The sequence below is a fragment of the Pseudomonas sp. NPDC087336 genome (genome assembly GCF_044744285.1).
Classification (GTDB): Bacteria; Pseudomonadota; Gammaproteobacteria; order Pseudomonadales; family Pseudomonadaceae; genus Aquipseudomonas.
On the sequence record NZ_JBIUYA010000031.1, the window covers coordinates 1 to 55,207 of the forward strand.

Below are 55,207 nucleotides of genomic sequence, written 5' to 3' on the forward strand. Positions count from 1 at the left end.
AAGCTTGCTTGTGCTTGATTCAGTTAGCAGTTTTGAGTAACCGCTTAGCAGCACCACTTTTGGTCTTCTTTTTTGGCATGTTCGGATACTCCGCATTCAGTTGATAAACATAATCAGAAGGCCTGCCGTGCCCTGTTGATTACTTCTTCTTTTTCGGGGCGATGACCATGATCAGCTGGCGTCCTTCCATCTTAGGATGCTGTTCGACCGAACCGTACTCGAGCAAGTCACCTTCAACTCGCTTGAGGAGTTCCATCCCCAGCTCCTGGTGGGCCATCTCACGGCCGCGGAATCGCAAGGATACCTTGGCCCTGTCCCCGTCACTCAGGAAACGTACCAGGTTGCGCAGTTTTACCTGGTAATCCCCTTCCTCCGTCCCTGGACGAAACTTGATTTCTTTAACCTGGATCTGCTTCTGGTTTTTCTTGGCCGCAGCAATCTGCTTCTTCTTTTCGAAGATCGATTTGCCGTAGTCCATCAGTTTGCAAACAGGTGGTACTGCATCGGCGGAAATCTCCACCAGATCCAGCTTGGCCTCTTCAGCCTTAAGAAGCGCGTCTTCAATTGACACAATCCCGAGCTGTTCACCTTCAGCCCCAATTAACCGAACCTCGCGTGCCGAGATATTCTCGTTGATCGGGGCTTTCGGTGCAGTTCGTTTATCTTGTCTCATTTCACGCTTAATAATAATTACTCCGAATCTTGGCGACCACGCCGGGAAACCGCTTGCGCGAGGAACTCAGCGAACTGGGCGACGGGCATCGAGCCCAGGTCAGCACCTTCACGAGTACGCACAGCGACAGTCTGCATCTCGACTTCCCGATCTCCGATAACCAAGAGATAGGGAACCTTGAGCAAGGTATGCTCGCGGATTTTAAAGCCGATCTTTTCATTTCTCAAGTCAGACTTGGCACGAAACCCGCTTTCGTTGAGAGTTTTTTCCACTTCGGCGGCAAAATCTGCCTGTTTATCAGTGATATTCATGATCACTGCCTGGGTCGGAGCCAGCCACGCAGGGAATGCACCCTCGTAGTGCTCGATCAGGATTCCGACGAAACGTTCGAAGGAGCCCAGGATCGCCCGGTGCAACATCACCGGATGCTTGCGGCTGTTGTCTTCGGAGACGAATTCGGCACCCAGACGCACAGGCAGGTTAAAATCGAGCTGCAGGGTACCACACTGCCAGACACGGCCAAGGCAATCTTTCAGCGAGAATTCGATCTTCGGACCGTAGAACGCCCCTTCACCCGGCTGCAGATCGTACGGCAGGCCAGCACTATCAAGGGCTGCAGCCAATGCCGCTTCGGCGCGATCCCACAACTCGTCGGAACCCACGCGCTTTTCCGGACGAGTGGACAGCTTCATCTCGACGTCTTTAAAGCCGAAATCGGCGTAGACATCCATGGTCAGCTTGATGAACGCGGCGGATTCGGCCTGCATCTGCTCTTCGGTGCAGAAAATGTGGGCGTCGTCCTGAGTGAACGCGCGCACACGCATAATGCCGTGCAGCGCACCCGACGGCTCGTTACGGTGGCAGGCACCGAACTCGGCCAGGCGCATTGGCAACTCGCGGTAGCTCTTCAGGCCCTGGTTGAACACCTGCACGTGGCAAGGGCAGTTCATCGGCTTGATGGCGTAGTCGCGGTTTTCCGACTGGGTGGTGAACATGTTGTCGGCGTAGTTGGCCCAGTGCCCGGATTTCTCCCACAGGCTGCGGTCAACGACCTGAGGGGTCTTGATCTCCAGGTAACCGTTGTCGCGCTGCACCTTGCGCATGTACTGTTCGAGCACCTGGTACAGGGTCCAGCCGTTCGGGTGCCAGAACACCATGCCCGGCGACTCTTCCTGGGTGTGGAACAGGCCCAGGCGCTTGCCGATCTTGCGATGATCGCGTTTTTCGGCTTCTTCGATACGCTGGATGTAGGCCGCCAGCTGCTTCTTGTCGGCCCACGCGGTGCCGTAGACGCGCTGCAATTGCTCGTTCTTGGCATCGCCACGCCAGTAGGCGCCGGACAACTTGGTCAGCTTGAAGGATTTCAGGAAACGCGTGTTCGGCACGTGCGGACCGCGGCACATGTCGACGTATTCTTCGTGATAGTACAGACCCATGGCCTGCTCGTTCGGCATGTCCTCGACCAGGCGCAATTTGTAGTCTTCGCCACGGGCCTTGAACACTTCGATCACTTCGGCGCGCGGAGTGACTTTCTTGATCACGTCGTAATCTTTTTCGATCAGCTGCTGCATGCGCTGTTCGATGGCGGCCAGGTCGTCCGGAGTGAAAGGACGCTCGAAGGCGATATCGTAATAGAAGCCTTCGTCGATAACCGGGCCGATGACCATCTTGGCCGTCGGGTACAGCTGCTTGACCGCATGACCGACCAGGTGGGCGCAAGAGTGGCGAATGATCTCCAGCCCCTCTTCATCCTTTGGCGTGATGATTTGCAGCGTGGCGTCGCGGCTGATGGTGTCGCTGGCGTCGACCAGCTTGCCATCGACCTTGCCCGCTACGGTGGCCTTGGCCAGGCCGGCACCAATGGATGCGGCGACCTCGGCTACGGAAACCGGGTGATCGAATGAACGTTGACTGCCGTCGGGAAGAGTAATAGTTGGCATGGCGCCTCCTCTCCTAGTGGTGACCCCTACCAAAGGTCACGTGGGTTGGGATGAGCCAGTACAAGATCCGATCCAGGCCATTCAATGACGAACGCCTGCCTTACAGCGGCAGGAGCCTTGCGGCCAACCGGAAAATCGAACCAGAGTGACTGGGATTCAAATCAGGGTTATTCGGGCATCTGCCGCGGCCGGGACTGAAGGTCGACCGGCGCCTGCGAACGCCCGAGCCAGGCATGCTAGCACAGATGAACGGTCGTGGCGGCGTCCAGGCCCTGCGCCGAGGCGAATCTGGCGTTTTTGTGCCAGAGTGCTGAACTTGAACCGCGTTTTACCCCTCAGATAACAAGACATTCCCCATAAGGAGCATCCCGGCATGCGTCTGAATCGTTTATTCGCTGTAGTCGCACCCATCGTCCTGCTGCTTCCGCTGGCCGCCCACGCCGATTGGCCGAAGGGTGAACGCGAGAAGTACATGGCGCAGTGCACCCAGGCCGCCACCCCACAGATCGGCGCCGCAGCGGCAAAATCCCACTGCGCCTGTGGAGCTGACGCAATCAAATCGTACCCGGCCAAGGATTTGCAGGCGCTGATGGACAACCAGGCCAGCGATGCCCTGAAACAACAGGCCCTGGGCCAGATCGCCAAGTGCAAGGCCCCTCCAGCGAAAAAATAATCCGATAAACGCACACTGAAAAAGCGTTTTCAGCCGGTAAAACCCCCGTGAAAAACGCTTTTTCCTACAAATTGTTCAGGTTTTACAGGTTTTTTTCTCACCTTTACGTTGAGCTGAAAGCCTTTAAATACGGGGCCTTCAGCCCAATCAGCGAACAAAGAGTGTGCGACTGTAGGGCAAACAACCGCTGTGGGGGGCTCCCAAAGCGAACATTTCGACTATGATACTCGGGTGTGCCCAGTTGGCCTGAGCAGCACAGTACTACTGAAAATATATGTTTCTTGGAGATACACCATGTCTAATCGCCAAACCGGCACCGTTAAATGGTTCAACGATGAAAAAGGCTTCGGCTTCATCACTCCTCAAGGTGGCGGTGACGACCTGTTCGTACACTTCAAAGCTATCGAAAGCGACGGTTTCAAAAGCCTGAAAGAAGGCCAGACTGTTTCCTTCGTGGCTGAGAAAGGCCAAAAGGGTATGCAAGCTGCTCAAGTTCGCCCAGAGTAATTTCCAGGCGCACTAAAAAAACCCCGTCCATGTGACGGGGTTTTTTATGGGCGATACAAAAGCCTTATCGAATCAGCCGCAGTTGACGCGAGTGACGACCCGATTGGCATCGGTGTTGAGGTTCAGGCGGTCCGAGCGGTACTCCAGCGTCACCATGTCGTTAGGTTGCAGGAACCGTGCGTTTTGCGCGCCTGCACGGGTGCGTGCCTGCTCCAGCAACTGGGGCGAAGCCTGTTTGCCGATGGTGAACTCGGCCGCTTTGGCCTCGCAACGGCTATGACCTGTCTCAGTGGTAGTGGCTGGGTCAGTCGGCTCGGTGGTGGCCGTGCTGCAACCGGCCAGCATGGCAGCAGCCAGCACAGTACCCAATGACGCGAGCTTCCAAGGCATGACGCCTCCTTATTCGATGATTTAGCTGAATTCTTGCGACCGCCATTCCGGCGTTTGGTTTCACGGGGAACCCAGGCACCCCGCCTTTCTCAACGGACAAACGGCAAGTTTGCCTGAGCAGCACCCTGCCCTTCACCTTTCAATCGTGACTGAATATGAATGGTACTCAGTAGACGTCGATGTAGTCGAAGGCCGGTTTTGGCCAGTTCTGCTTCAACGCATTGTAGATCTGCATGACCCAGACTTCGTCACTGGCCGCCACCCGCCCGACATAACCTGCGCCCTTCGCCCAGGTTTCCAGGCGAAACAGCAAGCCGTCGATATCGCTGCCACCCACGACCCCCGATGAAATATAGGCGATACCGCCCTTGGTCACGCGCAATTGCGTGTGCTCATTGTCGCTGGCTGCAGCCAACAGCTGGCGTACCGCTTCAAGGGTCAAGCCATCGGGAGTGTTCAAATCGATCTGCACAGCACAATCCTAAAATGGCCATCAAAGCCCAAGTGTCGCACAGCCCTGCATTCATGCCTAAGTCGCAGTGCCAAAAGCGTCGCAAAGTGATTAACTCGACGTTCACCATTCTCCCTGACTCCCGAGCCCTGTCATGACCAGCGTGAGCATCGAAGCCGACATCAAGATCAGGTGGCCAGATGGCCATATTTCCTACAGCCCCGGCAGCCCGGAAGAGCTGGCCATTATCGGCATTGACCTGCTGGTCAAAGACTTGGGTACCGAAGCGGCACGCTCTTTCATCGACAAGCTCTTCGAAAAACACTCGCGAGGCGGGCATTCGCAGTGAGCGTGAGCCCGTAGGGTCCGAGCGCTACCGCAGTCGCGCCAGGCGCTCGGTCAACAGATCGAAGAAGCCCTGGTCGTCACCGCTTTCAACCCATAAAGCGTTCTTCGGCGCCTTGAGGCTGTCATACCAGTCGACGATGGTCTGGCCAAACGTCGGACCTTCGCGGCTGTCGACCACCACATTGACCGAACGGCCGCTGAACAGCCCGGGCTTGAGCAAGTAGGCGATGACCGTGGCGTCATGCACCGGGCCACCGGGAATGCCATAGCGCGCCATGTCACCGCCGATGCACTCTTGCAGGATATCGCCCACCATCGTGCCAGCCTTGTTGTTCAACGCCGCAATCTGCTCAAGGCGCGCATCACTGGTGAGGATCTTATGGGTCACATCCAGCGGCAGGTAGACCAGGTTCGCGCCACTCTTTAGCACCACCTCGGCCGCGTGCGGATCGGCGAACAGGTTGAATTCCGCCACCGGCGTGATGTTACCGCCGTTGAAGTGCGCGCCCCCCATGACCACCACCTCCTTGATGCCCCGTACGATTTGCGGCTCGCGTATCAGCGCCAAGGCCAGGTTGGTCTGTGGCCCCAACATGGCGATGGTCACGCTATGGGGCGTGGCGGCCATCAGCGTATCGATCAGGAAGTCGATCGCATTGCCCTCGGCCAGGCCTTGTCTGGGCTCATACACCGCGACACCCGGCAAACCCTCCTCACCATGGACGTGCTCGGCATAGATGGGCGTGCGCACCAGCGGCTTCGATGCCCCGGCGTACACCGGCACCTCTTCGCGGCCGGCCCACTCAAGGGCAAGCCGTGCATTGCGCGAGGTTTTGTCCAGGGGCACGTTGCCGGCGACAGTGGTCAATGCGCGCACGTTCAATTCTTGCGGCGACGCCAGGGCAAACAGCAAGGCAATCACGTCGTCGGCACCAGGATCGGTATCGATGATCAAGTCGACCGGTTGTGCGCACTGGGCGCCCATCAGAACGTTACCCCGGCCACCAGCACGATATTGCAGTAAGGCTGGCATTCGCCGGTGCGCACGATTGCCCGCGCCTGTCGACTGAGAACCTTGAACTGCTCATGACTGAGCAGTTCGCGCCGCCCCAGTGCACCCTCGGCCTCCAGCACGGCCAGGGTCGCCAGCGCCGGAGGCCGTTTCTCCAGGATCTCCTGCGCCAGCACATGGCTTTCGACCTGCATTTCGCTGAGCACCACTTTCAGGGTGCTGACGAAATCCGGAATGCCCGGGGTCAAGGCCAGGTCGATCAGTTCGACACCCGGCGGCACCGGCAGGCCCGCATCACCGATCACCACCTTGTCGCCATGGCCCAGGGAGGCAATCAGCCGCGACAGTGCGACATTAAGCAAAGGGGTCTTTTTCATGGTGTTTTAAACGCCTGCACTTCGGCCAGGGTGGGAATCGAGGGTTGCGCGCCAGCGCGGGTGACAGACAATGCGGCGGCGAACTGGCCGAAACGTATCGCTTGCGCTTCGCTCATTCCGTCTACCAAGGCCGCGGCAAAACCGCCAACGAAGGTATCGCCGGCAGCGGTGGTGTCGAGCGCCTTCACGCTTGGCGCCGGGAAGTGCTCGAAGCCCTTGCCATCGGCAAACAACGATCCCTGGGCGCCGAGGGTGATGATGACCTTGCCGGCCCCCATCTCGATCAGTCGAGTGGCCGCGATCTGCGCCGTGTGCAGAGAGTCCACCGGCAAACCGCTGAGCGTTGCCGCTTCACTCTCGTTGGGAATCAGGTAGTCGATGGACGCGTACCAGTCCTGCGGCAACGGTCGACTGGCCGGCGCGGGGTTGAGGATCACGGTCTTGCCCAGTTCACGACCGCGCTTGAGCGCATGGCCGACCGTGGCGTCCGGCACTTCCAGCTGACAGATGATCACATCCGCCTCCTGCAGCACCACATCGAAACAGCCGAGCACCACCGGCGTCAGTGCGCCATTGGCCCCGGCGACGATCACGATGGCGTTCTGGCTGTTATCGTCGACCACGATCAACGCCACCCCACTGGTCCCCGCCACGGCGCTGACCGCCCGACAATCGATGCCCTCATCCAGCAACGCCTGGCGCAACACCTGGCCGTAGGCATCGCTGCCCACGCAGCCCACCATCGACACCTGTGCGCCGAGGCGCGCGGCCGCCACGGCCTGGTTCGCACCCTTGCCGCCACAGACCGTCGCGAACGACTGGCCGATCAGTGTTTCTCCACCACGGGGCAAGCGCGGCGCCCGGGTCACCAGGTCCATGTTCAAGCTGCCGACTACCACTACTTTTGCTGACATACATGACTACTCATCAAGACGGTTTCTGCGCTGCTTTTGATTCAGCGGTATTGATCAAACACCCCGGCCAACGGCGCGGTCGATTCGCGCATGACGATGCTGGGGGTGACGATCCGCTGTTCGATCGCCAGGTCCGGCCTGGCGATCCGGTGCAGCAGCACTGCGGCCGCCATTTCGCCCAGTTGCAGGATCGACTGGCCGACCGTGGTCAATGCCGGATAGACATAGCGGCTCATCTGGATGTCGTCGAAGCCAATGACCGACAGGTCCGTCGGCACGCGAATATTGCGCTCGGCGGCGGCACGCAGCACGCCGAAGCCGATCATGTCGTTGGCGGCGAAAATCGCGCTGGGGGGATTTTTTTCCAGCAGCATAGCGGCGGCGCTGTAGCCGCCGGTGCTGGTGAAATCGCTTTCCAGCATGCGCCCGTGCGCCACACGGATGCCCGCCTCTTCAAGGGCCCGGCGAAATCCGGCCAGGCGCATCTGCGCCACGCTGGTGGTTGCAGGGCCGCTGATGGTGGCGATGTCCCGATGCCCCAACTCCAGCAGGTGCCGGGTCGCCAGGTAAGCGCCGTATTCATGATCGATGCGCACCAGGTCGGCATCGACGCCTTCGAGCCCGCGGTCGACGATCACCATCGGCGTGCGCACGCCCGCCAGGCCCTGGGCCAGCCCACTGTCACCCCCAGCGGAGGCGACGATCAGCCCGTCGATGCGTTTCTCCAGCAGTACCCGCAGGTAACTGCGCTGCTTGTCCGGGTTGTCGTCCGAATTACACAGGATCACGCAGTAGCCATTGCGCTCACAATAGTCCTCGATGCCCCGCGCCAGTTCGGCAAAGTACGGGTTGAGGCTGTTGGGCACCAGCAGGCCGATGGTCGCCGTGGTCTTGGCCTTGAGGGAACGGGCCACGGCACTGGGCACGTAGTCGAGGGTCTTGATCGCCGCCTCGACCTTGACCCGCACTTCTTCACTGACCGGCCGGGTCTTGTTCACCACGTGGGACACCGTGGTGTAGGAAATCCCCGCCAGTGCTGCTACATCCTTGATCGTTGCCATGACTCAGGTCCGCCGGCTTGCGCGCTGACTGCGATAAGTATCAAGCACCACCGCCACCACGATCACCGCACCAGTAATGATGCGTTTGGTCGGCTCGGTGGCTCCGATCTGCGCGAGACCAGCCGCCAATACCGAAATGATCAGCACGCCGAAGAAGGTGCTGATGACCGAGCCGCGCCCGCCCATCAGGCTGGTGCCGCCAATCACCACCGCAGCGATCACTTGCAGCTCCAGGCCGGAGCCGGCATTGGGGTCCGCCGCTTCCAGGCGTGAAATCTGGAATAGTGCAGCAATACCGGCCAGCAACCCCATCAGGCTGAACACCAGGATCTTGTAGGGCTTGGGGTTGATCCCCGCCAGGCGCACCGCTTCTTCGTTGGTGCCGATGCCGATCAGGTAGCGACCGAACACGGTGCGGGTCAACACGGCCTGGGCGATGAATATGATCAGCAAGGCAATGATGAATGATGGCGAAATCCCGAAGGCGATCGGGTTGGACAGCCAGGCAAAGGCGTCGCCGATGTAGGCCGTGCGCGAACCGGTCATCTGGTACGCCACGCCGCGGGCCATTTCCAGCACGCCCAGAGACACGATGAACGAAGGAATGCGCCAGGCCACGGTGATCGAACCGGTGACGGTCCCCGCCAGCGCGGCGGCCGCCATGCCAAGCAATGCCGCCGGCAGCACGCTCCAGCCCCAACCGAGAATCGCCACGCTGACGGTCGACGCGGCCAGTGCCAGCACCGAGCCCACCGACAGATCGATGCCGCCGATGATCAGCACGAAGGTCATCCCGACCGCCAGGACCATCAGGTCTGGAATCTGGTTGGCCAGGGTGCTGAAGGTGTTATAGGAGAGGAAGTGACTGCTCAGCACCGAGAACAGCACGATCATGGCCAGCAAGGCACCGGCCAGCCCCAGATACGTACCCAGCCCATAGAAATTGCCGATGCGTTGGCCGGCCGAAGATGCGGTTTTCATTGAAGATCCCTAGGCGCCGCTGCTTTGAGCTGCGCATCACGTTTTTGGTAGCCGGCGAACGCGGCGGCAAGCAAATCATCCTGGGTCCAGCTGTCGCGCTCGAAGGTGTCGATCAGGCGCCCCGCCGAGAGCACGCCGATGCGGTCGCAGATCAACATCAATTCGCGCAGGTCGCTGGACACCACCACCAACGCCTTGCCCTGGCGCGTCAGCTCGCCGAGCAGCGCGTAAATGTCAAATTTGGCGCCGACATCGATGCCGCGGGTCGGCTCGTCGAACAGCAGCACCGAGCAATCACGCTCCAGCCAGCGACCGATGACCACCTTCTGCTGGTTGCCACCGGACAACTCGGACACCAATTGCGCCGGCCCGGAACTGCGGATGCGCATGGCATCGATTTGCCGCTGGGCCAGTTTCGCTTCATCGCCAGGGTTGACCAGGCCGCCGCTGGAAATATCGGGCATGTTGCCCAGCGCTATGTTCGCGCTGATCGATTGCGTCAGCAGCAGGCCCTCGCCCTTGCGGTCTTCAGTGATCAGGGCGATCCCATGCCCGACCGCGTCCACCGGCGAACGGATACTCACCACCTGCGCCGGTGAACCCAGCGCCACCGTGCCGCTGTCCGCGGTGTCGGCCCCGAAGATCAATCGCAGCAACTCCGTGCGCCCTGCCCCGATCAAACCGGAAATACCGAAGATCTCGCCAGCGCGCACTTCGAAGGACACGTCATGCACTTTGTCGGCGCGGCTCAGTCCCTTGACCGTCAATGCCGCCACGCCAATGTCGCGCGGCCCCATGTCGATGTGTTCACCCAGTTCGCGCCCGACCATCAGCGTGACCAGTTGCTCACTGTTGTAGTTGGCCATTGGCTCGACACACACCAGGTTGCCGTCACGCAGGACCGCAATGCGCTGGGCCACCCGCGCCAGTTCTTCGAGGCGGTGGGAGATATAGATGATCGACACGCCACGGGCCTGCAGGCGCGTGATCTGCTCGAAGAGCATTTCGACTTCCCGGGCGGTCAGCATCGCGGTCGGCTCATCGAGGATCAGCACGTGGCAATCACCGATCAGGTTGCGCGCGATCTCGACCATCTGCTGATGACCAATGCCCAGCTCGCCCACCAGCGTATCCGGGTCGATCGCGTCCAGCCCGACCTGAGCCATGGCCTCGATCGCCGCCAGGCGCAGTTGCTTGCGCTTGATCCAGCCGCCGCTGCTGGGCAGCTTGTGCAGGAACAGGTTTTCCGCCACCGACAGGGTCGGCAACAGGTTGAGCTCCTGCATCACCATGCGGATACCCAGGTCTTCGGCCTGGGTGCGGCTGCCGGGGCGGTAATCCTGCCCCTGAAACTGCATCTGGCCGGCGGTCGGCGTGACCAGCCCGCCGATGATCTTGGACAGCGTGCTTTTACCGGCGCCGTTCTCGCCGGTCAGTGCCAGCACCTCGCCGCGCATGAGCGTGAGGTTGATGCCGGCCAGGACCGGCTGCGCGTAAGTCTTGCCAATGCCGCTGACCGAGAGGACAGCATGCGGGGCGCTAACAGACATAAATCTCTCCATGCGCTCGCCGGGACGGGCGAGCGTCATTGTGTCGCCGCAAAATTACTGTGTAACCAGCTCTACCGGAGTTTCGATCACGCCGTTGGTGCCGCTGTCGACTTTCTCGCCCTTGATGATCTTCAACGCGGTCTCGATGCCGAACACCGCCTGCTTGGCAGCAAACTGATCGGCGGTGGCCAGGACGCGGCCATCCTTGAGCATCGGCTTGATGGCATTGATGTTGTCGTAACCGACCACTTGGACCTGGCCGGCCTTGCCCGCGGCACGTACGGCAGACACCACGCCCACCGCCATGCTGTCGTTGCCGGCCAGCAGGGCCTTGATGTTCGGGTATTCGCTGAGCATCGAGGAGGCCACCTGGTTGCCCTTGTTGATTTCCCAGTCGCCCGATTGCACGGACACGACCTTGATCTGCGCCGCCTCCATCGCATCCTTGAAGCCTGCGGTGCGGGCCTGGGCATTGGTGGTGGTGGACACGCCTTCGATGATGCCGACTTCATCACCGGCCTTGAGCTGTTTGGCCAGGTACTCACCCACCAGGCGCGCGCCCTGGCGGTTATCCGGACCTACGAACGGCACGCTGATGTTCTTGCTCTTGACCACGGCCGGGTCGAGCTGATTGTCGATGTTGATGACGGTGATGCCGGCGTCGACGGCTTTTTTGATCACCGGCACCATGGCCTTGGAATCAGCGGGTGCGATCACCAGCGCGTTGACCCTGGAAACAATCATTTGCTCGACGATGCGGATCTGGTTGGCAGTATCGGTTTCGTCCTTGATGCCGTTGGAGATGAGCTCGAACTCGCCGGAGTGGTCCTTCTGGTAGGCCTTGGCGCCGTCTTCCATGGTCAGGAAGAATTCGTTGGCCAAGGACTTCATCACCAACGCGACCTTGGGCTTTTCAGGCGTCTGGGCGAACGCCGAAGAAACAGGCAGCGCGGCGGTTGCACCAGCCAGTATTGCGACAGCAAGAAGACGTCCAGCGAATGGCAGCTTCATGGGTTCACTCCGATCTTATGATTATTGTGGGCAACGTCGCGGCCACCACAAGAGGCCTCGCAAACGTTTGCGAACCCTGACTATGCGAATTTTACCGGTATTTGTCAACGACCGGCATACGCCGTTCGCAGGTTGCAGGCGCTTCAATGTGTAGGGCCCTGTCACGCCGTGGTGCTGACAATACTGCCAGAACCGGTCAAGGCTTTCGCCAGACTGGCGGCCACCTGCATCAACTGAATGTAGCAAACCGACCGTCTACGACATGTGAACTCCCTGAAGATGATTTTTCACCAAAGCATCGACATGCCGGCGTTTATTTAACGTCAACATTACATTGGGTCCGTAATCATTTTCGGAAAGCCGAATGAAAAATCCATGGACAGTCGGAAAGCCGGACAAGATCTGGCGACCGCCATTCAACGAGTCGTTTAAATAGCTAAACAAATCAGTGGCTTACGCTTTTTTTATGATTCCAGGTGTAACTGGTACGAGTCGTGCTCTTTCTCCAGCACCCCAAAGGTTCAGATCATTTGGGGGGCATTTAGATGAACCTGCATCGGCACCGTCACTAAAAGAGAGAAAAATAATGACATCTGCTTTGAAAAATCTTATTCCGGGCACCTTGGCCCTCCTGCTGCTCCTGCCCGCCGCCCTTCAGGCAAAAGAAGTCGAAACCCAACAGAAACTGGCGAACGTCGTGGTCCTGGCTACCGGCGGCACCATCGCCGGTGCTGGCGCCAGCGCCGCCAACAGCGCCACCTATCAAGCGGCGAAGGTCGGCATCGAACAATTGATCGCCGCGGTTCCGCAGCTCAGCGAATTGGCCAATGTTCGCGGTGAACAGGTCATGCAGATCGCCTCCGAAAGCATCACCAACGACAACCTGCTGCAGCTGGGCCGTCGCGTCGCCGAGCTGGCGGACAGCAAGGACGTCGATGGCATCGTGATCACCCACGGCACTGACACCCTGGAAGAAACCGCCTATTTCCTCAACCTGGTGGAAAAAACCGACAAGCCCATCATTGTCGTGGGCTCCATGCGCCCGGGCACGGCCATGTCGGCCGACGGCATGCTGAACCTGTACAACGCCGTCGCCGTCGCCAGCAGCAAGCAAGCGCGTGGCAAAGGCGTGCTGGTGACCATGAACGATGAAATCCAGTCGGGTCGCGATGTCAGCAAAATGATCAACATCAAGACCGAGGCGTTTAAAAGCGCCTGGGGACCGCTCGGAATGGTAGTCGAAGGAAAATCCTACTGGTTCCGCCTCCCGGCCAAGCGCCACACCATGGACTCGGAATTCGACATCAAGACCATCCAGAGCCTGCCTGACGTCGAAATCGCCTACTCCTACGGCAACGTCAGCGACACCGCCTACAAGGCACTGGCCCAGTCGGGCGCCAAGGCCATCATCCATGCCGGCACCGGCAATGGCTCGGTCTCATCCCGGGTCGTTCCTGCCCTGCAAGCCCTGCGCAAGGACGGGGTGCAGATCATCCGCTCTTCCCACGTCAATGCCGGTGGTTTTGTCCTGCGTAACGCCGAACAGCCAGACGACAAATACGACTGGGTCGTGGCACACGACCTGAACCCGCAGAAAGCCCGGATCCTGGCGATGGTCGCGCTGACCAAGACCAATGACAGCAAAGAGCTGCAACGGATGTTCTGGGAATATTGATTCACCCCTCGCCCGACCGACTCCGGTCGGGCACCCCTTGCCTCTGGCCTGACAAAAAAACTCTCATCGCCCTACACCAATCGGCAAAAAACACTGTCAGAGGATTCTCTTGAATTTTAAGCAGTTGCGAAAATGCCTACAGTTAAATACTGTATGCACGTACAGCTTAATAAGGATAATCCTGTGGACACCACTTCAGCCGCACCAGACACCTATGTACGCATGGGCCTGCGCGTTCAGAAAATCATCAACAGCCCTACCGCGCAAAAAGCCAGGGCCGCCCTGATCTTCCGCCTTCCGGACGAGCCCGTGGACGAGTGGGAACGCCTGCTCGAAGAAATCGACGAGAACGACAACGTCACCCTCGCCTATCGCGACGATGGCGGTGTGCAGATTTTCTGGGTCGTGCCGAAGGAAGACTGAGTCGATGAGTGTCCGTTGTTTTGCCTTGCTGTTCCTGTTGTTTGCCACGGGCGCCCAGGCTGATGCGCCACGCACGTTCAGCGAAGCCAAGAAAGTCGCCTGGAAGCTGTATGCACCGCAATCCACCGAGTTTTACTGCGGCTGCAAATACACCGGTAACAAGGTGAACCTCGCGGCGTGCGGTTATGTGCCGCGCAAAAACGCCAAGCGCGCCGAACGCATCGAGTGGGAACACATTGTTCCGGCCTGGCAAATCGGGCATCAGCGTCAGTGCTGGCAGGAAGGCGGGCGTAAAAACTGTACGCGATACGACCCGATCTACCAGAAGGCCGAAGCCGACCTGCACAACCTGGTGCCCAGCATCGGCGAGGTCAATGGCGACCGCAGCAATTTCAGCTTCGGCTGGCTGCCGGAACAATCGGGCCAATACGGTTCGTGCCTGACCCAGGTCGACTTCAAGGCGAAAAAAGTCATGCCCCGCCCTTCCATTCGCGGCATGATCGCCCGGACCTATTTCTACATGAGCAAGCAGTATGGTTTGCGCCTGTCGAAACAGGACCAGCAGCTGTACCAGGCCTGGAACAAGACCTACCCGGTGCAAGCCTGGGAACGCCAACGCAACCAGAGCGTGGCGTGTGTCATGGGGCGCGGCAACGAGTTCGTCGGCCCGGTCGACATGAAAGCCTGCGGTTAAACGCTCGCTGAAATAATGAAGGCCCGGGGTTAGACACCCCAGGCCTTCTTTTTTACAGCCACACGCTTGTGCCTTTACTGGACCGTCGGGCGCTCCAGCACCAGCACTTCAATGTTCTGCTTCTTCGCCTTGATCAGTGCGGCATTCACCTGCGCCTGCTTGGCGTCGGCTTCTTCTTTGGAGCCGTAAGGCCCCATCAGGATGCGGGTCTTGCCATTTTCCCTGACCACGTTGGACATGAAGCTGTGCTCGATCAGCCAGCCGCTGAGATCGCTGACGGCCTGGGGGGTTTCACCCCGTACTTCGAGATCCCACTGTGGCCCCGCGACCTGTGCCGGCGTTGCCGCCGCTGCAGGCTGCGGCTTTGGTGCCTCCTCGCGCTTGCCCTCACCGCATCCCGCCAGCGCCAATACCGCAATTGCCAAGACCATTTTGCGCACAGCGTTTCCCTCTGAATGCTTAAAGCGGGGGATTTTAGCACTCATGAATACTTCGCGAGTGCCGTAAAATGGGCTCAAAACAACGAGAATGATAGTGGCGGCCTCTGTATAGTTACGCCTTGGGAATTAATGCCGTATCTGCGCGTCAGAAAGAGGCACCCAAACCGTGAGACTTCGCACTAATCTATACATAACACCGACCTCTGCACTGTCCGAATCAGGTGCCCCACAAAGCAATCAAGGAGAAGACCATGCTGATACTCACCCGCAAAGTCGGTGAAAGCATTAATATTGGTGATGACATTACGATCACCATCCTGGGCGTAAGCGGCCAGCAAGTCCGGATTGGCATCAATGCCCCCAAAGACGTCGCAGTGCATCGCGAAGAAATTTATCAGCGCATTCAGGCCGGCCTCACCGCCCCGGAAAAGCCTCAAACCTGAATCCTGTCGCGTCAGTAGCCAGCCCGTTCGCCCCGCAACGACGGCTGGCTAAAGATTCAAGCGCAACATTGCCTGCGCACCCCTCCTCAGTCAGCCGAATGTAATACCGCGCGCCATTGCGCTGGCCGCCACCATCATCAGCAACACCAGCACCGCCTCGATATGACTGATTCGTGCAAACAGCGTCGCGCGCCAGGTATCGATAGCCGCGCCACGCGAGCGCGCAATTCGCCATTTGATCAACGTCACCATTGGCGCAATTTCCAGTAGCAGGATGAGGACGAACAACGTCATCTTGATATGGAACAATGGCTGGTGCAGGTAGTAATCCGTGCCTTTTTCGAAACCACCAAAGGCCCGCATGCCGCCGCTAACCAGCAGCACAACTGCAGAAATGCCCCATATGTTGTCTGCCATCAATACATCGCGAGCCTCTCCTGCGCCGACGGCCAGGCGTCGAAAAGCCGAGCCACGAACCAGGACAGCCCAGAATCCAAGCGCAAACGCCAAAAGATGTACCGCGGCTAGCAACCAATGAGTCAGCATCGGGAAACTCCTGTAAGGATGAAGTCGAATCAGCCTGTCAGTAGTAGTCCATGAACCGGCGGTTTGCACCTGCCAGAAGATTTGCTGTCCCCCGCAGCCTACCCGGCTGCCCACCTCTGGAGGCCGCGTAAAACATAACGTAACAGACCTACTAGACTCCAACACTCCAGTGCCGAAGTTCTTCAGGCACTATCCCGATAGCAGTCATTCCCACCAAATTGACCTGAGTACACAACATCATGTGTGAATCATGTGATTCAAACTCCGCAGCCAATACCAATGAGCGTCGTCGTTTTCTTCGCCTTGCCGGATGGGGAGCAGGTGCCCTGCTATTGGCCAGCGCCCTGCCGAGCCGACTGACTCAAGCTGCCGAGATAACCTCCGCGCCGCCAAAACCCAAAAACGTCATTAGCCCGGACGAAGCCCTGAAAAGGCTGATGGCGGGCAACGAACGGTACGTCAGCGGCAACTCCGAAACGCACGACTTCAAGGACGAACGAGAAGCCTTGGTTTCCGGCCAGAACCCCTTCGTGGCGGTGCTGAGTTGCTCTGACTCGCGCATTGCCCCCGAATACGCTTTCGATACCGCACGGGGCGATCTTTTCGCCGTACGCCTGGCCGGCAACTTTGTCACGGACGAAGGTCTTGCAAGCCTTGAATACGGCGTGGCCGTGCTCGGTGCACCGCTGATCCTGGTATTGGGCCATGAGCGCTGCGGTGCCATCGAGGCTGGCGTGAAAGCCGTCAAGGACCACACTGTATTCCCCGGCAAGATCCCTGCACTGACGGACGCACTCAAACCCACTATCGAGCAGGTAAGCAGTCAACCAGGCGACCTGGTGGAAAACGCGACCGTGCAAAACATCAAGAACTCGATCGAGCGCCTCAAGCAAGCCACTCCCTTGCTGAGCGACGCGCTCAGCAAGGGCCAGTTGAAAATCGTCGGGGGCATTTACCGCCTGGCGACAGGTAAAGTCGAGCTAGTTGCCTGAATCGTTCAGCTACGGCGGCCAAGCCGCAGAAATGAAGAGCCCAGCGCGAAGGCTGGGCTCAGGTTATTTCCTGCATTCAATCATCTTGTCCGCGAGCGCCTTGGCCCTTTCAATCAACAGATTCTGCCGGTCTTCATGCGTGACCGCGCCAACGACGGGCGCCGTCAGATGGCTTTCGGCAATCAACGCGGCGCAGAAATATTGATCCCACACAGCCTTGTGATCGGATGCCTGTCTGTTCATTTGGTCGGAGATCATGTGCGACTCCTTCAGATGAGATAACACTGCCTATCTTACGCCTGAATCGCCGCATCAAGGCACGGCGCCCACTTGCAGATGCGCCGCTACAAAATCCACCGCAGCAGCACATGGCTGGCAATCCAGGGAGACGCCTCGACTACCGTCCACTCAAGCAAAAGGCAAATGGACAGGTAAGCCGCAAAGAACTTGATCATCGCCCGCCTCCCCATCATCACCTTCCCGCCTCGATGACCCACGTAACGCCCGGTTGCCTGTCCTGCTTTGATGCAATTGGCTGCTTGCAGTTCAACCCAAGACGAACTGATTTTGATTCGGGTGAAATCAATCAGTAGCCGTGCGACTCACGGTATTTCTGGTACTTGTGATATTCAATCCACTCGACCACATCGTAAGGAAGGTAAAGCTGCTGCCTGGCGCGGGAAATCGCGATGTACACGGCACAGATCCGCTGATCGAACTCATAGGCATCTTTGAACTGCACGTTGGTGAGCAGCCCGCGCGTCAGCAGGACCCGATCGAACTCCATCCCCCCAGCTGCTTCTGCCATCATCAGCGTGCAGCTCTTGGCGGAGCTACTGATCATCCTGTTCAACCGAGTTACCCCGGCGACATTGAAGCCTTCTTCCAACTCGCTCTCGACCCAAAGAAACGACTCGTCGAACAGGTTCGCCTCACGCACCTGCTGCCAGTCTGTCATCTCGCTAAAATATGAGTGCGCCCCATCCGCGCCGCTCTCGGCACCGTAGTAGTCTGGTTTGAACAGCGCGATGGCAGTGATCATGAAATCCTTGAGATCCGACTCCGCCTTTTTGTCCGGGAAACTGAATAGACAGCTGGCATGGTGCAGCTCGATCATCCACTTCACCGTGTCCCAGCGAGACGCAGTCAGCACCACGCAACCCTCGGGCGGCACGAAGCCTTGCGGATAATGCTCGATACCGACATCTGCATCACGAGCTCCTTCGAAGGGAACCTTGCTCTTCTCTGAGTGCAGGCAGATCAACGGGTTAACCAGACGCTCGACATTGCGACCCGAGCGAACGCAGTAGCTAACATCGCTTTGGCGCACCACCCGCTTTCTTTTGACTATCTCGCCCCTGGCCTGCTGGTACTCATCACCCAGCGTAATCAACACCTGGCGCCCCCTCTCGAGGATCTGGAGCAGTGAGGCGGGAACATCCTGACTTTCATCAATGAGGACGTGCGTATAGCGAGCAGGTACCACGCAACCCGCCAGGCTTGCCCGCTTTATCATCAACAATGCTTCGAACCCGGTCCGACTGCCCCATGCCGGGCTTGCCTCAAGGTACGACCACAGGCGGCTCGAATACTCAAGAAGCACCCTGGCATCCAGGCTGGACAAGGATTGCTTGAAATGAGGCAGATGCCTGGCCGACAAGCTGTGGTCCCTGGAGCGGCAATAGCGCTCGAGCACCCTGAGGCAGGCATCAAGTGTCGCCCGCCCATCGTAGCCACGAAAACCGAGAATGTTCAGCTCCTGCGACAGCGCCTGCTTGCTCGGCCCCCTGGCCGGCTTACTGGCGGGGTTAGGCCTGGGACCGTGCAACAGGGCCCTCGCAAAGGCCTCGAAGGTTGTGCCCGTGTTCCGATCGCGTGCAGCGCCCATGCGCTCGTTAAGCGTTGCCAGTTTTTCCGGCGTGTGCGCCAGTATCAATGTCCCACCCGGTCGCAGGCACTCCACTAAGGCCCCTATAAGGTGACTTTTGCCTATCCCGGCGTAACCCTGAACATGCAGGTCTTCGTCCAGATTGGCACGAAAGGTTCTGACCAGCTTGTCTTGTGCAGCACTCAACCAACGCTCGCGATGCCTTGGCGTCACCATCTGCTGACTAAAGGGATTGTTGTTACTTTGGTGGCGAATCTTGAAACCGACATCCCACCTGCCATCGGGCAGCAGGTAATCGCGCGCCGAAACTTCATCGGCGAGAAGAAAACGCAGGTCGAGACCTTTGATCGCATTTAGACCGAAGTACAACTTGCGTGGATCGAACAGCCGTTGCGCCTCTGACAACAAACCTGCGGCTGTTGACTGCCGCGAGTCGACCGCCCATGCAATGAGCCTGGCCAGGACCTTCTCTGCCGCATTGGCATTAAGGTCTTTATCCGCCGCCTGGGCCAGATTCTGGATGACCAACATCGCCGCCAGCTCCGGATCCGTCAGGACACCAAGCGCTTTTGCGCCATCGACGAGCAACAAGCCTGCACAGGTTTCATCTGTAATGGGCAAGAACACAGGGGTGGATAAATCAAGATGCTCCGGGTGCATATAACCTCATAGCCAAGACAGGGCACATCAAAAGATCAATCCTGGTCGTACACGTCATTCGATCCAGGGTCATCCTCCGGCGGGGGCTCTCCTGTCCTCGCCTGTCATTCCAGCACCTTTGGCACTGATTTGCTTCTGCAACTCATGAACTGATGTTTCGAGAAGCCGACGCGGGTCCTCGCAGCCGACCGGCAGAACGACAACGGCAATGCACCTGCCTCGCCTTGAAGATCCCTATCAGTACGTGGGCGACAATCACTCAGCGTGAGCGAAACCTGAAGCTTGTGAACGCCCTGAAGAAATCCAGGACAACAAAAAAGGGCTCACCTTTCGGTGAGCCCTTCTAGACCGCCCAGCAGAGCGGATTCTGTTTGGTAGGCGCGATTGGACTCGAACCAACGACCCCCACCATGTCAAGGTGGTGCTCTAACCAACTGAGCTACGTGCCTGCTGTGAGGCGGCATTCTACGGAATTCCGGGAGGGTGTCAACACCTTTTTTCGAGCTAACCCTATGAAAATGCAAAATATTTAATTTTGCTGTGGGGAAGAAGATTTTCCGCTGGCTGGCGGCGGTTTTTCAACTCGGGTAGGATCGACACACTCGTTAAATTTATTAAACAGAGGCTGCAGGATGGCGAACACCCCTTACCCAGAGTCCTATTACGCCGCATCGGCCAATGCGGTACCGCCGCGCCCGTCTTTGCAGGGTGAGGTGGAGACTGATGTCTGCGTGATCGGCGCCGGTTATACCGGGCTGTCCTCGGCCCTGTTCCTGCTGGAGCACGGTTTTCGGGTGACAGTGCTGGAGGCGGCCAGGGTGGGTTTCGGTGCGTCGGGACGCAATGGCGGCCAGATCGTCAACAGCTACAGCCGCGATATCGATGTAATCGAGCGCAGTGTCGGCCCCCGACAGGCTCAGTTGCTGGGGCAGATGGCGTTCGAAGGTGGGCGGATCATTCGTGATCGGGTGGCCAGGTACAACATCCAATGCGACTTGAAGGACGGCGGCGTGTTTGCCGCCATCACGGCCAAACAGATGGGTCATCTGGAATCCCAGAAGCGCCTATGGGAGCGTTTCGGGCATACGCAGCTGGAGTTGCTTGATCAGCGCCGCATCCGCGAGGTCGTGGCGTGCGATCAATACATCGGTGGCACGCTCGATATGAGCGGCGGGCATGTCCATCCGCTCAACCTGGCGCTGGGCGAAGCGGCGGCCGTGGAGTCGTTGGGCGGCACCATTCATGAGCAGTCGCCGGCAGTGCGCATCGAGCGCGGCGCCAGCCCGGTCGTCCACACGCCACAGGGCAAGGTCAGGGCCAAGTTCGTTATCGTGGCGGGCAACGCCTACCTGGGCAACCTGGTGCCGGAGCTGGCCGCCAAATCGATGCCTTGCGGCACTCAGGTGATCACCACCGAACCCTTGGGTGATGAGTTGGCGAAAAGCCTGCTGCCCCAGGACTATTGCGTCGAAGACTGCAACTACCTGCTCGACTACTACCGCCTGAGCGACGACAAACGCCTGATATTCGGCGGCGGCGTGGTGTATGGCGCACGGGACCCGGCGAACATCGAAGCGATCATTCGTCCGAAGATGCTCAAGGCGTTCCCACAGCTCAAGGATGTGAAAATCGACTACGCCTGGACCGGAAATTTCCTGCTGACCCTGTCGCGCCTTCCTCAGGTCGGGCGACTGGGCGACAACATTTATTATTCCCAGGGCTGCAGCGGCCACGGCGTCACCTACACGCACCTGGCGGGCAAGGTCCTGGCCGAGGCATTGCGCGGTCAGGCTGAACGTTTCGACGCCTTTGCCGACCTGCCCCACTACCCGTTCCCCGGTGGGCAACTGCTGCGCACGCCCTTTGCTGCGCTGGGTGCGTGGTACTACGGATTGCGCGACAAACTCGGGTTCTGATACGCAAAAAAAATGCCCGTATCTGCTGATACGGGCATTTTCTTGTCTGCTCGCGAACCATTACCCGGCGATGGCGCGGTCCGCCGACAGCTTGCCGGCCCCTTCGATCAGCACCGCGATGCTGCCGCCCAGCAAGGCCAGGGCGAACTCATAACCGTTGTTGGCCATGAACAGGCCGTTGCTGATATGAACGCTAAAGATCGCCACCAGCGAAAGGAAGGTCAGGCCCAGCGCCGCCGGACGTACCAGCAAGCCGATGATCAATGCCAAACCGCCAAAGAACTCGGTACCGCCCGCCAGCGTCGCCATCAGGTAGCCCGGCGTCAGGCCGATGCTTTCCATGTACTGCGCGGTGCCCGCCAGGCCATAGCCACCGAATGCCCCGAAAAGTTTCTGCGAACCGTGGGCAGCGAAGATGATGCCGACGAAAATTCGCAAAACGGTCAGGCCGTAGCCAGCGCGGGTAAACAATACCTTGTTGATCAGTGTGCTCATGTTGTGTCGTCCCTTGAGAGTGTGTGTTGGTTGGCCGCTATATTAATCAGTAAATCTCATGTTAAAAGCGCAAAAAATCCGCGATAACAATCAGTTTATTCGATCATTTACGAAGGGCAACTTTTTGCCCCCGGGGCTCCAACGACTCCCGCTCCCGATCGAACGCCAGGTAATACTTGTTCACGCTATTAACATAGCTGACAGGTCCCATTCCCACCTGCTCCATGGCGATGCGTTCAACCTGGAAAAACCACTGGTTGGGATTCAACCCGCGGCGCCGGGCTTCCGCGCGCATCCCCTGCACCCGCTCCGGGCCGATGTTGTAGGCCGCCAGCACAAAGGCCATGCGCTCGCGCTCATTGAGCTTGGGGCTGGCGAAGAACTTGCGGCGAATCATCGCCAGGTACTTGGCGCCGGCCTGCACGTTGGCATCCAGCTCCTGAATGTTGCTCACGCCCACACGTTGCGCCGCTGACGGGGTGATCTGCATCAGGCCGGTCGGCGCACCGCCACTGCGCGCCGCGGGCTGCAGGCCGGACTCCTTGAACACCAGCGCCGCCAGGTTCAGCCAGTCCATGTCCTGGGCGCTCGCATGTTTTTGCAGCACCGGCCGCAGCTTCTCCAGGCGCTGGCGGTCAGCCTTGGCCAGGGGATAGTGGACCTGGTACTGGCGTCGATAGATGCGCAGAAACGCGGCATCCTGGTCCGACGGTTTTTTATAGCCCGCCAGGAAACGATCGATGCTGGCCCGCAGCATCGACGCGTCGCGGCGCACGAACCAGTACTCTTCGCCTGGCTCGCTGATGAGCACCTGGCGATCGACACGCAATTTCGGCAGGATCTTGCCCCAGCGCTCGGCGATCGGTTGTTCAACGATGGTCAGGTGGAAGATCCCACCCTGGACCATCTCCAGCACGTCCTCGACTGCCAGGCTCGGGTCGACCCACTCGATCTTCACGGGCGGCAGTTTGTGCAGCGCCAGCTTTTGATTGATCTGGCTGATCGCGTCGCCGGCGGCGCTGCCGTTGGGTAACGCCAGGGTTTTACCCGACAGTTGTTCGAGGCGGGTGTAGCGACGCTCGCCCTTGATCCCCACCAACACCAACGGGATGTTACTGGCAACCGGCTCACTGCTACTGACGGCGAAGCCCGGCTGCAGGTCCAGCAGCTCTCCGGGGGCCACCAGGTCGCCCTCCCCGCGCTGCAACGCACCGAGCAGTTGATCCTTGGCCCGGGGAATAATCTTGAGGGTGATTTCCTGGCCATCGCGGGCGTGGCCGTTGAGGTACTGCTCGAAAGCGCGCAAGCGATGGTATTCGACGCCGATGGCCTGGCCCTGGACTTCGCCGGAGCTGTTGCGGCTCTGGTTGACCAGCACGCGCAGCACGCGACTGCTGCGGATATCCGTCAGGTCACGAACCTTGGCCGCCGGTACGGCTTGCAGCGGCCCGGGCAGTCGTGCAACCGCCGATACCGGCAGCAGCAGCGAGCAACACAGCAGTAGCAAAACCGAGGGACGAATCATCCACTCTCCGCAAAGAATTCAGGTCGACCGCATGAATGGCTTCACGCAATCAAGCGACAGAAACAGAGCGCCCTGAAGCGCTGGCAACGCGCGAAATACTGGCACAATGGTGGCAACGCCACCACCCAGATGTGTTCGCGGCATTAAGAGACAGCGATAACCTGTTGTAGTTCTTGGCTTTTCTTATAAATCCGGAGCTCTGGTATGCTTTGCAGCCTTGGGCCCGAGGTAGCACCATGCAACTCATCGATATCGGCGTCAACCTGACCAACCCCAGTTTTGCCGACAAGCACCAGGCTGTGCTGGACCGCGCCTATGCCGCCGGGGTCTGCCAATTGGTGCTCACTGGCACCAATGTCGAGGGCAGCGAGCAGGCGCTGGAGTTGTGCCAGCAACTGGACGAAACAGCGCAGCGGCTGTTCGCCACCGCCGGTGTGCATCCCCACGCGGCCAGCGACTGGAATGCCGACAGCGCACGTCGCCTGCGCAGCCTGCTGAAGGAAACGAACATCGTGGCGGTCGGTGAATGCGGCCTGGATTTCAACCGCGATTTTTCACCGCGTGCGCAACAGGAGAAAGTCCTCGAAGAACACCTGGCGCTGGCGGTCGAACTGCAAATGCCGGTGTTCCTGCACGAACGCGATGCCAGCCAGCGCCTGCTGGACATCCTGCGCGACTACCGCGATCAACTGCCGGCCGCCGTGGTGCATTGCTTCACCGGCGAAAAGAACGCCCTGTTCAGTTACCTGGACCTGGATTTGCACATCGGCATTACCGGCTGGATTTGCGATGAGCGCCGGGGCATGCATTTGCACCCGCTGGTCAAGGAAATCAAGCGCGGGCGATTAATGCTGGAGAGCGATGCGCCGTACCTGTTGCCGCGCAGCCTTCGCCCCAAACCGAAAAACGGGCGCAACGAACCAGCGTATCTGACGGAAGTGTTACGTGAGGTGGCCTTGCACCGCGGCGAAAGCCAGGAAGACCTGGCCGCCCACACTACGGCTTGCGCGCGGGCGTTCTACGGGTTGCCCAGCGTTGATTGAACGCGGGCCCGGATCGGGCCCGCGCTACCACTGCCGTCTTAGTGACTGCTGCGCAACATTTCTTTTGGCACGTACTTGCCGATCTCGAACTTGCCGATCGCCGCGCGGTGCACTTCATCCGGACCGTCAGCCAGGCGCAGGGTGCGTTGCATGGCGTACATGTAGGCCAGCGGGAAATCGTTGGACACCCCTGCCCCGCCATGGATCTGGATCGCCCGGTCGATCACGCGCAAGGCCACATTCGGCGCCACCACCTTGATCTGCGCGATCTCGCTCTTGGCCACTTTGTTGCCGACGGTGTCCATCATGTACGCCGCCTTCAGTGTCAGCAGGCGGGCCATGTCGATCTCCATCCGCGAATCGGCGATCTTGTCGATGTTACCGCCCAGGCGCGCAAGAGGCTTGCCGAACGCGGTGCGGTTCACCGAGCGTTTGCACATCAGTTCCAGCGCACGCTCCGCCATGCCGATCGAACGCATGCAGTGGTGAATCCGCCCCGGGCCCAGACGACCCTGGGCAATTTCGAAGCCGCGTCCTTCACCCAACAGGACGTTTTCGTAGGGCACCCGAACATTTTCAAACAGCACTTCGGCGTGACCGTGGGGCGCGTCGTCGTAACCGAACACCGGCAACGGACGCAGGATTTTCACGCCGGGGGTGTCCACCGGCACCAGAATCATCGAGTGCTGCGCATGGCGCGGTGCGTCGGGATTGCTCAAGCCCATGAAGATCAGGATCTTGCAGCGCGGATCGCAAGCACCGGAGGTCCACCATTTCTTGCCGTTGATCACCCACTCATCACCGTCGCGCACGGCACGGGCGGCCATGTTGGTGGCGTCGGAGGACGCCACGTCCGGTTCGGTCATGGCGAACGCCGAGCGAATCTCGCCGCGCAGCAAGGGTTCGAGCCAGCGTTGTTTCTGTTCTTCGTTGGCGTAGCGCACCAGCACTTCCATGTTGCCGGTGTCCGGCGCCGAGCAGTTGAACGGCTCAGGCCCCAGCAGCGAACGCCCCATGATTTCCGCCAGCGGAGCGTATTCGAGGTTGGTCAGGCCGGCGCCGAGCTCAGACTCAGGCAGAAACAAATTCCACAGGCCCTCAGCCTTGGCCTTGTGTTTGAGTTCTTCCATGATCGCGGTCGGCTGCCAGCGGTCGCCCTCGGCGACCTGGCGCTCGAATACCGCTTCGGCGGGATAGACATAGGTGTCCATGAACGCGGTCACGCGCTCACGCAGTTCTTGCACCTTGGGCGAATAAGCGAAATCCATGGGCAGCTACCTTCTTGCGGGAGGTTGTTTAGGTCATGCAATCGATGCTAGAACAGCCATGAAAATTTACCTAGCCTATTCTCGGCGTGTATAAACATTCATCACTGATATATGATCGACTGATAGCCAAGGCTACCGTCCACACAATAAGAGAGCCGCGTAAATGAATCTGAGCAAGGTCGACCTCAACCTTTTCATCGTCTTCGACGCGATCTACACCGAAGCCAACCTGACCCGAGCCGGGCAGATTGTCGGGATTACCCAACCTGCGGTGTCCAACGCGCTCGCCCGCCTGCGCGAGACCTTCAACGATCCATTGTTCGTGCGCACCGCCCAGGGCATGGTGCCAACGCCCATGGCGCAAAACATCATCGGCCCGGTGCGTAACGCGCTTTCGCTGCTGCGCGTTTCGGTGCAGGAAAGCCGCATCTTCAATCCATTGCAGGCGGTCAAGACCTACCGCATCAGCATGACCGACCTCACTGAAGCGGTGATCCTGCCGCCGCTGTTCCAGCGCCTGCGCCGCCTTGCGCCGACGGTGATCATCGAAAGCTTCCTGTCCAAGCGCCGCGAGACCACCAAGGAACTGGCCGCCGGGCGACTCGACTTCGCCGTGGACGCACCACTCAACACCGACCCGCAGGTACGCCACGTCAAGTTGATGGAAGACCGATACGTGTGCGCCATGCGCAAGGGGCACCCGCTGGCGGGCAAGGAGAAACTCACCCTCGATGATTACCTGGGCCTGACCCACATCCACATTTCCAGCCGGCGCAGCGGCCTGGGTTATGTCGACCTGGCCCTGGGCAAAATGGGCATCCAGCGTAAGATCGCCCTGCGTTCCCAGCATTACCTGATGGCCTCGCAAGTGCTGCAGCAGACCGATATGGTCATGACCGTACCGGAACGCTTCGCACGTCGAAACGATTTGCACGCCTTTTATCTGCCGGTCAACGATGTGCCGCAGGTGGAAACCCACCTCTACTGGCACGAAAGCACCGACCAGGACCCGGCGAACCGCTGGATGCGCGAGCAGATGATCGAGTTGTGCCAGCAGGTGACGGCGCAGGAGAAGAAGCTGGAGAAGGTGTAGGGCGTTACACCGTGTCATCATTCTTCGCGGTGCAGGAACGAGCGGGCGGCGATCCGGCTTGCCCGCGAAGAGGCCGGTGACGACACTGGAATCTGCTGCCACTTGACGTATACGTCAACCTGCCATTAGCTTAGCGCCATGACCCTTTGCGAGCGCGCTCATGAGCAGCCAGACCTACAGCATTTCCGACCTCGCCCGCGAGCTCGACATCACCCCCCGGGCCATTCGCTTTTATGAAGAACAAGGCCTGCTCAGCCCCGAGCGGCGCGGCCAGGAACGCATCTACTCACCCCGCGACAAGGTCAGCCTGAAGCTGATCCTGCGGGGCAAGCGCATCGGTTTCTCCCTGGCCGAGTGCCGCGAGCTGATCGAGCTCTACGATCCCTCCAGCGGTAACACCAAGCAACTGCACAGCATGCTGGCGAAAATCAGCGAGCGCCGGGAGCAGCTGGAACAGCAGATGCTGGATATCGAGCAGATGAAACTGGAGCTTGATACTGCGCAAGAGCGTTGTGTTCAGGCGCTGGAACAAACCCTCAAGAACCAGCAATCGGTTACACCATGATCGTTCCCACGCAGAGCATGGGAACGATCTCCTCAAGACAGGTAAATCTCCTATGCCCCTACCAACCCATGTACGCATTGTCGAAGTCGGCCCCCGCGACGGTCTGCAAAACGAAGCCCAACCCATCAGCGTCGCCGACAAGGTGCAACTGGTCGATGCTCTGACGGCGGCGGGCCTTGGCTATATAGAAGTCGGCAGTTTCGTTTCGCCCAAGTGGGTGCCGCAGATGGCGGGCTCTGCCGAGGTGTTCGCGCAGATCCAGCGCAAAGCCGGCGTAACCTATGGCGCCCTCGCCCCCAACCTGCGCGGCTTTGAAGATGCCCTGGCCAGCGGCGTCAAGGAAGTCGCGGTGTTCGCCGCGGCGTCGGAAGCGTTTTCCCAGCGCAACATCAATTGCTCGATCAGCGAAAGCCTTGAGCGCTTCGTTCCCATCATGGATGCCGCCCAGCAACATGGGGTCAGCGTGCGGGGCTACGTGTCCTGTGTACTGGGCTGTCCCTATGAAGGTGACGTCGCCCCCGAGCAAGTCGCCCGGGTCGCACGGGAGCTTTATGCCATGGGCTGCTACGAGGTGTCGCTGGGCGACACCATCGGCACCGGCACCGCTGGCGCCACGCGCAAGATGTTCGAGGTGGTGTCGGCCCAAGTGCCACGGGAAAAACTGGCCGGGCATTTCCACGACACCTACGGCCAGGCCATGGCCAACATCTACGCCAGCCTGCTGGAAGGCATCTCGGTGTTCGACAGCTCCATCGCCGGTCTCGGTGGCTGCCCTTATGCCAAGGGCGCCAGCGGCAACGTCGCCACCGAGGACGTGGTCTACCTGCTCAACGGCCTAGGGATCGAAACCGGAATCGACCTGGATGCGCTGATCCTGGCCGGCCAGCAAATTTGTAGCGTGCTGGGACGTCCCACTGGCTCCCGTGTAGCGAAGGCCCGCAGTGCACACTGAGTGTGCGGGTGTGTCGGGGTGTTACCGCAGACACGGAAATGTGGGCACATGCGAGTAACACGGAAACAAAATGTAGGGTTTTCCCTGAGGCAGAAAACCCTACAAAAACATAAGTTATTGTTTTTAAAGGCTTTTTAAAAGTTGGCACGGCTTCTGCTATATCTATCGCATAACAAGAATAAAAAAATTGCGACAAACCCAATAAAAACAAGACGTAACGACTCTGACATAACAAAAACAACACGGCAGAGACGCAGCTAACAGATTTTTTTGGAGAGGATGTGCTTTTCAGGGTGCTTTTCGGAGTTACCCGCAACCGGGCAGAGAACAATAAAACTACCTTCAGGTAGCTCCCGAACTGGTTGGATCGCTCAGCGAAAAAGTAGATCAGCGCTCAAAAAAATACGTTTGCTCTTGATCCCGGATGGGGATCGACAAAAACAGCGGTAAAGGGCCACGGTTGCCAAAAACAACAACAGACCGCCCCTCAATAATAAAAAAAGAGCACACGCAACGAAAATTAAAGGGGAGCTTCGGCTCCCCTTTGTGCTGTCTGCGATTCATGAAATATTCAGAATACCGCCCCCCTTCTCCCTGCAGGAGCGAGCTTGCTCGCGAAGGCTGCGTGCCAGTCAATACATGTCTTGACCGAGACGACGCCTTCGCTGGCAAGCCAGCTCCTACAGCTTCGCCTTGAGCTCCTCGATACTGATCTCGCGCATCCTGAATTTCTGGATCTTGCCGGTCACGGTCATTGGAAACTCGTCCACGAACTTGAAGTAACGCGGTGTCTTGAAGTGCGCAATGCGCTCCTTGCACCAGACTTGGAGCTCCTGCTCGGTGGCACTATGGCCCGGGTGGAACTTGATCCAGGCAACGATCTCCTCACCATAACGCGAGCAAGGAATGCCGATCACCTGCACATCGGCCACCGCCGGGTGGGTGAAGAAAAATTCTTCCAGTTCGCGCGGATAAATGTTCTCGCCGCCGCGAATGATCATGTCCTTGTTGCGCCCGGCAATGCACACGTACCCCTCGTCATTCATGCTGGCCAGGTCGCCGGTGTGCATCCAGCCGGCCTGGTCGATGGCTTCGGCGGTGCCTTGCGGATTGTTCCAGTAACCGAGCATCACACTGTAACCACGAGTACAGAGCTCACCGATGGTGCCACGGGGCACCGGGTTGCCTGCTTCGTCGATGATTTTGCTTTCCAGCTGTGGCTGGCTACGGCCGACGGTGGTCACGCGTAACTCCAGGTCGTCCGAGGGACCGGTCTGCAACGACACCGGGCTGGTTTCGGTCATGCCGTAGGCAATTTGCACTTCGCTCATGTGCATTTCATTGATGACCCGGCGCATCACTTCGATTGGGCAAGTCGCCCCAGCCATGATGCCGGTGCGCAGGCTAGACAGGTCGAACTCGGCACGTTGCGGCTGATCGAGCATGGCGATGAACATGGTCGGCACACCGTAGAGCGCGGTGGCTTTTTCTTCGGCGACGGTGCTGAGGGTCAGCAGCGGATCGAACGCGTCGTTGGGGTAAATCATGGTGCTGCCGTGGGTGATGCAACCGAGGTTGCCCATGACCATGCCGAAGCAGTGGTACAACGGCACCGGGATAACCAGGCGGTCAGCGGCGGTCAGGCCCAGGCTTTCGCCGACCATGTAGCCATTATTGAGAATGTTGTAGTGGCTGAGGGTCGCGCCCTTGGGGAAGCCGGTCGTGCCGGAGGTGTACTGGATATTCACCGCCTGATCGAAGTGCAGGCTGTCTTGGCGTTCCTGCAATTGCTCGACCGATACGCTGCCTGCCAACTCGGTCAGTTGCGACCAGGGCAGAAAACCCTTCGGCGGCTGCGCGTCGAGGCTGATCACCCCGCGCAGTTCCGGCAGGCGCTCGCTGTGTAATTTGCCGACGGATTGCTCTGCCAGTTCCGGCACCAGGCCCTGCAGCATGGCGTGATAGTCGGAAGTCTTGAAAGCCCCCGCGCTGACCAACCACTGGCAGCCGGACTGTTTCAACACGTATTCGAGTTCGGAACTGCGGTAGGCCGGGTTGATGTTGACCAGGATCACGCCGATCTTCGCGGTCGCGACCTGCGTAATGCACCATTGAGCGCAGTTAGGCGCCCAGATGCCAAGGCGGTCGCCGGCCTGCAGGCCCAGCGCCAGCAGCGCCCGGGCATGCAGGTCTACCGCATCCGCCAGTTGCTGCCAGGTGTAGCGCAGCCGTTGATGGCGGACCACCAGCGCCTCCCCGGTCGGGTGCTGCGCGACCGTATTGTCGAACGCCTGGCCGATGGTCATCGCCAGCAAGGCTTTGTCCTGGGAACCACGGGTGTAACTGCGTTGCGGGCTTGCACTGGGTTGATCCATGACGACCCCTATTGTCTTTATTGATGGGCTACCGACGCTTGCGCGTTCTATCTTGAACTGCCTCTACTCTCGCTCAAGTTGACGTTAACGTAAAGGGCGATTGACAGCCTTTCGTCACAGGTTTACGTTAACGTAAAGGTGAGAGCCGAATCACTGCCCTCCCCACCCTACAAAAAAGCCAAAAGGTGACCCATGAGCTACCCATCCCTGAACTTTGCCCTCGGTGAAACCATCGACATGCTGCGCGATCAGGTTCAGTCCTTCGTCGCCAAGGAGATCGCCCCGCGCGCCGCTCAGATCGACATCGACAACCTGTTCCCCGCTGACCTGTGGCGCAAATTCGGCGACATGGGCCTGCTGGGCATTACCGTGCCGGAAGAGTACGGCGGTGCCGGCCTGGGTTACCTGGCGCACGTGGTCGCGATGGAAGAAATCAGCCGTGGCTCGGCCTCTGTGGCCCTGTCCTATGGCGCGCACTCCAACCTCTGCGTCAACCAGATCAACCGCAATGGCAACCACGAACAGAAATCCAAGTACCTGCCGAAGCTGATCAGCGGCGAGCACATCGGCGCCCTGGCCATGAGTGAGCCGAACGCCGGTTCCGACGTGGTCTCGATGAAGTTGCGCGCCGATAAACGCGGCGATCACTACGTGCTCAACGGCAGCAAGACCTGGATCACCAACGGTCCGGACGCCAACACCTACGTGATCTACGCCAAGACCGACCTGGAAAAAGGCCCGCACGGCATCACCGCCTTCATCGTCGAGCGCGACTGGAAAGGCTTCAGCCGCAGCAACAAATTCGACAAGCTGGGCATGCGCGGTTCCAACACCTGCGAGCTGTTCTTCGATGACGTCGAAGTGCCGCAAGAGAACATCCTCGGCGTGCTCAACGGCGGCGTGAAGGTGCTGATGAGCGGCCTCGACTATGAGCGCGTCGTTCTCTCCGGCGGCCCGACCGGGATCATGCAGGCCTGCATGGACCTGATCGTGCCGTACATCCACGACCGCAAGCAGTTCGGCCAGAGCATCGGCGAGTTCCAGCTGATCCAGGGCAAGGTTGCCGACATGTACACCCAGCTCAATGCCAGCCGCGCCTATCTGTATGCCGTCGCCCAGGCCTGCGAGCGCGGCGAGACCACGCGCAAGGACGCCGCCGGCGTGATCCTCTACAGCGCCGAGCGGGCCACGCAAATGGCCCTCGACGCGATCCAGATTCTCGGTGGCAACGGCTACATCAACGAATTCCCGGCCGGTCGCCTGCTGCGTGACGCCAAGCTGTACGAAATCGGTGCGGGCACCAGTGAGATCCGTCGCATGCTGATCGGTCGCGAACTGTTCAACGAAACCCGCTAATCGGAGTTGCTCATGGCTATCCTGCATACCCAGCTCAACCCCCGTTCGGCGGAGTTCGCGACCAACAGCGCGGCGATGCTCAAACAGGTCGACGCCCTGCACACCCTGCTTGCCCAGGTGGCACAAGGTGGCGGCCCGAAAGCGCAAGAACGCCACACCTCCCGGGGCAAACTGCTGCCCCGCGAGCGCATCAATCGTCTGCTTGACCCAGGTTCGCCATTTCTGGAGATCAGCCAGCTGGCGGCCTACGAGGTGTACGGCGAAGACGTTCCCGCCGCTGGCGTGATTGCCGGGATCGGTCGCGTGGAAGGCGTCGAATGCATGATCGTAGCCAACGATGCCACGGTAAAAGGTGGCTCCTATTACCCGTTGACGGTGAAAAAGCACCTGCGCGCCCAGACCATCGCCCAGCAGAATCGCCTGCCGTGCATCTACCTGGTGGATTCCGGTGGCGCGAACCTGCCGCGCCAGGATGAAGTGTTTCCGGACCGTGAACACTTCGGGCGGATCTTCTTCAACCAGGCCAACATGAGCGCCCAGGGCATCCCGCAGATTGCCGTGGTCATGGGCTCTTGCACCGCGGGCGGTGCCTACGTGCCGGCCATGGCGGATGAGGCAATCATGGTGCGCGAGCAAGCGACCATCTTCCTCGCCGGGCCGCCACTGGTGAAAGCCGCGACCGGCGAAGTGGTCAGCGCCGAAGACCTGGGCGGCGCCGATGTGCACTGCAAGATTTCCGGTGTGGCCGATCATTACGCCGAAAGCGATGAACATGCCCTGGCCATCGCCCGCCGCAGCGTCGCCAATCTCAACTGGCGCAAGCTCGGTGAAGTGCAGCAACGCACGCCGATCGCCCCGCTCTATGGCAGCGACGAGCTGTACGGGATTGTACCGGCCGATGCCAAGCAACCGTTCGACGTGCGCGAAGTGATCGCGCGGCTGGTGGACGGTTCGGTGTTCGACGAGTTCAAGGCCTTGTTCGGGACCACGCTGGTGTGCGGTTTTGCCTACCTGCACGGTTACCCGATCGCGATCCTGGCCAACAACGGCATCCTGTTCGCCGAAGCCGCACAGAAAGGTGCGCACTTCATCGAACTGGCCTGTCAGCGCGGCATCCCGCTGCTGTTCCTGCAGAACATCACCGGCTTCATGGTCGGCCAGAAATACGAAGCCGGTGGCATCGCCAAGCACGGCGCGAAACTGGTGACCGCCGTGGCCTGCGCCAAGGTGCCGAAGTTCACCGTGATCATCGGCGGCAGTTTCGGTGCCGGCAACTACGGCATGTGTGGTCGGGCCTACGATCCACGCTTCCTGTGGATGTGGCCGAACGCGCGCATTGGCGTGATGGGTGCCGAACAGGCGGCCGGCGTGCTGGTGCAGGTCAAGCGCGAGCAGGCCGAGCGCGGTGGTCATGGCTTCAGCGCCGAGCAGGAAGCCGAGATCAAGCAGCCGATCCTCGACCAGTATGAAGAACAGGGCCACCCCTACTATTCCAGCGCGCGCTTGTGGGATGACGGCGTCATCGACCCGGCCCAGACCCGCGATGTCCTGGCACTGGCCTTGTCCGCGTCATTGAACGCGCCAATCGAACCGAGCCGCTTCGGCGTGTTCCGGATGTGATCCCGTAGGAGCGGGCTTGCCTGCGAAAGCGTTTTGTCAGTCACATCGATGCTGGATGTGCCGACGCCTTCGCGGGCAAGCCTCGCTCCTACAAGGACAGAGTTGTGGAGACGGATGAATATGAGCGACTTCAATACCCTCGAACTGCTGACCGACCCCCGTGGCTTTGCCACGCTGTGGCTCAGCCGTGAAGAAAAGAACAACGCGTTCAATGCCCAGATGATCCGCGAACTGATCCTCGCCCTGGACAAGGTTGCGAGTGATGCCAACCTGCGTTTCCTGCTGGTGCGCGGCCGCGGCAAGCACTTCAGCGCAGGTGCCGATCTGGCCTGGATGCAGCAATCGGCTGAACTCGATTACGCCACCAACCTCGACGACGCCCGCGAGCTGGCGGAGTTGATGTACAACCTCGCCAAGCTGAAAATCCCAACCCTGGCCGTGGTGCAAGGGGCGGCATTTGGTGGCGCCCTGGGCCTGATCAGTTGCTGTGACATGGCCATCGGCGCCGATGACGCGCAGTTCTGCCTGTCGGAAGTGCGTATCGGCCTGGCACCGGCCGTGATCAGCCCGTTCGTGGTGCAAGCCATGGGCGAGCGCGCCGCGCGACGCTATGCCTTGACCGCCGAGCGTTTCGGCGGGCAACGGGCACGAGAGCTCGGCCTGTTGTCGGAGAGTTACCCGACGGCCGAACTGGAACAGAAAATCGAACAGTGGATCGACAACCTGCTGCTCAACAGCCCGGCCGCCATGCGCGCCAGCAAGGAATTGCTGCGTGAAGTCGGCGACGGCACGCTCACCCCGGCCCTGCGTCGCTACACCGAGAATGCCATCGCCCGCATCCGCGTCAGTCCCGAAGGCCAGGAAGGCCTGCGTGCCTTTCTGCAAAAACGTCCGCCGAGCTGGCAAGCCGCAACCACCACCAAGGAGCCGCGTTGATGAGCGCACCTGTCCTCACTACCCTGCTGGTGGCCAACCGCGGCGAAATCGCCTGCCGGGTGATGCGCACCGCCAAGGCCCTGGGCCTGACCACCGTGGCCGTACACAGTGCCACCGACCGCGATGCCCGGCACAGCCGTGAAGCGGATATCCGGGTCGACCTCGGCGGCAGCAAGGCCGCCGACAGTTACCTGCAAATCGACAAGCTGATCGCTGCCGCCAAGGCCAGCGGTGCCCAGGCGATCCATCCCGGCTACGGCTTCCTGTCCGAGAACGCCGGGTTCGCCCGCGCCATCGAAGCCGCCGGCCTGATCTTCCTCGGTCCGCCCGCCTCGGCCATCGACGCCATGGGCAGCAAGTCCGCGGCCAAGGCCTTGATGGAAACCGCCGGCGTGCCGTTGGTACCGGGCTATCACGGTGAAGCCCAGGACCTCGAGACCTTCCGCGATGCCTGCGAACGCATCGGCTACCCTGTACTGCTCAAGGCCACGGCCGGTGGCGGCGGCAAGGGCATGAAAGTGGTCGAGGACGTCAGCCAGTTGGCCGAAGCCCTGGCCTCGGCGCAGCGTGAGGCGCAATCGTCGTTCGGCGATTCGCGGATGCTGGTGGAGAAGTACCTGCTCAAACCCCGTCACGTGGAAATCCAGGTATTCGCCGATCAACACGGCAACTGCCTGTACCTCAACGAACGCGACTGCTCGATTCAGCGTCGGCACCAGAAAGTCGTCGAAGAAGCGCCGGCGCCCGGCCTGAGCCCGCAACTGCGCCGCGCCATGGGCGAAGCGGCCGTGCGTTCGGCGCAGGCCATCGGTTACGTCGGTGCCGGGACCGTGGAGTTTTTGCTGGATGCACGCGGCGAGTTCTTCTTCATGGAGATGAACACGCGCCTGCAGGTCGAACACCCAGTGACCGAAGCCATCACCGGCCTCGACCTGGTGGCCTGGCAGATCCGCGTGGCCCGCGGCGAAGCCTTGCCCATGACCCAGGACCAGGTGCCGCTCAACGGCCATGCGATTGAAGTGCGGCTCTATGCCGAAGACCCAGGCAACGACTTCCTGCCGGCGACCGGTCGCCTGGAGCTGTATCGGGAATCCGCGCCGGGTGCGGGTCGCCGGGTGGACAGCGGCGTCGAAGAAGGCGATGAGATTTCTCCGTTCTACGACCCGATGCTCGGCAAGCTGATTGCCTGGGGCGAGGACCGTGAACAGGCGCGCTTGCGCCTGCTGGCCATGCTCGATGAATTCGCCATTGGCGGGCTCAAGACCAACATCAATTTCCTGCGGCGCATCATCGGCCACCCGGCGTTTGCCCAGGCCGAACTGGATACCGGGTTCATCCCGCGTTACCAGGATCAGCTGTTGCCCCAGCCTGCGGCGCTCAGCGACGAGTTCTGGCAAGCTGCCGCCCAGGCCTTCGCCCAGAGCCTGCACACGCTGTCGCGTAGCGATGACCCGAGCTCGCCATGGGCCATCGGCAACGGCCTGCGCGCCGGCTTGCCCGCGCAAATCACCCTGCACCTGAGTTGCGAGGGCCAGGACCGTGCGTTGACGCTGGGCAGCCTCCAGCCCCACAGCGCACGACTCACAGGCGAGTACCTGCTGACCGGGCACGAGGGTGTGCGTCGCCAACACCGGGCGATCCGCCGTGGCGACTTTGTCTACCTGCAATGGGAAGGCGAACTGCGCCGCATCGAGACCTACGACCCGATCACCGCCGTTGAAGCCAGCCACGCCCATCACGGCGGGCTCACCGCCCCCATGAACGGCAGCATCGTGCGGGTGCTGGTGGAGGCCGGGCAAACGGTCGAGGCCGGGGCACAACTGGTGGTGCTGGAGGCCATGAAGATGGAGCACAGCATCCGCGCACCCCACGCCGGCGTGATCAAGGCGCTGTATTGCCAGGAAGGCGAGATGGTCGGCGAAGGCAGTGCACTGGTCGAACTGGAAGAAGCCTGACAGGCAGGCCGGTCCCGCGCATGGCGCGGGCCGGCCTGGCTAGAACTTGACGGTCGCCTGGACCACCACGCCGATGATTCGACACTCGTCGGTGAACAGGCTTTTCGGATAGGTCGGATTGAGCGGGACCAGGTAACGTTGCCCGCCCTCTTCGCTCAACTTGCGAAAAATCGCCTCGCTGCTATCGGGCCATTGCGCGATCACCAGCTTGCCTGGCACCGCTTCCACATCCGGGTCCACCAGGATCAACATGCCCTCGGCTACGCTGGGGCCGCTGGGTGCGGTCATCGCATCGCCAACCACCGTCAGCCAGAACGCCGCGCCTCGGGCGTGGTAGTCCGACAGTTCGAAACGGTACGACGCCCGCTCTCCATCGCGCACCTGCGCGGTATCGCGCCAATCACTGACCGGGTAGCGAAAGTACGGGTTGTACTTTTGCGTCAGGCAAACCTCGTCGTCCTGTTCCTGCGCCGGCTCGCGAATCACCAGCGCCACTTCGAGGAAGTCCAGGCCCAGGGCCTGCAGCACACGATTCATGTCGTCGATGCCGGGCTGACGGCGTTTTGTCAGCCAATGCCCGATACCACCCTGGGACATCCCGAGGCGGTCGGCGAGTATTTCCTGAGTGATCTTGAGCTCACTCATCTTGGCCTTGACCAAGGCTATCCATTTATCCATGTGCGGCACGATACGTGGCGAGCCTCGCCCAACAAAACACAAAATGTAGTATTAATAGAATTGTCATAAATACGTAACGTATTATGATGGATTCACGGATCTGAATTTATCACGGAGCACGCCTTGACCATGAATCCAACCAGCAACGACTTGCCCGACATACAAATCGATACGTCCCTCAACTCACCCCAGGGTTCTGCCGCCGCACAGCGAGCGCTGGATTACTACTTGAAACCAGCTGTTGCAGAGGAAGCGGTACAAGCGCATCTCTTTGACGTAAACCGTAACATCGGCATCGAGGAAGCCCTGGTGCATGCTTCGGGGCTGCTGCGTTGTGCGGCCGCCACCGCCTACGAGTCAGCCAACCACCTGCACGGTGCGCATCGGGACCTGGCGCTCTCGACCGTGCATATGATCGACATGGCAAAGGCCATGGTGAACCGCTCCCTGGAGGGCGGCAAGAATGGGTAGGAGTAAGGTGCGGAACAGAAGGACAGGAAAGAGTTTTCCCGACGCGCAGACAAAATCGCTTGACCTGCAAACGAGAATGATTATTATTGCATCATCTGGTCGCGAGATCAGTCGATGGACCAGGTGACCTTAGGTCGGTCTCCTGGACTATCTCCTCATCAGGCTAATCACGGTTTTTGACCCGGCTTTTTGCCGGGTCTTTTTTTTTGCCAGTTTTCTGGCTTATGGCTTCAGGCTAATGAAGTCTTGATGTGTCGCAAATTTGATGGCGCGGATCATATCAAAACAATGTCAGTTGGCAAGAGAAGCCTTAAGCCATTGGGGCAAACCCATGGCAAATAGCACTTGAGAATCAATCGCATAATCTCTAAGCTGCGACGGCGTCAAGGAGGACGCCCCCCTCAGGTTATCAATACACGGCTATATGCGAGTCCGCCCGCGGCTCGGTCCCGCCACACAACACACCGGTGGCAGGGTCGCGCAGGATGATTTGGCCGCGCCCGTAACTCGTGCGATCGCACACCACCTCGACTTCGTGCCCGCGACGGGCCAGTGCCGCCGCCAGGTCTCGCGAGGCGTCCTGCTCGATGCCCACCTTCATTTCGCCCAACCACTGCCAGCGCGGCGCATCCAGGGCCGCTTGTGGGTTGAGCCCGAAATCCACCAGGTTCATCACCATCTGCACATGCCCCTGGGGCTGCATGTAACCACCCATCACGCCGAAAGGTCCCAGCGCCTCACCGTCCTTGCTGAGAAACCCGGGAATGATGGTGTGGAATGTCTTTTTCCCAGGTGCCAGGCAATTCGCGTGAGCGGGATCGAGGCTGAACTCTTCACCGCGGTTTTGCAGGGCGATTGCGCTGTCGGGCAACACCACGCCGGAACCGAAACCGTGATAATTGCTCTGGATGAATGAAACCATGTTGCCGTCGGCATCGGCGGTGGCCAGGTAGACGGTGCCACTGGCATGGGGGTCGCCCGGTCGCGGTGCCACTGCGCGCTCGCCGATCTGCGCCCGGCGCTGGCTGGCATAGGCGTCGCTGAGCAAGTCGTCCACAGCGACCCGCATGTGCTGCGGGTCTGTGATGTAGTGCAGCCCATCGCTGTAGGCGAGCTTCATCGCTTCGAGCTGACGGTGCCAGGTCTGTTGGCTGTCACGGTGGTCGAAAGCGAATCCTTCGAGAATCTTCAGCGTCATCAAGGCCACCAGTCCCTGGCCGCTGGGCGGAATCTCCCAAACGTCGACACCGCGGTAGTTGACCTTGATCGGCTCGACCCACTGGGCGCGGTAGTCTTGCAAATCACTGGCACGCAAGTAGCCGCCCGTGGCGCGCGAATGGGCGTCCAGGCGTTGCGCCAGCGCGCCGCGATAAAAGCTTTCGCAACCGGTGGCCGCCAGTTCGCTCAAGGTGTGTGCCTGGGCCGGATTGCGAAACAGTTCGCCTGCGCGCGGTGCGCGGCCTTCAATCAGAAAGGTTTCGAACCAGCTGTCGAGCACGTCGCTGCGATCAGGGGTGAAATCCTCCAGCGCGGTTTGCCACTGCAACGCAACCACAGGCGACACCGGAAAACCATCGCGCGCCAGGTTGATCGCGGGCTGCAACAAATCGGCAAAGGGCAGACGACCAAAACGCGTGGACAACTCTGCCCAGGCGGATGGACAACCCGGTACGGTCACAGGTGTCCAGCCATGCAAGGGCATTTTTTCATGACCGGCCGCCTTTACCGCCTCGATGCTCAGGGCTTGCGGGGCTGCACCGTTGGCGTTCAGGCCGTGCAGTTTGCCTTGGGTCCAGACCAACGCAAAGGCGTCGCCGCCAATCCCGCAGCCGGTGGGCTCGACCACTGTCAGGGCCGCAGCCGTGGCAATCGCTGCATCGATGGCATTGCCACCGCGGCGCATCATTTCAATCCCGGCTTCGGCGGCCAATGGCTGTGAGGCGGCGACCATGCCGCGTTTGGCGAAGACACTTTGACGTTGTGAGGCGTAGGGATACTCATGGGCAGAAAACTTGAACATGGCAGGACTCACACAAATGGGTTGGATGCACTCAAAGCACGCGGCTGAGAAACGCTCGGGTACGGGCATGCCTGGGCTGGCTGAAGATCTGTTCGGGCGGTCCCTGCTCGATCAGTTCACCTTGATCGAGCACCACCACCCGGTCGGCCACCTCGCGGGCAAAACCCATTTCATGGGTGACCACGACCATGGTCATGCCCTCCTCGGCCAGTTCCTTCATCACTTGCAGCACTTCGCCGACCGTCTCCGGATCCAGGGCACTGGTGGGCTCGTCGAACAGCATCGCCTGGGGTTTCATCGCCAGCGCCCGGGCAATGGCAACCCGCTGCTGCTGGCCTCCGGACAACATCGACGGATAGTGATCGGCTTTCTCCGCTAACCCGACGCGCTTGAGCAGCGCCCTCGCCTGTTCCACCGCCGCCGCGCGCGACACGCCCAGCACCTGGATCGGCGCCTCGATGATGTTTTCCAGGGCCGTCATGTGCGGGAACAGGTTGAAGCGCTGGAACACCATCCCGATGTCCCGGCGCTGGCGTGCGATGTTGCGCTCCGAGTCGCGGGCCAGGCTGCCATCGGCCCGGGTGCGGTAGCCCATGGGCCGACCGCCGACACGGATCTGCCCGGACTGGATGTCTTCCAGCAGGTTGATGCAGCGGATAAAGGTGGTTTTGCCGGAACCGGAAGCGCCGATCAGCACCACCACTTCACCGCGCTTCACTTGCAGTGAAATGCCCTTGAGAATTTCCAGGTCACCGAAAGACTTGTGGATATCCAGCGCCTCGATGACCAGCTCTTCAGTCATGTGTGCCATTTCAACGCCCCCTCAGCAGTTTCATGGTGTTGCGCCCGAACATCCGGCTGGCGGCCGGTGCCGGACGATCGGACTGACCGAAGCGTTTTTCCAACCAGCGCTGGAAGAAACCCCACAGCGTGGTCAATGCGAGGAAGTAGATGGCCACGACCAGGTACAACTCGAACACGCGGAACGTCGCCGAGGTCACCATTTGCGTGCTGAGCAACAACTCCTGCACCCCGATGACGCTGACCAGCGTGGTGTTTTTCAACATCACGTTGAACTCGTTGCCCAGCGGCGGCACGATCACCCGGAACGCCTGGGGCAGGACGATGCGCCGCATTAACTTGGCGAAGGTCATGCCCAGGGAGCGCCCGGCTTCGTATTGGCCCTTGTCCACCGCACCGATACCGGCGCGGATGATCTCGGCCATGTACGCGCCTTCATTCAGTCCCAACGCGATGATCGCGGCCTGAATGTTGCCGGGCACGACGATCCAGCCGAGATCCAGGTCCTCAAAGCGGAAAATGCCCCCCGCCGCCAATGCCGTGTACAAGAACACGATCTGCACCAGCAACGGCGTGCCGCGCATCAGCCAGACATAAAAGCGCACCGGATACTGCAACAGCGGGTTGCTCGACAGCTTCATCAACGCCGCGATCAGCCCCAGGACGCAACCGAGCAACATCGCCGACACGCTGATCAGGCAGGTCAGCCATAGCCCCGTCAGGTAGACATCGCTAGGCTGCAACAGGTACTGCCAGAACACATCCCAATTGAAATTCATCCGCTTTGTCCTCAGTCCAGTTTGTCGCTGTCGACATGCCATTTACTGAGGAGCGCGGCGTAACTGCCGTCGGCGCGCATGCCTTGCAACACCTCGGTCAGTGCCACGGTCAGCTGCGGGTCGCTTTTGCGCACGCCGAAGCCGGTGAGGATGCGGTTGAACGCCGGCACCGCCGACTGGAACAGGTCAGGCGCGAGTTGCTGATAATGGCCGGCAGACTCGACCGTGGTGCCGAAAGCGTCCACCTGATTGATGCGTAAGGCCTGGAACGCATCGGCGTCGACGTTGTACACCACCAGTTTCATCGGCGCCTTGCCGGCCGCTTCGAGCTTTTCGTTTTCCTTGCCCAGCAGCACCCGTATCGTCGAACCGTTGCTGACCGCAACCTTGAGCCCAGACAGATCCTCCAGGGTATTCACCGCTTTCGGGTTGCCCTTGGGCACGACGATGGATTGGCTGGAATACATGAAGTTGACGATGTCGATCACCTCGCGGCGTTCGGGCTTGTCGAACAACTGATCGACGATCATGTCGCACTGCTGCGCCAGCAGCGCCGGGATCAGCCCGGCGAAAGGCGAGATGCGCCACTCGACTTTCTTGTCACCCAGGCGCTGGGCAATCGCCTCCCCCATGTCGACCTGCAGCCCCACCGGTTTCTGCTTCACGTCAAAGGACACCAACGGCGGTGAATCCATGCCGGAGCAATAGACGATCTTCTCGCTCTTGCTCAATCGCTCGGGTAACTCGGGGGCGGCGAGCGCCCATTGCGAACACAGACTCAAGGTGAACACGGCAACTAACGCGCAAGGCTTGTGCATGGTGCATGACTCCAGTTGGCTGCAACGAAGGGGGTTGTTCTTCTAGGGGTGGGCTTCGAGAAACTGAATCAGTCGCGGGATGGTGCCCTCGATGTGCTCGCACACCACGGCAGCGGCTTTGTCCGGGTCGCCGCAGCGCAATGCTTCAATGATCGAAGCGTGCTCGTCCCGGGCGCTGCGGGGTTTGTCGGCGTGTTGCAGCCACAGGCGCATGTGCGGTTCGATCACCGAATACAGCGCCGAAATCTGCCGCATCAGGCGCGGGCGTTCACTCAGGCTGCACAGGTATTCATGGAAGGCGCGATGGCGGCTGACCCACTCGGCGCCGTCCTCGCGGTAGTCATCCATCTCATCGAGCAGGCGCTCGAGATGGCTGAAATGGCGCTCGGTGAGTTTGCTCACGGCCACGCGGATGGCGAGGCCTTCAAGGGCGCTGCGCATCTCGAACACTTCACGCATCTCCTCGATGTTCAGGCCACGCACGATGGCGCCGCGATTGGGCCGCAACGTCACCAGGCCGTCGGCATCCAGACGCCGGAAGGCTTCGCGCACCGGCATGCGGCTCATGCCGATTTCCCCGGCGATGTCCTCGGCAATCAGCCGCTCCCCGGTGCGGTAGCGCCCTTTGCAGATGGCCTCCAGCAGAAAGTTGTAAGCCTCTTCTTCGGCGGTGACAGGCTGGCGCTCTGTATAGGCAGGGGCGAATTTCATCTAATGCACCTTTTGTATTTTTGTATCCAATTATCCATAAAGCCAAAAAAGCACGTTGCGTGCCAGATTTCACCTACGGTTTGCAGGTGCCTGATTGGATTGATATATCTGAAATAATGAAGGCCGGGAGCGCCCAAGGGCTACGGGCGGGAACGAGTGGAAATGAACCAGGGTGTAACCAAACCGCCACAAAGTGGTGCGGGTGGTAACACGGTCAATCGGGATGCACTGCAAGTGAATGTGTGAACCGGGAAGCCAATTGCAGGGATCGTCGGTGAAACGTTTTATCTGCGCTGCAAGCCTTCTACGCTTGCGTGTAAAGTAGCCGCCATAAGAATCTCAATCAGGAACCCTGACCGTGGCTAAAACTCTCGACATCAGTGCCAACTTCGACAGCGGCAACATCCAGGTCATCGATGTCAGCGACCCGCTCAAACCCCTGCTGGCCATCCGCCCCGACACTAAAAGCAACCATTTCCAATGGTTCCACTTCAAGGCCAGCGGCCTGCATGTCGGCCAGGACCACTGGTTTCGCCTGAACAATGCCAGCCAGTCCTCGTACAACAAGGCCTGGACCGGTTACCAGGCGGTGGCGTCCTACGACCACGTCAATTGGTTTCGTGTGCCGACCATTTTCGAGGGCGACTGCCTGCGTTTCAGCCTCGAAGCTGAACAGACCCACGCCTGGTTTGCCTACTTCGAACCCTACAGCCGCGGCCGCCACGACTGGCTGATCGAGCAGGCACTGACCAAGGCCGGCACCGAACTGCTGGCCACCGGCAAGAGCGTCGAAGGTCGTGACATCCAGCTGCTGCGCAAAGGTACCGGCGCCGAAGGCCAACGCAAGGTGTGGATCATCGCCCAGCAACATCCCGGCGAACACATGGCTGAGTGGTTCATGGAAGGTGTGATCGAGCGCCTGGAAAAACACGACGACCCGGTGTTGAACAAATTGCTGGCCAGCGCCGACCTGTACCTGGTGCCGAACATGAACCCGGACGGTGCCTTCCACGGTCACCTGCGCACCAACGCCATGGGCCAGGACCTGAACCGCGCCTGGCAAAGCGCCAGCCAGGAGCTCAGCCCGGAAGTCTTTTTCGTCCAGCAGCAGATGGAAAAATACGGCGTCGACCTGTTCCTCGACATTCATGGTGACGAGGAAATCCCCCACGTGTTCACCGCCGGTTGCGAAGGCAACCCGGGTTATACGCCACGGATCGCCGAACTCGAAGAACACTTCCGCAGCCATCTGAAACACACCACCAAGGACTTCCAGACCAAGCACGGTTACACCCGCGACGAACCGGGCCAGGCGAACATGACCCTGGCGTGCAACAGCGTGGGCCAGAAATACGATTGCCTGTCGCTGACCCTGGAAATGCCCTTCAAGGACCACGACGACCATCCGAACCCGTTGACCGGCTGGTCGGGGAAACGGTCGAAGCAGTTGGGCAAGGATGTGTTGACCACCGTTGCGGATATGGTCGACTCGCTACGCTGATCCCCCAACACCACGATACCTGTAGGAGCGAGCCGGCTCCGGGCGGCGTTCCGACGATGGAGGTCAACGATGACGCGGGAAGCCTGATGCCCCGCGTTGCCCTCTGTTTTTTCGCGAGCAAGCTCGCTCCTACAGGTTTCAGGTGTCAATGCCGCCTGCGATCAACCGCGATCTTTGCCTCGCAACATGCTGTCCAGCACCTCATCGCGGCGCACCCAACCGTGAAACAACGCCGCGGCCAGATGCAGCAGCACCGTCAGAAACAGCAGATACGCCAGATACCCATGTGCCTTGCGCAGGAACGCAAACATCTGCGCGTCCGCCGGCACAATCGACGGCAACTGCAACGAGCTGCTGAGCATCACCGGTTCGCCCGACGCTGAAATCATTGCCCAGCCCAATAACGGCAAAACCAGCATCAAGGCGTACAGCAGCACATGGGACGCCTTGGCCGCCAGCGCTTGCCAACCCGGCAGGTCGGCGGGCAGCGGTGGCTGCTGCGTGGAGAAGCGCACGACCAATCGCACGATCACCAGCAACAGAATCGCCACGCCTAACGGCTTGTGCAGGTGAATCAGCCATTCATGACGCTCGGACACCGAGGCGACCATGCCTGCGCCGATAAACAGCATGGCGATGATCATCAGCGCCATCAGCCAGTGCAGCAGGCGCGCCAGGGGAGCGAAGTGGGTGGGTTGGTTGCTCATTGCTGGGCCTCCTGTTTGGCGGCGGGCAACTGGCTGACTTCGCTGGTGCGACGCAGGTAGGAATTGGCGTAACCGGCTGAACGAGCGGCGAGCAGCGGGTCGTCGGAACCTTCGATGCCGGCAGGGAGCACCAGCGGGTCGTAGTTGATGTCGCGGCATTCGCCGCTGAGTTGCGGCTGGGTGCTTTCAAGAACCAGGGTGCCTGCGTTCAACACCTTGCGCCCGTCAGGCCAGGCCTTGCTGGCGTCGTTGACCGGATCACCGGGGTTGGCCAGGGTGATGTTCAATTGAAAGCGCAGCGGGCCCGCGGCAATGCGCTGAACCAGGTCTTTCTCAAGGAAATCACTGCCCTGCGGTGCCGTGGCGCCAGGTGCGTCCTGAACCAGCGGCGCCATGCTCCAGCGCACCGCTTGGCGCTGTCCGGAGGCGTTGACCAGATAGAACGCGTTGACGCTGTTGTAGGTTTGCGTCACGTAACTGGCCGAAGGTTTGGCCGTCTTGATCCAGGCCAAAAACGGTGCGGCTTCCGGGTGCGAACCGAAGAACGCCGACACCGCGGCGGGGTCCGGTTTGCCGGTAGCGGGAATCGGCGATTGGGCCTGCTGCAATTGGTAGAACGCATCGGGCGTGCCCACCGGGAACACCGGCATACTGTTCATCCCGGTGCGCCATTGCTGGCCGTTGGCCTGGGTGAAGCGCAACGCCAGGCTGCGGATCGGCACGGCGCTATCGGGCGCGTAGGGATTACCCGCCGGCAAGGCGAAGCGGCCAACCACCGGCGTGCGCGCCTCGTTGAATACCTGTGCGGTGGAATAACTGCGAGCCTCGCCACTGCTCTCGAAATGGCCAATCACGCACACGCCTTTGGCGTGGTTGCGACGAAACCCTGGATGCACACCGTTGTTGGTTTCCAGCACATTGACCAGCTTTTTCGGGGTCAGGCGCTGCGGGTCAAGGGTGCCGTTGACGTAGGCAAAGGCCCCGGCCACTGCGGCCACGACCACGGCAATGCCGGCCAGTCGCAATGTCAGGCTCGCGGCACTCAAGGGTGGCGGTGATGATCGATCTACCATGAAAGACTCCAGGGCCATCGGCCACAAGTGAGAAGAATCAGGCAGACGAACCCCACGGCGGTTTATTCCATCGCCCGGTATTTATTTTTTCGGGCGTGGAATAACCTTCAATGCCGTGCGTCTTCCTGGTTCAAAGCGTAGTGAGTAACCAGAAATTCATGAACGATATCGACGAACAACTTAGAGAAATCATTCCCAGATTGCGCCGCTTCGCCATATCGCTGACGCGCAATTCGAGCAGCGCCGACGACCTGGTGCAGTCGTGCCTGGAGCGTGCGCTGTCGAGTTGGGGCGACAAGCGCGTCGAGGGCGACTTGCGCGCCTGGTTGTTCTCGATCCTATATCGACAGTTTCTCGATGCTCACCGCCGTACCCGACGCTACGCGCGAATGCTCGAATTCTTTACCGGGCGCGACGATGCGCAGCCTTCGGTGGAGCGTACCGTGATCGCCCAATCGACCCTCAACGCCTTTGATCGACTGCCCACCGAACAGCGCGCGCTGCTGCTGTGGGTGTCGGTTGAGGGCCTGAGTTACAAAGAGGTCGCCGAGATTCTCGACGTGCCTACCGGCACCGTGATGTCCCGCCTGTCCCGGGCCCGCCAGGTCCTGCGCCAACTCAGCGATGGCGAAATCAACCGCCCTGCCCTGCGGAGACTTAAATGATCAGCATGCCCCCCAGCGAACGCGACCTGCACGCTTACGTCGACCATCAGCTCAGCGAGCAAGACCGGCGTCTGGTGGAGACTTTCCTGGCCAGTAATCCACAAATTTGCGCACAAGTCCGCGCCTGGCAGCTGGACGCCCAACAACTGCGTGCGGCCCTGAGTGGTGCCTTGCAGCAGCCGGCCAATCCGGACCTCGATCCTGTGCAGATCCGCCGACGCTTGAAAAGCCAGTCTCGACGCCACCTGGCCAGCGCCGCGGTATTGCTGATCGCCGTCAGCATCGGTGGGGTCAGTGGCTGGCAGGCCCGGGAAATGACCCTCCTCAGCACAGCGCAACCGATGGCCGATGCCATGCAGGCTTATCGTCTGATTGCCGAGCAGGGACTATTGCCGGCCGACTACAAGGCTGGCGACGACGGTGACATGCAGGGCTGGCTCGACCGTTATTTCACCCAGGCCAATCGCCTGCCTGATTTATCCGGCGCAGGCTTCAAACCGGCCAGCGGGCGCTTGCTCAGCACCGAGCAAGGACCGGCGGCGATGGTGGTCTACGAGGACCCGCGCGGGCAGAAAATCAGTTTTTACGTGCGCCCGCCGGGACCGAAAAACTATCTGCTGCCCCGGGGTAGCCGCAGTGATGGAGGTTTGCAGGCCGAGTATTGGTCGGGGGGCGGGTACAACTACGCGATGGTCAGCCCGGCGAATACACCGGCGGCGCAGATGCTCAGGCAAACCACCCAATTCTGATCACACCACCAGCCCCTGTGGGATCGGGGAAGGCTTTACCCCTGCCCAAACACCTGTGAAGGCCGCCGCAACAACGGATCAAACGGATTGATCCGCGGCCCGATCAGCGCGGCTTCGCGCTTGAGCATCTCCACCACTGTCGGTAAGCGATCCGGGCCAAGCCGATCACTCACGGTCGCCACGCTCAACGCCGCCACCGCGCGCCCTTCGCGATCGAGGATCGGCACCGCCACCCCGGCCATGCCCTGTAAAACGCCGGTGTTGCGCCCGGCGTAGCCGAGCTTGCGCACGTTCTCGACTTCTGAACGCAGGAACACCTCGTCATACAGGTGGAAATCCTTGAGCCGTGGCAAGTTGTAATGGATCACCGTATCGCGCTCCTCTTGCGGCAGGAACGCCAGGATCGCCAGGCTGCCCTGGCCCACCCCCAATGCCACGCGCCCGCCGATATCACCGGTGAAGGTGCGGATCGGAAACGGCCCCTCGCTGCGGTCCAGGCAGATCGCATCGAAGCCACTGCGCGCCAGCAGGAACAACGAGTCGCCCAACGATGCCGACAGCCGCAACAGCGCCGGACGCACCAGTTCGCGCAGGTTGCCGCTGTTACCTGCGCGGGCCGCCAGGGCGAAAAAGTCCAGGCTCAGGCGATAGCGCTTGCTGCGCGCATCCTGCTCGACCATGCCCTCGTCCATCAGGCTACGCAACAACCGGTGGGTGGTCGGTTGCGACAGGCCTATGTGCTGGGCCAGTTGTGTCACCCGCTCACCGCCCTCGACGGTATCGCCCAACGCACGCAGCACCGCAAACAGTCTTGAGACGGCGCCGACACCGACCTCATTTTTATTTTCGTTCCGCTCAATGGAATCTGACATGTTAATTCTCGACAATTAATTTACTGATCGAATAAAACTGAAAATAGTCATCGCCTGAGTGAAATACACCATTGAGCCCATCCTAGTCTTCGTCCTAATCTGCGTCCAGACAGGGGCGATTCGAACAATCACGGCAGCCGACTTAAGTCGAGCGCCAACGCCCCCCCGCAACAACCTTTCGTATCTGCCCATACAAAAAAGCGCGCCTTTGGGCGACGCATAACAATCCCCGGTGGAGGCGCAGTCATGGCTTTCGTACAACTTGAAAAACTCGGCAAACGCTACGGTGATATTGACGCCGTGGTCGCCACCGACCTGTCGGTGGAGAAAGGCGAATTCGTTTCCCTGCTCGGCCCTTCCGGGTGCGGCAAGACCACTACCCTGCAAATGATCGCCGGCTTCGTCGAAGTCACCAGTGGGCGCATCGTGCTCGACGGTCGCGACATCACCCACGCCAAACCCGCCAGTCGGGGCCTGGGCGTGGTGTTCCAGAGTTACGCGCTGTTCCCGCACATGACCGTCAAGGACAACGTCGCCTTCGGCCTGCGCATGCGCAAGGTACCAAGCGCCGAGATTGCACAACGCGTGGATAGGGTGCTCAAGCTGGTGCGCCTCAACCAGCACGCCGAGCGCTATCCGCGGGAGCTGTCCGGCGGCCAGCGCCAACGTGTTGCCCTGGCCCGGGCGCTGGTGATCCAGCCGCCGGTGTTGCTGCTCGATGAGCCGCTGTCCAACCTCGACGCCAACCTGCGTGAAGAGATGCAGTTCGAGATCCGCCGCATCCAGCGTGAAGTCGGGATCACCACGCTGATGGTCACCCACGACCAGTCAGAAGCGCTGTCGATCAGTGACCGCGTGGTGGTGATGCAGGCCGGGCGCATCACCCAGATCGATGCCCCTTACACCCTCTACGAACACCCGCGCACCGAGTTCATTTCCGGATTCGTCGGCAAGGCCAACCTGCTGCCCGGTGAACGCGACATGGCCGGCGTGGTTCAGGTATGCAGCCAGGGCAAAGGCGAGCTGACCCTGAGCCTGCGTCCGGAAAAGATCGACCTGCGCGATGCCGGCCACGGCCGCCTGCAGGGCAGGATTGCCAGTCGTTTCTTTCTTGGCAGCCAATGGTTGTACAGCGTCTCGACCAGCCTCGGTGAACTCTGCGTAGTCCGCCGTAACGACGGCGCAGCACCCTTGAACGAAGGCACAGCGGTTGGCCTGGACTGGGACGCGGCACTGTTGCGAGTGTTGAGTGTCGACGAGGTGACGGCATGAGTACGCTCGCTGCCATCCGCCAGGGCCGCCAGGGGTATCTGCTGTCCGCACCCGCCCTGGCCTTGTACCTCGGTCTACTGCTCATTCCCCTGGCGCTGACGCTGATCCTGTCATTCAACGTCTTCGACTACAGCTCGGGGATCGACGGCGACGCTTTCACGGTCGAGCACTACGGCAGCCTGCTGGGCGATCCCTACTTCTATGAAATCTTCCTGCGCACGTTGTGGATCAGCGCCCTGACCACCCTGCTCTGCGTGCTGATCGGCGTGCCCGAAGCGTACATCCTCAGCCGCATGGGCACCCCGTGGCGCTCGATTTTCCTGATCCTGATCCTCACCCCGCTGCTGATATCAGTGGTGGTGCGCGCTTTCGGCTGGAGCCTGTTGCTCGGTGCCGACGGCCTGGTCAACCAGACCCTGCAAGCCTTCGGAGGCTCGCCGGTGAAGCTGCTCTACACGCCGTTCGCGGTGGTGATTGCGCTGGTCCACGTGATGCTGCCGTTCATGATCATTCCGGTCTGGACCTCGCTGCAAAAGCTCGACCCCGCTGCCGAACAGGCCGCGCGCTCCCTGGGCGCCAGCCAATTCACGGTAATTCGAAAAATAGTGCTGCCGCAAGTCATGCCCGGCGTGTTGTCCGGCACCCTGATCGTGTTCGGCCTTGCCGCCAGCTCCTTCGCGATTCCCGGCCTGCTGGGGGGGCGCCGCCTGAAGATGGTCGCCACGCTGATCTACGACCAGTACCTGTCGGAGCTCAACTGGCCCATGGGCGCGGCCATCGCCGTGGCCCTGCTGCTCATCAACCTGCTGATCATGCTGTCGTGGAACCGCATGATCGAAGGCCGCTACAAGAAATCACTGGGATAATTCGCCATGTCCAGGAACGGTCCTTTCGCCCTGTTGTTTCATACCCTGGTGGTGCTGTTCATGCTCGCCCCGCTGGTGGTGGTGTGCCTGGTGGCCTTCACCCCGGAGAACACCCTGAGCCTGCCCACCACCGAGTTTTCCCTGCGTTGGTTCCGCGCGGTGTTCGAGCGCGCCGATTTTGTCGATGCGTTCTACAACAGCCTGATCCTGGCGTTCAGCGCCGCGACCCTGGCGACCCTGGTTGCGGTGCCGGCGGCGCTGGCGATCACCCGTTTCGAATTTCCCGGCCGGGACTTTCTCAACGGCCTGTTCCTGTCGCCGATCATCATTCCGCACCTGGTGCTGGGTGTGGCGCTGTTGCGTCTGTTCGCCTTGCTGGGGGTCAACGGCAGCTTCGCCTGGCTGATCTTCGCCCATGTGCTGGTGATCACGCCGTACGTGCTGCGCCTGGTGCTGGCCTCGGCCATCGGCCTGGACCGCAGCGCCGAACACGCCGCGCAATCCCTGGGGGCCGGGCGTTTCACGCTGTTTCGCCAGATCACCTTGCCGATGATCCTGCCGGGGGTGGCCGGTGGCTGGCTGCTGGCGTTCATCAACAGTTTCGATGAAGTCACGCTGTCGATCTTCGTCACCTCGCCGGCCACGCAAACCCTGCCGGTGCGCATGTACGTGTACGCCACCGAATCGATCGATCCGATGATGGCGGCGGTGTCGGCGCTGGTCATTGCACTGACCGCGGTGACCATGATTGTGCTTGACCGGGTCTATGGCCTGGATCGGGTTCTAGTGGGCAAACAATGAGGGCGCCATGGCTCTGCTGAAACGACTGGCCGAAGGCGACCGCCCGGCCCTGGACTTCACCCTCGACGGGCAACCGGCCAGCGGCCTGCTCGGCGACACCCTGTTGACGGCGGTGCTGAGCTGCGACGACCACCTGCGCGGCAGTGACTTCAGCGCCGAACCCCGCGCCGGCTTTTGCCTGATGGGCGCCTGCCAGGATTGCTGGGTGCGGCTGGGGGATGGTCGTCGGGTGCGTGCCTGTTCGACCCTGCTTGAAGCGGGACATCACATCAGCCGCGAACCGGGGCGCGCCCTATGAACATACATCAAACCTGTGGGAGCGAGCTTGCTCGCGATGACGGTGGAACATTCAACAGATGTGGTGGCAGACAAACCGCTATCGCGAGCAAGCTCGCTCCCACAGGGGTTCAGCGTCGTTCACACATGAGGTGCGCATGAAGCCTGTGGTCATCATCGGCGCCGGCCCCGCCGGTATTCGAGCCGCGCAAACCCTGGTCGCCCACGGTGTGCGTCCGGTCCTGGTGGACGAATCCACACGCGGTGGCGGGCAGATCTATCGGCGCCAGCCGGCCAACTTCAAGCGTTCGCCGGTCACGTTGTATGGCTTCGAAGCGCACAAGGCCAGCGCTCTGCACCAGACCATCGACGAACTGCGCGAGCAGATCGATTACCGCCCCGAAACGCTGGTGTGGAACGCCGAGGACGGTGCCCTCGACACCTTGTGCGACGGGCGTGCCGCGCGGCTGGAGTTTTCCCGGGTGATCGTCGCCACCGGCGCCACCGACCGGGTTCTGCCGGTGCCGGGCTGGACCCTGCCCGGCGTCTACAGCCTCGGCGCGGCGCAGATCGCGCTGAAGTTCCAGGGCTGCGCCATCGGTGAGCGCGTGGTGTTCGCCGGCAGTGGTCCGCTGCTGTACCTGGTCGCCTATCAATACGCCAAGGCCGGCGCCAACGTGGTCGCGGTGCTCGACAGCTCACCCTTTAGCGCCCAGGCCCGCGCCCTGCCCGACCTGCTGACGCAACCGGGCACGTTGGCCAAAGGCATCTATTACCGAGGCTGGCTGACCGCGCATGGCATCCCGGTGCATCAGGGCGCGACCTTGAATCGCATCGATGGCCAGCGACGTGTGCAGTCGCTGACGTGGTCCAACGCCAAAAGCCAATATCCACTGGACTGCGACGCGATCGCCTTCGCCCACGGCCTGCGCAGTGAAACCCAACTCGCCGACCTGCTCGGCTGCGAATTCGCCTGGAACCCGCTCAACCGCGCCTGGCTGCCACAACGGGACCGGGCCGGCCGCAGCAGTGTTACCGAGGTGTACCTGGCCGGTGACGGTGCAGGCATCATGGGCGCCGACGCCGCGGAAATGGCCGGTGAGCGCGCCGCCTTGGCGTTGCTCGAAGACATTGGCTACCTGATTCCCTCGCAACGGCCCGCACAACTTGAACAGGCGCTGGAACGCATCGGCGATTTCCGCCAGGGCCTGGAACGCGCCTTTGCCTTTCCCGAACACTGGGCTGCGGATGTCGCCGATGACGTCATGGTCTGCCGCTGCGAAGAAGTCCGCGCCGGCGATATTCGCCAGGTGGTGCGCGAGGGCCACTGGGAAATCAATCGGGTCAAGGCCCATTGCCGGGTCGGCATGGGTCGCTGCCAGGGGCGGATGTGTGGTGCTGCGGCGGCGGAAATCATTGCCTGTGAAAGCCAGCGCGCCGTGTCCGACATCGGCCGGCTGCGGGCCCAGGCCCCCATCAAGCCGCTGCCTTTTGGCCTGGAGATGGAAGCATGATCGAAGTCGATGCAGTGATCATTGGCGGCGGCATCGTCGGGGCTTCGGCGGCGCTGTTTCTTGGCAAGGCCGGGCGCCGTGTGGCGCTGCTGGAACGGGATTTTTGCGGGTCGCATTCCAGCGGTGTCAACTACGGCGGCGTACGTCGCCAGGGCCGTCCACTGTCGCAGTTGCCGTTGTCGCAACGTTCCCACGCCATTTGGGCGCAACTGCCACAGTTGATCGGCATCGACGGTGAGTACCAACGCAGCGGCCACCTCAAGCTCGCTCGCAGCCTCGACGATTTACGCGCCCTGCAAAACTATGAAGTCAGCAGCCAGGGCTTCGGCCTCGACTTGCAGGTACTCGACCGCAAGGCATTGCGTGCACGTTTCCCCTGGGTCGGCGATGTTGCGGTGGGCGCCTCTTATTGCCCCGACGACGGGCACGCCAACCCGCGGCTGGTCTCCCCGGCATTCGCCCGGGCCGCTCGACGCCACGGCGCGCTGGTGCATGAACAATGCGCGGTCACCGCCGTGGACCACGACGGCCGGCGCTTTCGCGTGCGTACACAAACCGGTCTGGAGCTGCACGCGCCCTGGCTGTTGAACTGCGCCGGGGCCTGGGCCGGCAGCCTGGCCGCGCAGTTCGGCGAGCCGGTGCCGATGCACTCCGGGCACCCGGCAATGCTGGTCACCGAGCCCTTGCCGCTGGTGATGGATGCCAGCACCGGCGTCGAGGGCGGCGGCATCTATGCGCGTCAGGTGGCGCGCGGTAATTGCGTGCTGGGTGGCGGCCAGGGCTTTGCCCTTGACGAGGCCCGCGCCCGCCCCGGTCAAGGCGCCGTACTTGAGATCCTGCGCCAGGCCGTCGAACTCTACCCGTTTCTTGAGGGCGCCCAGGCGATTCGCACCTGGAGCGGCACTGAAGGTTACCTGCCCGATCGCCAACCGGTGATCGGGCACAGCCGTACCCAGCCAGGTCTGTTGCATGCGTTCGGCTTTGCCGGCGCCGGTTTTCAGATCGGCCCGGCGGTGGGCCAGGCGCTCACCGAGATCATCTGTAGCGGCGCGTCAAAGACGCCGCTGGATGCGTTTTCCATCACCCGTTTTCACTCCATCTCCGTAGCTTGATAGAGGAAGGTCGCGCCAATGAATAACGTCAAACGCAGTGCACTGTTCTCCTGCCTGGGCGCCCTGCTCACGGTGACCCAGGTCCATGCCGAGCAGACGCTTTACCTGGGCATGAATGGTGGCACCATGGAGCGGCTCTACGCCGACAAGGTGCTGCCGGCCTTCGAGAAGGCCAACAACGTGAAAGTGGTCATCGTGCCGGGCACCTCCGCCGATATCCTGGCCAAGGTCCAGGCCAGCAAGGGCAACCCACAGATGCACGTGATGTTCCTCGACGACGGCATCATGTACCGCGCCATCGCCATGGGCCTGTGCGACAAGCTCGAGGACAGCCCGACCCTGGCGCAGATCCCGGCCAAGGGCCGGATCAAGGACCAGGCGGTGGCCGTCAGTCTCGGCGTCACCGGGCTGGCCTACAACACGCGCCTGTTCAAGGACAAAGGCTGGAGTGCGCCAACCTCCTGGATGGACATGGCCGATCCGCGTTTCAAGGACAAACTGGTGTTCCAGTCGATGGCCTCCTCCACCTTCGGCCTGCATGGCTTCCTGATGTTCAACCGGATTCAGGGCGGCAGCGAAACCGACGTCGACCCCGGCTTCAAGGCCTGGCCGAACACCGTCGGGCGAAACGTGCTGGAGTACATTCCAAGCTCGGCGAAGATCTCTGAAATGCTGCAGACTGACGAAGCGGCGCTGTTCCCGCTGACGCCGACCCAGGTCACAGCCCTGAAGCTCAAGGGCATGCCGGTGGAATATGCGCAACCGAAGGAAGG

General features: G+C 60.6%; 56 protein-coding genes and 1 tRNA gene (1 of these 57 cut by a window edge). 28 read left to right on the plus strand and 29 right to left on the minus strand.

Annotated features, from left to right (window positions below):
* Window positions 1-139: 139 nt before the first annotated feature.
* Both infC and thrS read right to left on the minus strand, forming a co-directional pair.
* Window positions 140-691 carry a translation initiation factor IF-3 gene (gene infC, locus ACIO0C_RS25085; RefSeq protein WP_172435703.1) on the minus strand — a complete coding sequence of 184 codons (552 nt, stop codon included), beginning with the start codon at window positions 689-691 and terminating at the stop codon, window positions 140-142.
* Window positions 691-2,613, minus strand: a complete 1,923-nt coding sequence (gene thrS, locus ACIO0C_RS25090) for a threonine--tRNA ligase (protein ID WP_401316048.1) — start codon at window positions 2,611-2,613, stop codon at window positions 691-693. Before thrS ends, infC begins: the two co-directional genes overlap by 1 nt.
* Before the next feature lie 373 nt (window positions 2,614-2,986).
* Here thrS and ACIO0C_RS25095 point away from each other — a divergent pair, with 373 nt between their 5' ends.
* Complete coding sequence (locus ACIO0C_RS25095) at window positions 2,987-3,286, plus strand: hypothetical protein (protein WP_401316051.1); 300 nt, start codon at window positions 2,987-2,989, stop codon at window positions 3,284-3,286.
* Window positions 3,287-3,580: 294 nt separating this feature from the next.
* Window positions 3,581-3,793, plus strand: a complete 213-nt coding sequence (locus ACIO0C_RS25100; RefSeq protein ID WP_003179963.1) for a cold-shock protein — start codon at window positions 3,581-3,583, stop codon at window positions 3,791-3,793.
* Between the two features lie 72 nt (window positions 3,794-3,865).
* Here the strand turns inward: ACIO0C_RS25100 and ACIO0C_RS25105 are convergent, their stop codons facing one another.
* Both ACIO0C_RS25105 and ACIO0C_RS25110 read right to left on the minus strand, forming a co-directional pair.
* A complete protein-coding gene (locus ACIO0C_RS25105; protein WP_401316053.1) occupies window positions 3,866-4,183 on the minus strand; it encodes an I78 family peptidase inhibitor in 318 nt (105 codons plus the stop codon).
* A 166-nt stretch (window positions 4,184-4,349) separates the two neighbouring features.
* Window positions 4,350-4,655 (minus strand): hypothetical protein, encoded by a 306-nt coding sequence (locus ACIO0C_RS25110; protein ID WP_401316055.1) that lies wholly within the window; start codon window positions 4,653-4,655, stop codon window positions 4,350-4,352.
* Between the two features lie 133 nt (window positions 4,656-4,788).
* Here ACIO0C_RS25110 and ACIO0C_RS25115 point away from each other — a divergent pair, with 133 nt between their 5' ends.
* Window positions 4,789-4,983, plus strand: a complete 195-nt coding sequence (locus ACIO0C_RS25115) for a hypothetical protein (RefSeq protein ID WP_401316057.1) — start codon at window positions 4,789-4,791, stop codon at window positions 4,981-4,983.
* A 24-nt stretch (window positions 4,984-5,007) separates the two neighbouring features.
* Here the strand turns inward: ACIO0C_RS25115 and ACIO0C_RS25120 are convergent, their stop codons facing one another.
* Genes ACIO0C_RS25120 through ACIO0C_RS25150 form a run of 7 tightly spaced genes read right to left on the minus strand, consistent with a single transcriptional unit; the run spans window position 5,008 to window position 11,888 of the window.
* A complete protein-coding gene (locus ACIO0C_RS25120) occupies window positions 5,008-5,967 on the minus strand; it encodes a nucleoside hydrolase (protein ID WP_401316060.1) in 960 nt (319 codons plus the stop codon).
* Window positions 5,967-6,371: a D-ribose pyranase gene (gene rbsD, locus ACIO0C_RS25125; protein ID WP_401316062.1), complete on the minus strand. Its 405-nt coding sequence runs from the start codon at window positions 6,369-6,371 to the stop codon at window positions 5,967-5,969. Before rbsD ends, ACIO0C_RS25120 begins: the two co-directional genes overlap by 1 nt.
* Window positions 6,368-7,285, minus strand: a complete 918-nt coding sequence (rbsK, locus tag ACIO0C_RS25130) for a ribokinase (RefSeq protein WP_401316065.1) — start codon at window positions 7,283-7,285, stop codon at window positions 6,368-6,370. Before rbsK ends, rbsD begins: the two co-directional genes overlap by 4 nt.
* Window positions 7,286-7,326: 41 nt before the next feature.
* Entirely contained in the window at window positions 7,327-8,346 is a 1,020-nt protein-coding gene (locus ACIO0C_RS25135; protein ID WP_401316068.1) for a LacI family DNA-binding transcriptional regulator, read from the minus strand.
* A gap of 3 nt (window positions 8,347-8,349) precedes the next feature.
* Window positions 8,350-9,327 carry an ABC transporter permease gene (locus ACIO0C_RS25140; RefSeq protein WP_401316070.1) on the minus strand — a complete coding sequence of 326 codons (978 nt, stop codon included), beginning with the start codon at window positions 9,325-9,327 and terminating at the stop codon, window positions 8,350-8,352.
* Window positions 9,324-10,877: a sugar ABC transporter ATP-binding protein gene (locus ACIO0C_RS25145; protein WP_401316073.1), complete on the minus strand. Its 1,554-nt coding sequence runs from the start codon at window positions 10,875-10,877 to the stop codon at window positions 9,324-9,326. The genes ACIO0C_RS25140 and ACIO0C_RS25145 overlap by 4 nt, the downstream gene beginning before the upstream one ends.
* 54 nt (window positions 10,878-10,931) lie before the next feature.
* The gene (locus tag ACIO0C_RS25150; RefSeq protein WP_401316075.1) at window positions 10,932-11,888 is read right to left on the minus strand and encodes a sugar ABC transporter substrate-binding protein; all 957 of its coding nucleotides are present in this window, start codon (window positions 11,886-11,888) and stop codon (window positions 10,932-10,934) included.
* A gap of 586 nt (window positions 11,889-12,474) precedes the next feature.
* Between ACIO0C_RS25150 and ACIO0C_RS25155 the strand changes: the two genes are divergently transcribed.
* The 3 genes from ACIO0C_RS25155 (at window position 12,475) to ACIO0C_RS25165 (ending at window position 14,680) form a co-directional block, all read left to right on the plus strand.
* The gene (locus ACIO0C_RS25155; RefSeq protein WP_401316077.1) at window positions 12,475-13,563 is read left to right on the plus strand and encodes an asparaginase; all 1,089 of its coding nucleotides are present in this window, start codon (window positions 12,475-12,477) and stop codon (window positions 13,561-13,563) included.
* 132 nt (window positions 13,564-13,695) lie between these two features.
* A complete protein-coding gene (locus ACIO0C_RS25160) occupies window positions 13,696-13,986 on the plus strand; it encodes a DUF1654 domain-containing protein (RefSeq protein WP_272605585.1) in 291 nt (96 codons plus the stop codon).
* A gap of 4 nt (window positions 13,987-13,990) precedes the next feature.
* Entirely contained in the window at window positions 13,991-14,680 is a 690-nt protein-coding gene (locus tag ACIO0C_RS25165) for an endonuclease (protein ID WP_401316080.1), read from the plus strand.
* Between the two features lie 74 nt (window positions 14,681-14,754).
* Here the strand turns inward: ACIO0C_RS25165 and ACIO0C_RS25170 are convergent, their stop codons facing one another.
* Window positions 14,755-15,120, minus strand: a complete 366-nt coding sequence (locus ACIO0C_RS25170) for an SPOR domain-containing protein (RefSeq protein WP_401316083.1) — start codon at window positions 15,118-15,120, stop codon at window positions 14,755-14,757.
* Window positions 15,121-15,371: 251 nt separating this feature from the next.
* On the opposite strand from ACIO0C_RS25170, the gene csrA reads away from it, so the two are divergent.
* Complete coding sequence (gene csrA / locus ACIO0C_RS25175) at window positions 15,372-15,563, plus strand: carbon storage regulator CsrA (protein WP_008057174.1); 192 nt, start codon at window positions 15,372-15,374, stop codon at window positions 15,561-15,563.
* A 90-nt stretch (window positions 15,564-15,653) separates the two neighbouring features.
* On the opposite strand, the gene ACIO0C_RS25180 is transcribed toward csrA, so the two are convergent.
* Window positions 15,654-16,109 (minus strand): DUF2214 family protein, encoded by a 456-nt coding sequence (locus ACIO0C_RS25180; RefSeq protein ID WP_401316086.1) that lies wholly within the window; start codon window positions 16,107-16,109, stop codon window positions 15,654-15,656.
* Window positions 16,110-16,348: 239 nt separating this feature from the next.
* Here ACIO0C_RS25180 and ACIO0C_RS25185 point away from each other — a divergent pair, with 239 nt between their 5' ends.
* The gene (locus tag ACIO0C_RS25185; protein ID WP_401316088.1) at window positions 16,349-17,101 is read left to right on the plus strand and encodes a carbonic anhydrase; all 753 of its coding nucleotides are present in this window, start codon (window positions 16,349-16,351) and stop codon (window positions 17,099-17,101) included.
* Window positions 17,102-17,164: 63 nt separating this feature from the next.
* On the opposite strand, the gene ACIO0C_RS25190 is transcribed toward ACIO0C_RS25185, so the two are convergent.
* The 3 genes from ACIO0C_RS25190 to ACIO0C_RS25200 all read right to left on the minus strand — a co-directional run bounded on the left by ACIO0C_RS25190 (window position 17,165) and on the right by ACIO0C_RS25200 (window position 20,098).
* Complete coding sequence (locus ACIO0C_RS25190; RefSeq protein ID WP_020799087.1) at window positions 17,165-17,359, minus strand: hypothetical protein; 195 nt, start codon at window positions 17,357-17,359, stop codon at window positions 17,165-17,167.
* Between the two features lie 328 nt (window positions 17,360-17,687).
* A complete protein-coding gene (locus ACIO0C_RS25195; RefSeq protein WP_401316092.1) occupies window positions 17,688-19,649 on the minus strand; it encodes a hypothetical protein in 1,962 nt (653 codons plus the stop codon).
* A 372-nt stretch (window positions 19,650-20,021) separates the two neighbouring features.
* Window positions 20,022-20,098: transfer RNA gene (locus ACIO0C_RS25200), tRNA-Val, on the minus strand.
* Between the two features lie 183 nt (window positions 20,099-20,281).
* Here ACIO0C_RS25200 and ACIO0C_RS25205 point away from each other — a divergent pair.
* Window positions 20,282-21,565 carry an NAD(P)/FAD-dependent oxidoreductase gene (locus ACIO0C_RS25205; protein WP_401316096.1) on the plus strand — a complete coding sequence of 428 codons (1,284 nt, stop codon included), beginning with the start codon at window positions 20,282-20,284 and terminating at the stop codon, window positions 21,563-21,565.
* 60 nt (window positions 21,566-21,625) lie between these two features.
* On the opposite strand, the gene ACIO0C_RS25210 is transcribed toward ACIO0C_RS25205, so the two are convergent.
* Both ACIO0C_RS25210 and ACIO0C_RS25215 read right to left on the minus strand, forming a co-directional pair.
* On the minus strand, window positions 21,626-22,060 hold the full coding sequence (locus ACIO0C_RS25210) for a DoxX family protein (RefSeq protein ID WP_401316099.1): 435 nt from the start codon (window positions 22,058-22,060) through the stop codon (window positions 21,626-21,628).
* Window positions 22,061-22,163: 103 nt separating this feature from the next.
* Window positions 22,164-23,585, minus strand: coding sequence for a transglycosylase SLT domain-containing protein (locus ACIO0C_RS25215; protein WP_401316101.1), 1,422 nt, complete (start codon window positions 23,583-23,585; stop codon window positions 22,164-22,166).
* A 236-nt stretch (window positions 23,586-23,821) separates the two neighbouring features.
* Between ACIO0C_RS25215 and ACIO0C_RS25220 the strand changes: the two genes are divergently transcribed.
* Window positions 23,822-24,628 carry a TatD family hydrolase gene (locus tag ACIO0C_RS25220; protein ID WP_401316103.1) on the plus strand — a complete coding sequence of 269 codons (807 nt, stop codon included), beginning with the start codon at window positions 23,822-23,824 and terminating at the stop codon, window positions 24,626-24,628.
* Between the two features lie 38 nt (window positions 24,629-24,666).
* On the opposite strand, the gene ACIO0C_RS25225 is transcribed toward ACIO0C_RS25220, so the two are convergent.
* On the minus strand, window positions 24,667-25,896 hold the full coding sequence (locus ACIO0C_RS25225; protein ID WP_401316106.1) for an acyl-CoA dehydrogenase: 1,230 nt from the start codon (window positions 25,894-25,896) through the stop codon (window positions 24,667-24,669).
* A 163-nt stretch (window positions 25,897-26,059) separates the two neighbouring features.
* Between ACIO0C_RS25225 and ACIO0C_RS25230 the strand changes: the two genes are divergently transcribed.
* The 3 genes from ACIO0C_RS25230 to ACIO0C_RS25240 all read left to right on the plus strand — a co-directional run bounded on the left by ACIO0C_RS25230 (window position 26,060) and on the right by ACIO0C_RS25240 (window position 28,506).
* Window positions 26,060-26,989 (plus strand): LysR family transcriptional regulator, encoded by a 930-nt coding sequence (locus ACIO0C_RS25230; protein ID WP_401316109.1) that lies wholly within the window; start codon window positions 26,060-26,062, stop codon window positions 26,987-26,989.
* Between the two features lie 160 nt (window positions 26,990-27,149).
* Window positions 27,150-27,554 (plus strand): MerR family DNA-binding transcriptional regulator, encoded by a 405-nt coding sequence (locus tag ACIO0C_RS25235; protein WP_401316111.1) that lies wholly within the window; start codon window positions 27,150-27,152, stop codon window positions 27,552-27,554.
* Window positions 27,555-27,606: 52 nt separating this feature from the next.
* Window positions 27,607-28,506, plus strand: a complete 900-nt coding sequence (locus ACIO0C_RS25240; RefSeq protein ID WP_401316114.1) for a hydroxymethylglutaryl-CoA lyase — start codon at window positions 27,607-27,609, stop codon at window positions 28,504-28,506.
* Window positions 28,507-29,186: 680 nt separating this feature from the next.
* Here the strand turns inward: ACIO0C_RS25240 and ACIO0C_RS25245 are convergent.
* Window positions 29,187-30,881 carry an AMP-binding protein gene (locus ACIO0C_RS25245; RefSeq protein WP_401316116.1) on the minus strand — a complete coding sequence of 565 codons (1,695 nt, stop codon included), beginning with the start codon at window positions 30,879-30,881 and terminating at the stop codon, window positions 29,187-29,189.
* 192 nt (window positions 30,882-31,073) lie between these two features.
* On the opposite strand from ACIO0C_RS25245, the gene ACIO0C_RS25250 reads away from it, so the two are divergent.
* From ACIO0C_RS25250 to ACIO0C_RS25265, 4 genes are all read left to right on the plus strand, one after another.
* Window positions 31,074-32,237: an isovaleryl-CoA dehydrogenase gene (locus ACIO0C_RS25250; protein ID WP_060543519.1), complete on the plus strand. Its 1,164-nt coding sequence runs from the start codon at window positions 31,074-31,076 to the stop codon at window positions 32,235-32,237.
* A 12-nt stretch (window positions 32,238-32,249) separates the two neighbouring features.
* Entirely contained in the window at window positions 32,250-33,857 is a 1,608-nt protein-coding gene (locus tag ACIO0C_RS25255; RefSeq protein WP_401316120.1) for a carboxyl transferase domain-containing protein, read from the plus strand.
* 120 nt (window positions 33,858-33,977) lie between these two features.
* Window positions 33,978-34,793, plus strand: coding sequence for a gamma-carboxygeranoyl-CoA hydratase (locus ACIO0C_RS25260; protein WP_401316122.1), 816 nt, complete (start codon window positions 33,978-33,980; stop codon window positions 34,791-34,793).
* Window positions 34,793-36,748 (plus strand): acetyl/propionyl/methylcrotonyl-CoA carboxylase subunit alpha, encoded by a 1,956-nt coding sequence (locus ACIO0C_RS25265; RefSeq protein WP_401316125.1) that lies wholly within the window; start codon window positions 34,793-34,795, stop codon window positions 36,746-36,748. The genes ACIO0C_RS25260 and ACIO0C_RS25265 overlap by 1 nt, the downstream gene beginning before the upstream one ends.
* 39 nt (window positions 36,749-36,787) lie before the next feature.
* On the opposite strand, the gene ACIO0C_RS25270 is transcribed toward ACIO0C_RS25265, so the two are convergent.
* Window positions 36,788-37,426, minus strand: a complete 639-nt coding sequence (locus tag ACIO0C_RS25270; RefSeq protein ID WP_401316127.1) for a LexA family protein — start codon at window positions 37,424-37,426, stop codon at window positions 36,788-36,790.
* A gap of 129 nt (window positions 37,427-37,555) precedes the next feature.
* On the opposite strand from ACIO0C_RS25270, the gene ACIO0C_RS25275 reads away from it, so the two are divergent.
* Entirely contained in the window at window positions 37,556-37,897 is a 342-nt protein-coding gene (locus ACIO0C_RS25275) for a DUF6124 family protein (protein ID WP_401316194.1), read from the plus strand.
* 409 nt (window positions 37,898-38,306) lie between these two features.
* Here ACIO0C_RS25275 and ACIO0C_RS25280 read toward each other — a convergent pair whose 3' ends face one another.
* Genes ACIO0C_RS25280 through ACIO0C_RS25300 form a run of 5 tightly spaced genes read right to left on the minus strand, consistent with a single transcriptional unit; the run spans window position 38,307 to window position 43,026 of the window.
* Window positions 38,307-39,917 carry a gamma-glutamyltransferase family protein gene (locus ACIO0C_RS25280; protein WP_401316130.1) on the minus strand — a complete coding sequence of 537 codons (1,611 nt, stop codon included), beginning with the start codon at window positions 39,915-39,917 and terminating at the stop codon, window positions 38,307-38,309.
* A gap of 31 nt (window positions 39,918-39,948) precedes the next feature.
* Complete coding sequence (locus ACIO0C_RS25285) at window positions 39,949-40,728, minus strand: amino acid ABC transporter ATP-binding protein (protein ID WP_401316133.1); 780 nt, start codon at window positions 40,726-40,728, stop codon at window positions 39,949-39,951.
* 1 nt (window position 40,729) lies between these two features.
* Window positions 40,730-41,497, minus strand: coding sequence for an amino acid ABC transporter permease (locus tag ACIO0C_RS25290; protein ID WP_008057212.1), 768 nt, complete (start codon window positions 41,495-41,497; stop codon window positions 40,730-40,732).
* Window positions 41,498-41,508: 11 nt separating this feature from the next.
* Window positions 41,509-42,315, minus strand: coding sequence for an ABC transporter substrate-binding protein (locus ACIO0C_RS25295; RefSeq protein WP_008057220.1), 807 nt, complete (start codon window positions 42,313-42,315; stop codon window positions 41,509-41,511).
* 42 nt (window positions 42,316-42,357) lie between these two features.
* Complete coding sequence (locus ACIO0C_RS25300) at window positions 42,358-43,026, minus strand: GntR family transcriptional regulator (RefSeq protein ID WP_401316137.1); 669 nt, start codon at window positions 43,024-43,026, stop codon at window positions 42,358-42,360.
* 352 nt (window positions 43,027-43,378) lie between these two features.
* Between ACIO0C_RS25300 and ACIO0C_RS25305 the strand changes: the two genes are divergently transcribed.
* Window positions 43,379-44,527: a M14-type cytosolic carboxypeptidase gene (locus ACIO0C_RS25305; protein ID WP_401316196.1), complete on the plus strand. Its 1,149-nt coding sequence runs from the start codon at window positions 43,379-43,381 to the stop codon at window positions 44,525-44,527.
* A gap of 161 nt (window positions 44,528-44,688) precedes the next feature.
* Here ACIO0C_RS25305 and ACIO0C_RS25310 read toward each other — a convergent pair whose 3' ends face one another.
* Entirely contained in the window at window positions 44,689-45,234 is a 546-nt protein-coding gene (locus ACIO0C_RS25310) for a cytochrome b (RefSeq protein ID WP_401316139.1), read from the minus strand.
* A complete protein-coding gene (locus tag ACIO0C_RS25315; RefSeq protein WP_401316142.1) occupies window positions 45,231-46,307 on the minus strand; it encodes a catalase family peroxidase in 1,077 nt (358 codons plus the stop codon). The genes ACIO0C_RS25310 and ACIO0C_RS25315 overlap by 4 nt, the downstream gene beginning before the upstream one ends.
* Before the next feature lie 158 nt (window positions 46,308-46,465).
* Here ACIO0C_RS25315 and ACIO0C_RS25320 point away from each other — a divergent pair, with 158 nt between their 5' ends.
* Complete coding sequence (locus ACIO0C_RS25320) at window positions 46,466-46,972, plus strand: sigma-70 family RNA polymerase sigma factor (RefSeq protein WP_401316144.1); 507 nt, start codon at window positions 46,466-46,468, stop codon at window positions 46,970-46,972.
* Window positions 46,969-47,721 (plus strand): anti-sigma factor family protein, encoded by a 753-nt coding sequence (locus ACIO0C_RS25325; protein WP_401316146.1) that lies wholly within the window; start codon window positions 46,969-46,971, stop codon window positions 47,719-47,721. The genes ACIO0C_RS25320 and ACIO0C_RS25325 overlap by 4 nt, the downstream gene beginning before the upstream one ends.
* 35 nt (window positions 47,722-47,756) lie before the next feature.
* Here the strand turns inward: ACIO0C_RS25325 and ACIO0C_RS25330 are convergent, their stop codons facing one another.
* A complete protein-coding gene (locus ACIO0C_RS25330; RefSeq protein WP_401316147.1) occupies window positions 47,757-48,593 on the minus strand; it encodes an IclR family transcriptional regulator in 837 nt (278 codons plus the stop codon).
* A 246-nt stretch (window positions 48,594-48,839) separates the two neighbouring features.
* Here ACIO0C_RS25330 and ACIO0C_RS25335 point away from each other — a divergent pair, with 246 nt between their 5' ends.
* The 7 genes from ACIO0C_RS25335 to ACIO0C_RS25365 form a co-directional block, all read left to right on the plus strand.
* On the plus strand, window positions 48,840-49,865 hold the full coding sequence (locus tag ACIO0C_RS25335; RefSeq protein WP_401316150.1) for an ABC transporter ATP-binding protein: 1,026 nt from the start codon (window positions 48,840-48,842) through the stop codon (window positions 49,863-49,865).
* Window positions 49,862-50,731, plus strand: a complete 870-nt coding sequence (locus ACIO0C_RS25340; RefSeq protein WP_401316153.1) for an ABC transporter permease — start codon at window positions 49,862-49,864, stop codon at window positions 50,729-50,731. Before ACIO0C_RS25335 ends, ACIO0C_RS25340 begins: the two co-directional genes overlap by 4 nt.
* Before the next feature lie 6 nt (window positions 50,732-50,737).
* Window positions 50,738-51,532 carry an ABC transporter permease gene (locus ACIO0C_RS25345; RefSeq protein ID WP_401316155.1) on the plus strand — a complete coding sequence of 265 codons (795 nt, stop codon included), beginning with the start codon at window positions 50,738-50,740 and terminating at the stop codon, window positions 51,530-51,532.
* Window positions 51,533-51,539: 7 nt separating this feature from the next.
* Entirely contained in the window at window positions 51,540-51,830 is a 291-nt protein-coding gene (locus tag ACIO0C_RS25350) for a (2Fe-2S)-binding protein (protein WP_401316158.1), read from the plus strand.
* A gap of 136 nt (window positions 51,831-51,966) precedes the next feature.
* Complete coding sequence (locus tag ACIO0C_RS25355; protein ID WP_401316161.1) at window positions 51,967-53,322, plus strand: FAD-dependent oxidoreductase; 1,356 nt, start codon at window positions 51,967-51,969, stop codon at window positions 53,320-53,322.
* On the plus strand, window positions 53,319-54,434 hold the full coding sequence (locus ACIO0C_RS25360) for an NAD(P)/FAD-dependent oxidoreductase (RefSeq protein ID WP_401316164.1): 1,116 nt from the start codon (window positions 53,319-53,321) through the stop codon (window positions 54,432-54,434). The genes ACIO0C_RS25355 and ACIO0C_RS25360 overlap by 4 nt, the downstream gene beginning before the upstream one ends.
* 18 nt (window positions 54,435-54,452) lie before the next feature.
* A protein-coding gene (locus ACIO0C_RS25365) for an ABC transporter substrate-binding protein (RefSeq protein WP_401316165.1) crosses the window boundary here: on the plus strand, window positions 54,453-55,207 show its 5' portion. 286 nt of this gene lie beyond the right edge of the window; 755 of the gene's 1,041 nt are visible here — the first part of the coding sequence; it begins with the start codon at window positions 54,453-54,455; the stop codon falls past the right edge of the window.

Coding starts and splice junctions, on each gene's coding strand:
- ACIO0C_RS25190 (WP_020799087.1), bottom strand. CDS start 17,359: ATGATCTCCGACCAAATGAACAGACAGGCATCCGATCACAAGGCTGTG.
- thrS (WP_401316048.1), bottom strand. CDS start 2,613: ATGCCAACTATTACTCTTCCCGACGGCAGTCAACGTTCATTCGATCAC.
- ACIO0C_RS25295 (WP_008057220.1), bottom strand. CDS start 42,315: ATGCACAAGCCTTGCGCGTTAGTTGCCGTGTTCACCTTGAGTCTGTGT.
- ACIO0C_RS25165 (WP_401316080.1), top strand. CDS start 13,991: ATGAGTGTCCGTTGTTTTGCCTTGCTGTTCCTGTTGTTTGCCACGGGC.
- ACIO0C_RS25330 (WP_401316147.1), bottom strand. CDS start 48,593: ATGTCAGATTCCATTGAGCGGAACGAAAATAAAAATGAGGTCGGTGTC.
- ACIO0C_RS25180 (WP_401316086.1), bottom strand. CDS start 16,109: ATGCTGACTCATTGGTTGCTAGCCGCGGTACATCTTTTGGCGTTTGCG.
- ACIO0C_RS25145 (WP_401316073.1), bottom strand. CDS start 10,877: ATGTCTGTTAGCGCCCCGCATGCTGTCCTCTCGGTCAGCGGCATTGGC.
- ACIO0C_RS25285 (WP_401316133.1), bottom strand. CDS start 40,728: ATGGCACACATGACTGAAGAGCTGGTCATCGAGGCGCTGGATATCCAC.
- ACIO0C_RS25100 (WP_003179963.1), top strand. CDS start 3,581: ATGTCTAATCGCCAAACCGGCACCGTTAAATGGTTCAACGATGAAAAA.
- ACIO0C_RS25185 (WP_401316088.1), top strand. CDS start 16,349: ATGTGTGAATCATGTGATTCAAACTCCGCAGCCAATACCAATGAGCGT.
- ACIO0C_RS25160 (WP_272605585.1), top strand. CDS start 13,696: ATGCCTACAGTTAAATACTGTATGCACGTACAGCTTAATAAGGATAAT.
- ACIO0C_RS25195 (WP_401316092.1), bottom strand. CDS start 19,649: ATGCACCCGGAGCATCTTGATTTATCCACCCCTGTGTTCTTGCCCATT.
- ACIO0C_RS25225 (WP_401316106.1), bottom strand. CDS start 25,896: ATGGATTTCGCTTATTCGCCCAAGGTGCAAGAACTGCGTGAGCGCGTG.
- ACIO0C_RS25115 (WP_401316057.1), top strand. CDS start 4,789: ATGACCAGCGTGAGCATCGAAGCCGACATCAAGATCAGGTGGCCAGAT.
- csrA (WP_008057174.1), top strand. CDS start 15,372: ATGCTGATACTCACCCGCAAAGTCGGTGAAAGCATTAATATTGGTGAT.
- ACIO0C_RS25300 (WP_401316137.1), bottom strand. CDS start 43,026: ATGAAATTCGCCCCTGCCTATACAGAGCGCCAGCCTGTCACCGCCGAA.
- ACIO0C_RS25275 (WP_401316194.1), top strand. CDS start 37,556: ATGAATCCAACCAGCAACGACTTGCCCGACATACAAATCGATACGTCC.
- ACIO0C_RS25345 (WP_401316155.1), top strand. CDS start 50,738: ATGTCCAGGAACGGTCCTTTCGCCCTGTTGTTTCATACCCTGGTGGTG.
- ACIO0C_RS25105 (WP_401316053.1), bottom strand. CDS start 4,183: ATGCCTTGGAAGCTCGCGTCATTGGGTACTGTGCTGGCTGCTGCCATG.
- ACIO0C_RS25260 (WP_401316122.1), top strand. CDS start 33,978: ATGAGCGACTTCAATACCCTCGAACTGCTGACCGACCCCCGTGGCTTT.
- ACIO0C_RS25340 (WP_401316153.1), top strand. CDS start 49,862: ATGAGTACGCTCGCTGCCATCCGCCAGGGCCGCCAGGGGTATCTGCTG.
- ACIO0C_RS25320 (WP_401316144.1), top strand. CDS start 46,466: ATGAACGATATCGACGAACAACTTAGAGAAATCATTCCCAGATTGCGC.
- ACIO0C_RS25205 (WP_401316096.1), top strand. CDS start 20,282: ATGGCGAACACCCCTTACCCAGAGTCCTATTACGCCGCATCGGCCAAT.
- ACIO0C_RS25325 (WP_401316146.1), top strand. CDS start 46,969: ATGATCAGCATGCCCCCCAGCGAACGCGACCTGCACGCTTACGTCGAC.
- ACIO0C_RS25255 (WP_401316120.1), top strand. CDS start 32,250: ATGGCTATCCTGCATACCCAGCTCAACCCCCGTTCGGCGGAGTTCGCG.
- ACIO0C_RS25135 (WP_401316068.1), bottom strand. CDS start 8,346: ATGGCAACGATCAAGGATGTAGCAGCACTGGCGGGGATTTCCTACACC.
- ACIO0C_RS25350 (WP_401316158.1), top strand. CDS start 51,540: ATGGCTCTGCTGAAACGACTGGCCGAAGGCGACCGCCCGGCCCTGGAC.
- ACIO0C_RS25210 (WP_401316099.1), bottom strand. CDS start 22,060: ATGAGCACACTGATCAACAAGGTATTGTTTACCCGCGCTGGCTACGGC.
- ACIO0C_RS25230 (WP_401316109.1), top strand. CDS start 26,060: ATGAATCTGAGCAAGGTCGACCTCAACCTTTTCATCGTCTTCGACGCG.
- ACIO0C_RS25235 (WP_401316111.1), top strand. CDS start 27,150: ATGAGCAGCCAGACCTACAGCATTTCCGACCTCGCCCGCGAGCTCGAC.
- ACIO0C_RS25265 (WP_401316125.1), top strand. CDS start 34,793: ATGAGCGCACCTGTCCTCACTACCCTGCTGGTGGCCAACCGCGGCGAA.
- ACIO0C_RS25215 (WP_401316101.1), bottom strand. CDS start 23,585: ATGATTCGTCCCTCGGTTTTGCTACTGCTGTGTTGCTCGCTGCTGCTG.
- ACIO0C_RS25095 (WP_401316051.1), top strand. CDS start 2,987: ATGCGTCTGAATCGTTTATTCGCTGTAGTCGCACCCATCGTCCTGCTG.
- ACIO0C_RS25280 (WP_401316130.1), bottom strand. CDS start 39,917: ATGTTCAAGTTTTCTGCCCATGAGTATCCCTACGCCTCACAACGTCAA.
- rbsD (WP_401316062.1), bottom strand. CDS start 6,371: ATGAAAAAGACCCCTTTGCTTAATGTCGCACTGTCGCGGCTGATTGCC.
- ACIO0C_RS25270 (WP_401316127.1), bottom strand. CDS start 37,426: ATGGATAAATGGATAGCCTTGGTCAAGGCCAAGATGAGTGAGCTCAAG.
- ACIO0C_RS25140 (WP_401316070.1), bottom strand. CDS start 9,327: ATGAAAACCGCATCTTCGGCCGGCCAACGCATCGGCAATTTCTATGGG.
- ACIO0C_RS25155 (WP_401316077.1), top strand. CDS start 12,475: ATGACATCTGCTTTGAAAAATCTTATTCCGGGCACCTTGGCCCTCCTG.
- rbsK (WP_401316065.1), bottom strand. CDS start 7,285: ATGTCAGCAAAAGTAGTGGTAGTCGGCAGCTTGAACATGGACCTGGTG.
- ACIO0C_RS25240 (WP_401316114.1), top strand. CDS start 27,607: ATGCCCCTACCAACCCATGTACGCATTGTCGAAGTCGGCCCCCGCGAC.
- ACIO0C_RS25360 (WP_401316164.1), top strand. CDS start 53,319: ATGATCGAAGTCGATGCAGTGATCATTGGCGGCGGCATCGTCGGGGCT.
- ACIO0C_RS25250 (WP_060543519.1), top strand. CDS start 31,074: ATGAGCTACCCATCCCTGAACTTTGCCCTCGGTGAAACCATCGACATG.
- ACIO0C_RS25355 (WP_401316161.1), top strand. CDS start 51,967: ATGAAGCCTGTGGTCATCATCGGCGCCGGCCCCGCCGGTATTCGAGCC.
- ACIO0C_RS25315 (WP_401316142.1), bottom strand. CDS start 46,307: ATGGTAGATCGATCATCACCGCCACCCTTGAGTGCCGCGAGCCTGACA.
- ACIO0C_RS25290 (WP_008057212.1), bottom strand. CDS start 41,497: ATGAATTTCAATTGGGATGTGTTCTGGCAGTACCTGTTGCAGCCTAGC.
- ACIO0C_RS25150 (WP_401316075.1), bottom strand. CDS start 11,888: ATGAAGCTGCCATTCGCTGGACGTCTTCTTGCTGTCGCAATACTGGCT.
- ACIO0C_RS25245 (WP_401316116.1), bottom strand. CDS start 30,881: ATGGATCAACCCAGTGCAAGCCCGCAACGCAGTTACACCCGTGGTTCC.
- ACIO0C_RS25120 (WP_401316060.1), bottom strand. CDS start 5,967: ATGGGCGCCCAGTGCGCACAACCGGTCGACTTGATCATCGATACCGAT.
- ACIO0C_RS25335 (WP_401316150.1), top strand. CDS start 48,840: ATGGCTTTCGTACAACTTGAAAAACTCGGCAAACGCTACGGTGATATT.
- ACIO0C_RS25220 (WP_401316103.1), top strand. CDS start 23,822: ATGCAACTCATCGATATCGGCGTCAACCTGACCAACCCCAGTTTTGCC.
- ACIO0C_RS25310 (WP_401316139.1), bottom strand. CDS start 45,234: ATGAGCAACCAACCCACCCACTTCGCTCCCCTGGCGCGCCTGCTGCAC.